Below are 57,671 nucleotides of genomic sequence, written 5' to 3'. Positions count from 1 at the left end.
CGACCACGAGATCCTGGCCCGTACGTCCGACGCCTACCGCCGCTTCCGCAACACCCTGCGCTTCCTGTTGTCCGTCCTCGATGAGGACTACGACCGCGAGCGCGACGGCGTGGCGTTCGACGACTTGTTGCCGCTCGACCGTCTCATGCTCGCCCGCTTGACGCAGGTGCAGGCCGAGGTGGACGATGCCTATTCCGTCTACGAGTTCTCCCGCGCCTACCGCGCGCTCTACGACTTCGTGGTGACCGAGCTCTCCAATGTCTACCTCGACGCGCTGAAGGACCGTCTGTACTGCGAGAAGCCGGATGCGCACGAGCGTCGCAGCGCCCAGACCGTCGTGGCAGAGCTGCTCTCGATGCTGCTGCGCGACCTGCAGCCGATGCTCGCCTACACAACGGACGAGGTCATGGCATTCGCCCCGGCGAGCCTGGTCGACGACCAGAAGTACGCGGCGCTGCTCGATTGGTACCAAGCCCCGATGAGCCTTGAGGCCGCCGAGAGCTTCCGCGGCGTCATGGATGCTGCGCTCGAGCTCCGCTCCGCGGTGAAGAAGGCGCTGGAGGAGTCCGAGTTCACCAAGAGCCAGGCCGCTCGCGTGGTCGCCACGGTGCCTGCCGAGATGTACGCGCAGCTCACCGGCGACAAGGCGGTGGACCTCGCCGAGTTCTACATCGTCTCCGAGGTGGAGCTTGCGGAGGGCGACGAGCTCTCCATGACGGTGGAGCCGGCGCACGGCGAGAAGTGCGAGCGCTGCTGGAACTACCGCACCGGAGTCATCGGCGGCCTCTGCCCGCGTTGCCGCGAGGCGCTCGGCCGCTAGAAAGGTGACAAAGCGGTCCGGTCGTTTTGCCATCGGACGGACCGCTTTGCGTGGTGACAAAGCGGCCCGACCGCTTCGTCACAGGGGATGCCGGCGGTGAAGACTTCCTGAAGATTTCTTTGCCGCCGGCATTTCCCGTTATACCTACCAGATTAGTAGTATATATCTCTCACGTAGGGAATCCCTGATCGCTGTCGGGGGATCACCGCGACGCCGCGCCTTTGCCGTGGCATCGGACATTTGAAGCTAGAAAGGGGTTTGCCATGGCCATCTACAACGAGCGCGGCTGTGTCTCGCGTCGCGCCTTCATCTCGGGTGCCCTCTCGGTGGGCGCCCTGTCCGCCCTCGCCCTCTCCGGGTGCGGTGGGAGCAAGCAGGTTGCCTCCGGCTCCGCGTCCGACGCGAACGCGAAGCTCGACTCCAAGCAGGAGCTCAACCTCGATTACACCGACCTGCAGACGCTCGACGTGAACGACATCCGCAACTCCAACGAGTTCCTCGTGCTCTCCCAGGTGCAGGAGGGGCTCTTCCGCACCTTCACCAAGGACGGCAAAGACGACGTGCAGAACGCCGGGTGCGAGAGCTACGACGTCTCGGACGACAAGCTCACCTACACCTTCCATCTGCGCAAGAACAGCTGGTCCGACGGCCAGCCGGTCGTGGCCCAGGACTACGTCGACTCGCTGCTGCGCCTCGTGAACCCCGACAACGGCTTCTCGTACTCCTACATGGCCGCCGACATCGTCGGCGCCCAGGACTACATGGACGGCAAGGGCTCGGCCGACGCCGTCGCCGTCAAGGCCGTGGATGACTACACGCTCGAGTACAAGATCGTCGCGCCCATCCCGTTCTTCACCGCGAAGCTCGCCAATGTGTGCTTCTTCCCGGTGCGCAAGGACCTCGTCGACAAGTACGGCAAGGACATGGCCAACGACTACACCAAGCAGGTGTACAACGGCCCGTTCGTGATCTCGGACCGCGTGCTCGACAACTCGCTCACCCTCAAGCCGAACGACAAGTACTGGGACGCCAAGAACGTCAAGCTCACCAAGGTGACCTACACGGTCGTCGCCGAGGAGGCCACGAAGTCGCAGCTTCTCTCCTCCAAGCAGCTCGACGCGGTGAAGGCGACCACTGAGTACACCACGAAGTGGCAGAAGGAGGCCGACGCGGGCAAGCTCGTGGGCGTGGAGCGTCCCGACGTGCTCGTCGACTACCTGTCCTTCAACATGCACACGGGTGGCCCCTCCGGTCTCATGAATAACGAGAAGGTGCGCCTGGCGCTCTCCCTCGCCATCGACCGCGACGACTTCAACAAGGCGATTTTCAGCGGCCTCTACAAGCCGGCGTACGGCCTCGTGCCCGACGGCATCAAGTCGGGCGACAAGGTCTTCCGCGACGTGACCGACGAGCCGCTCAAGGCCGTCGAGAAGAAGTACAAGGACAAGAAGGCCGTCGTCGCGCTCTTCAAGGAGGGCCTGAAGGAGGTCACGGGCTCCGATGACCCCAAGGCCGTGACCTTCACCATCCTCGGCCAGGTGACCAGCACCCAGGACAAGAACCGGCTCGAGTGGTTCCAACAGGAGTTCGAGAACGTCCTTGGTGTGAAGGTGAATATCAACTCGCAGTCCGAGAGCGCCTCATTCGTCTCCGAGCGCAACGCGAACAACTACGACTTCTACGTCATGGGCTGGATGGGCGACTTCTCCGACCCCGTCACCTTCATGGACTGCTGGTTCACCACCTCGGGTTACGCCAAGTTCATGGGCGGCTACTCCAACGCCGACTTCGACAAGGATTACGACTCGCTCCAGACCATGTCCGATGAGGATGAGCGCCTGCAGACCTATCAGCGCATGGAGAAGAACCTCGTCGCCGACCACGCCGGCATGGCGCCGCTCGTGTACGGTGTGAAGTACGTCTTCAACCAGACCTACGTGAAGGACCTGTCGCTGCCGCAGTTCGGCACCGACTTCGAGGTGAGCCGCACCTTCATCTCGGGCAAGTAGCACCGAGGAAAATCTGCGGTTTCGCACAGGCCCGGTCCTTCCGCCTGGGAGGGCCGGGCTCTGTACGACAATGGCAGGGTTCGCTGTTTTCGGCTCCCGCCCCGCGCGCGGGGCCGTGACGTGCCCATATCCTGCATTGTAGGGACGCATGCGGCCGGTTGCGCGCTGCCGCCGGCTGCCCGGAGAGGGGGATGTCTTGATCACATACGCCATCAAGCGCTTCATCATGATGCTCGCCACGCTGTTCGTGGTCGCGTCGATGACGTTCTTCCTGCTCGCCGCCGTGCCCGGCGACGCGCTCACCGAGCGCACGGCGCGCTTGCCCGAGGACGTCGCCGCGCGCATCTATGAGCGCTACGGCCTCGACAAGCCGGTCTTCGAGCGCTATCTCATCACCATGAACGGGATCCTGCACGGCGACTTCGGCGAGTCGATCGTCCATCAGGGGCAGACCATCCCCAAGGTCCTCGCTGAAAAGGGCCCGGTCTCGGCTCAGCTGGGGATCCAGCAGGTCATCGTCGGCGTGGGGGTGGGACTCATTCTGGGCGTGATCGCGCAGCTCAGACACGGCACCTGGATCGACTACCTCACCATCACGGTCTCGATCTTGCTGGTGAGCGTGCCGACCATGGTTTTCGCCCTGCTCATACAGCAAGTCTTCGCGGGCAACCTCGGGCTGTTCCCCGTCATCGGGTGGGACGCGGGCGACCTTTCGTACAGCGTGCTGCCCACGCTCGCGGGCTCGTTCGCCTACATCGCGAGCTACGCGCGCCTGGCCAAGGCGTCGCTGGCGGACGTGACCGGGCAGGACTACGTGCTCGCCGCCGAGGCGCGCGGGCTCTCGTCGCGCCAGGTGGTCGTGCGCCACATGCTGCGCAACGCCGCCATCCCGGTGGTCACGCAGCTGCCCATGACCGTCGCCATGTGCCTCACGGGGTCGTTCTTCATCGAGTCGATCTTCTCGATCCCCGGCGTGGGGCAGTACTACGTCCAGGCCGTGAGCGACCGCGACGTCACCATGGTCATGGGCTTCACGGTCATCATCGCGGCCCTCTACATCGTGACGATCTTCGTCACCGACATCCTGTACCACATCGTCGACCCGCGCATCCGGCTTGCCACCGGCAGCGCGTCGGAATAGGGGGGTGCGTGCCATGAGATCGTTTGGCAAGAAGGCCGCCGCCGCTGCGTCGCGCGCTGCGCAAGCCGTGGTCAACCCGACGCCCCAGGTCATCCCCGCTGAGATGTTCCGTGTGGTGGGCTTCGAGTCCGGGTCGTCCACCGAGGGGCTGCGCCCCGTCGTCTCGTACTGGAGCGACGCGTGGCGGCGCTTCCGGAAGAACCCCGTCGCCATGGCTTCCCTCGTCGTGCTCGGCTTCTTCGCCGTCATGGTCGTCATCGGCCCGAACATCCGCGGGCTCGACTACATGAGCAAGAACACCGCCTACATCAACGCCGAGCCCGACGCGCAGTTCTGGTTCGGCGCCGACGCGCTCGGCCGCGACCTGTTCAGCCGCATCTGGGTGGGAGCGCGCGTGTCGCTCATCGTCGCCATCGCCTGCTCGGCCATCCAGATGATCGTGGGGTCGCTGTACGGTGGAGTCATGGCGTACTTCGGCGGCGTTGTCGACGAGGTCATGATGCGCATCATCGAGGTCGTCAACTCCATCCCGGGCCTGCTCGTGATGCTGCTCGTGATGATGGTGCTCGGCAACTCCATGTGGGCGCTGCTCGTGGCCATGTGCATCACGAGCTGGGTCGGCACGGCGCGCGAGATGCGCGGCATCATTAAGCAGCTGCGCGAGACGGACTACGTGGCCGCGGCGCGCTGCCTGGGAATGCGGCCGCTCAAGATCATCGTCCGCCACCTCATCCCCAATACGCTCTCGATCCTGCTGCTCGACCTGTTCATGAGCATCCCGAGCTACATCTTCTCCGAGGCGTCGCTGTCCTTCTTGGGCCTCGGGCTCAAGACACCGGCGATCTCGCTCGGAACCCTCATTTCCGACGCGCAGGCGGTGATGGAGCTCTATCCCTTCGAGCTCTTCTACCCGTCGCTCGTCCTGTGCCTGATCGTGCTCGCCTTCAACCTGTTCGGCGACGGCCTGCGCGACGCGCTCGACCCGCGGATGAGGAGGTAGGGCATGGCAGATATCGCAAACGCGTCCGAGCGGGCGGCAGCGGGGCATCGGCAGCCGGCGGTCGACGCGACCCGGGCGTCCGCGCAGCAGCGTTGGGCGGCGGCCCCGGATCGGGCTTCCGCGCAGCCGCTCCTTGAGGTCGAGGACCTGCGCGTCGACTTTTCCACCTACGCCGGTGTGGTCCACGCCGTGCGCGGGGCGTCCTTCTCGCTCGCGGCCGGCGGGTCGCTCGCCATCGTGGGTGAGTCGGGCTGCGGCAAGTCCGTCACGGCCAAGGCCGTCATGGGTCTCGTGAAGGAGCCCGGCCAGATCGAGGCGGGGAGCCGCATCCTCTTCGACGGCGAGGACACTTCCGGCTTCGATGCCAAGCGTTGGCAGCGCTACCACGGCTCCGATGCCGCCATCGTGTTCCAGGAGGCGCTCTCCGCGCTCGACCCGACCATGCGCGTGGGCAAGCAGATCGCGGAGCCCATCTGGGTGCATGAGAAGGTCTCGAAGAAGGAGGCGCTCGCCCGCGCCATCGAGCTCCTGCGCGAGGTCGGGATTCCCGAGCCCGAGAAGCGCGCCCGCCAGTTCCCGCACGAGCTCTCGGGCGGCATGCGCCAGCGCGCGATGATCGCTTCGGCGATCGCGTGCGAGCCGCGGCTACTCGTATGCGACGAGCCGACCACGGCGCTCGATGTTTCGATCCAGGACCAGATTCTCGAGATGATCCGCCGCATCCGCGACGAGCGCGGCACCGCCGTCATCATGATCACGCACGACATGGGCGTCGTCGCCGACATCGCTCAGGACATCGCCGTGATGTACGCGGGGCTCGTGGTCGAGCGCGGGCGTACCGCCGACGTGTTCGAGCGGCCGCGCCATCCCTACACCGCGGCCCTGCTGGCCGCCATGCCCGAGATGGGCAGCGCGTCGGGCGGCCGGCTGCGCTCGATTCCCGGCGCGCCGCCCGACCTCATTAACCCGCCGAAGGGCTGCCCGTTCGCGGCGCGGTGCGCGCACGCGATGCCGGTGTGCGCGGCCTACCGCCCGGCGTGGACCGACTTCGGCGACGGGCACGAGGCGGCGTGCTGGCTGCACGACCCCCGCGCGCCCCAGGAGGCCGCGACCATACAGGAAGGCGAGGTGCATGGCGATGGCGACAACGCGTGAGGGAGCCGGGCCCGTGGGCGCGGAGCCGCTGCTCGTTGCGGAGGACATCCGCAAGCACTACGACGTCGGTGCCCACCAGGTGCTCAAGGCCGTCGACGGCGTGTCGTTCGAGATCTACCGTGGCGAGAGCGTGGGCCTGGCCGGCGAGTCGGGCTGCGGCAAGTCGACCTGCGCCCGCTGCGTCCTGGGGCTCACCCAGCTCACCGACGGCGTCGTGCGGTTCAAGGGGGAGGACATCGCGGGCTTGCGTGGCGCGGACCTCATGGCGTTTCGCAAGGATGCGCAGATGGTCTTCCAGGACCCGTACGCGAGCCTCGACCCACGCATGACGGTCGCCGACATCGTCGCCGAGGGCATCGACGTGCACGGGCTGGCGAAGGGCCGCGCCGAGCGCACGGAGCTCATCTACCGCTACCTGCGCATGGTGGGCCTCACCGAGGAGCAGGCAGGGCGCTTCCCCCACGAGTTCTCGGGCGGGCAGCGCCAGCGCGTGGGGATCGCGCGCGCCATGGCGGTCGACCCGAGCCTGCTGGTGCTCGACGAGCCCATCAGCGCGCTCGACGTCTCCATCCAGGCCCAGATCGTGAACCTGCTCGAGGACCTGCGCGACGAGCGCGAGCTCTCGATGCTGTTCATCTCTCACGACCTGTCGATGCTGCGCTATATCTCGGACCGCGTCATCGTCATGTACCTGGGCGTCGTCGTCGAGAGCGCCGCGACCGAGGAGCTCTACGAGCACGCGGCGCACCCCTACACCCAGGCGCTGCTCGCGAGCGTTCCCATCCCCGACCCGGCTGCCGAGCGCGCCCGCGTCGCGGGCGGGACCAAGCTCACGGGCGAGGTTGCGAGCCCCATCGACCTGCCGCGCGGATGCCGCTTCGCGGGTCGCTGCCCGCGCGCCACGGAGCGCTGCCGCACGGAGGAGCCCGCTCTGCGCGAAATCGCGCCCGGCCACCTTGCCGCCTGCCACCTCGTCTCCTAACATGTGCACCGGGGACGGGGGAGTCTGCACCTCGATGTGCGATGGAGACGGGGAAGTCTGCACCTCTGTGCCCGGCGTGCAGTGGGGATGGGGTCGATTGCACATCCCGCGCCCCTGTTCGATCGATTCGGAAGGATTTCGATGACCGAGACTCAGCGGCACGACGCGCGCCGCCCGCCGCTCGCATGGCGCCTTGCCTGCGCGAGCGGACTGGCGGCCGCGTTTTTCGTGCTCGACCGCATTACCAAGGCGATCGTCCGCGCGACCATCATGGTCGACGGACCCGTGCCGTTCATCCCCGGCGTGCTGCGGCTGCAGTTCGTCGCCAACACCGGGGCCGCGTTCTCGCTCGGCGAGGGGCATGGGCTCGTGTTCGTGGCCTTTGCGGTGCTCGTGGTAGCTGCTTCGATCGTGTATCTCTGGCGCGCCCCGTCGACGGCGAAGCTCGAGGTCGTGGGTCTCGGCATGGTCTGCGGCGGTGCGATCGGTAACGCGATCGACCGTCTTGCCTACGGGTTCGTGGTCGACTTCTTCGCAACGGAGTTCATCGACTTCCCGGTGTTCAACGTCGCCGATATCGGCATCACGGTCGGTGTCGTCCTCGCCTTTCTGGGGTATCTGTTCTTCTCTCCGGCGGCTCGTGAGGTAGACGCCACGGCGGAGCTGAACGCGCGCGATGACGTGCGGGCCGCCCGCAAAGCGCGGAAACGCGGGGAGCGCTCCCGTCGGTGGCGCGAGAAGAACGACCGGTAGGTTCGTTCGCACTTCAGAGGGGACGGCTGTTCTCCGAAGGGATGGGAGGCGCTGATGGCCGATTTGCACATACTCGTTGACGCCGCCGATGAGGGAACGCGGCTCGACGCGTTCCTCGGCACCCAGGCCTCGGCTCCCAGCCGTTCCGCCTGCGCGCACCTCATCGAGGCGGGGAACGTCGCCGTTAACGGCGAGACCTGCTTCTCGAAGAAGTACGCGGTCCGTGCGGGAGATCGCGTGGCGCTCGACCTGCCCGAGCAGGACGAAGCCGCGGGCGAGGTTATCCCCCAGGCGATACCCCTCGATATCCGCTATGAGGACGATTATCTGATCGTTCTCTCCAAGCAGCGCGGGCTCGTGTGCCATCCCGCCCACGGGCATGATTCGGGCACGCTCGCCAACGCGCTCGTCTATCACTGCGGCATCGAGCATCTGGGAACCGTGCAAGGGGAGGACCGTCCCGGGATCGTGCATCGCCTTGACCGCGACACCTCGGGTCTCATGCTCGCTGCCAAGGATGACGACACCCAGCGCGACCTACAGAACCTTATTCGCACACGCACCCTCGACCGTCGCTACATCGCGCTCGTGCACGGCGGTATCGCACTCGATGCGGGCACCATCACGACGGGCATCGCGCGGAGTACGCGGGACCGCCAGAAGATGGCGGTTTCCGACGATCCGTTCGCACGGCAGGCGATCACCACCTTCCGTGTGCTCGAGCGCTTCGCGCCGGCACGCGGCGACGAGGGCTACGCGCTCGTTGAATGCCATCTCTACACCGGGCGCACGCACCAGATCCGCGTGCACATGCGGCATATCGCGCACCCGCTCGTGGGGGACCCGCTGTACGGCCGCGGCAAGCCCGGCGACCGCGCTAATCTCGGGCTCGACCGCCAGTTCCTGCACTCCTGGCACGTGGCGTTCGACCACCCCGTGACGGGCGAGCACCTCGAGCTGGCCGACACGCTTCCCTGGGACCTCGCCGCGGCGCTCGAAGAGCTGGAAGACCGGTCCGAGAGGCTTACCCCTGCCGGTGAGGAGATCGTTCCGCAGCTGTTCTAGCGAGGCGTGCCGCGTATACCGCGCAACCGGACGACTGAAACCACTTTTGCGTCTTACTCGTTCGATTGTGCGGTGTTTCAGTCCGAGGGGCTTTCACAGCGGCTTCATCAGCATGCGCTACACTCTCCGCTTGTCTCATTCCTGCAACAGGGGAGAACCGATCCGTGGCACCCATCGAGATCTTCAACTTCGTCGTCGCCGTGCTCTTTGCGGTGTGCTTCTTCTACCAGTTCATCTTCTTTATCATTGGCTACGTGCGCAACGAGGTGAAGATCCCCAAGGCAAAGAAGCAGCACACGTACGCGTTCTTCATCGCGGCGCACAACGAGGAAGCCGTGATCGCCAACCTGGTGCAGTCCATCAAGGCACAGGACTATCCTTCCGAACTCATCGATATCTTCGTCGTCGCAGATGCCTGCACGGATGAGACGGCGGCGCGTGCCCGCGAGGCCGGAGCCATCGTCTATGAGCGCAACGACTTGGCGCGCAAGGGGAAGAGCTGGGTGATGGATTTCGGCTTCGACCGCATCCTCAACGAGTATCCGGGCAAACACGAGGCGTTCATCATCTTCGATGCCGACAACCTGCTGGCGCCTGATTACGTGACCATCATGAACGATGCCTTCGACCAGGGATATCTCGCGCTCACGAGCTATCGCAACTCCAAGAACTTCGGAAGCTCGTGGATTAGCGCTGCCTACTCCATCTGGTTTCTCCGCGAGGCCCGCTTCCTCAACAACGCGCGCATGCTCTGCGGCACCTCCTGCGCCGTCTCCGGTTCGGGCTACCTGGTCTCCTCCAAGATCGTGGAGGCCATGCACGGCTGGGACTTCCACACGCTCACCGAGGATATCCAGTTCTCGACCTTCTGCGCCGTCCATGGCATTCAGATCGGCTACGCGCCGGCTGAGTTCTTCGATGAGCAGCCACTGACCCTCTCCGCCTCCATCAAGCAACGCCGTCGCTGGGTCAAGGGTTTCTACCAGGTGTTCTTCACCTATGGCGGTCAGCTTGGCCAAGCCATCGCGAAGCGACGCTCCTTCGCGGCCTACGACCTGCTCATGGTCATCGCGCCCGCCACGCTGCTCACGCTCATCACGCTGCTCTCCAACGGGACGTTCCTGGTGGTCGGCGGCCTCTCCCACGGATTTCTCGCCACCGACGCCGAGATGCAGGCGTGCCTGCGGAGCATTCTCATCACGTTCGGCCTCATGTACGTCACGGGCTTCATGATGGCGTTGCTCACCACGGTGATCGAGCGCAAGCACATCCATTGCCGTCCGCGGTGGCGGGTGGTCACGAACCTCTTCACCTACCCGCTCTTCATGTTCACCTATATTCCGCTCACGGTGAGCGCGCTCTTCCTCAAGGTGGACTGGGTACCCACCCCGCACGACATCAGCGTGACGCTCGATCAGGTGATGGAGGGCGCGAAGTAGTCTTCGGTCCCCGCTTCGGGTTTCGGTACCGGGGTCCTAGACGTTCTGCGCGTTGCTCAGCAGGCTCTCGTCCACGGAGTCTCCCTGTTGGCCTTGCCAGCCGTTCTGGTCGTCGCCGGTCCCGTCATCCAGGTACCCGTAGCCCGGGTCGCTCGGGCCGGTTCCCATGTACCGAGCTGAATCGTACCGGTAGAGCCCGCTCGCCATGACCGAGTAGAACAGCATGATGGCGGCGAAGCAGAGTGCCACGATCACGCCGAGCACCGTTCCGGTGACGATGTAGGCGAAATTGGAAGCGGTGGTCTGACAGGTCGTCCCGGCACTTGCGCTCTGGACGTCGCTCGGTATGTTCTGAGGCATGGGCCCTCCCAAACGTGGTTGTTCCCGTGGCATTATAGGCCATGGACTGTGAAGGTTCGCGTGGTGCGGGGTATACAATGGCCGAGCATGGTTCACGCGCGGACAGGTTCCCGCGCCGATTGGGATTGCGAGGAGACCATGGATATGCCCGGTACCGCTCTGGATGCCCCGCGTGATGACGAGGCGGCGGAGCGCGCTCCTTTCGACGGGCTCGCCCTCGAGCGCGCGTACCTGCAACTCGCCCAGGAACGTGAAGGCGACCATGCCTCCCGTGCGGCGGCGCAGGCATACCTCGACGCCTCTCCCGCCAAGTACCACGGCGGCGAGACGGTCCCCTGGGGCTTCGTGCCCAAGCTCTTCAGCCGGCGCGATGCCGAGCGCCTGGCTCATATGGCTGAGACCATGGGCGCCATCATGGACAAGCTCACCCGTGCCTATCGGACGGACCCTGCGGTGCGCCGGGCCTTCGGCTTCTCGCCGCTCATCGAGCGCCTCTCGCTCGCGCCCGTTCCGTACCGAGCGCTCATCCCGATCGCCCGCGTGGACGTCTTTCTCGACGAGCGAACCGGTGCGTACAAGTTCTGCGAGCTGAATACCGATGGCTCCGCCGGCATGATGCTGACGACCGAGGTGGGCCGCGCGCTCCAGGGCACGGCGACCTATCGGGTCTTTGCCGAGTCGCACGCCCTTGCTGCTTACGACCTCTACGGACAGTGCGCCGACGCTGTCATCTCGTGCGCGCGCGAGGCCTTGGGAGATGACGTTCTTCGCGACGGCCTGCGCATCGCGGCGGTGGACTACGCCGAGAGCGTCTATCTGGCCGAGATCCAAGAGCTCGCGAACGCCTTCGAGGCTCGCGGTGCGCGCCTGCGTTTCACGGACGTCCGCGACCTCTCGTATCGGGACGGCGTGCTCTCGGATGCGCAGGGCCCGATTGACGCCGTGTTCCACCGCGTGGTGACGGGCGAGCTCGCGGACAAGCCGTGCCCGGGCGCCGATGCCCTCGCTGCCTGCGCCGAGGAGGGCCGCGTGCCCATCGTGGGCGCCTTCCGGACCTGGCCCGCCGCGACCAAGACCGCCTTCGCCGTCTTCCATAGCCCGCTTGCCGAGACGTTCCTCACACCGGAGGAGCTCGTCTTCGTGCGCGCCCATGTGCCCGAGACCGTGGTGCTGGATGAGAAGACCGACCTCTCGCGGTTCCGCAATCGCTCGCGCTGGATCGCCAAGCCGGCCGACGGCTACGCCGGCAAGGGCGTCGTCGCCGGTCTGGACGCGACCGATGATTCCTGGGCCGAGACGCTCGCCGAGCTCGCGGGCGTCCATGGCATCGTGCAGGAGTACGTGCCGCAGCCCTCCATGCCCTTCATGCCCGGCACCCCGAGCGTTGATTCGGAAGGCTCCGACGATACGCCCGCGTTCGAGGTGAACGCCATGATCGGCCTGTATCTCTTCAACGGGAGGTTCGGGGGCGTGTTCACGCGCGTTGGCACGTCGAACATCATCGACTACACCACGAGCCGCTACAACCTGGCGACGTTCGTCGTCGACTAGCGGGTCGTGTGGGGCGGCGCAGCTCGTCCGCCCCCAGCACGGGCGGCACTTCCAGCAGCTCAGCTCCTGCCTCGGTGAACAGCTCACGGTACCCCGGGTAAAGAAGAAACGCCCCCGGCTCCTCCTCCGAGCATTGGAGTTCGATCGCTACGAGCGGTTTCATAAGGATTCGCTTCCGCTTTCCACTGGGGTGCTACCATCACAAACCAGGACCAGTATGGCGACGGGGAGGTTCCCATGGACGATGCACCCGCGGGACATGCGAGCGGCGGGGACGGGGCTTTCGGCAGCAACCTGCTCGATGGTTCGCACGGTCTCAGCGCCCAGGTGCAGGGGAACTTGGTTCGCGTCTACCAGATGCTCGACGGTGTGGACAAGACCGATTCCGAGTTCGAGTGCACCGTTCGCGAGGATGTGATCGAGCATGACTTCTTCCAGCGCGGGGATATCGAGGCACTGAACGCGGCCGTCTGCGCGGCGGGCTCACGCTTTCCGGGGAGCACCCAGCTGCTCATCGCGTCCTTCGTGGTCTTCGAGTGGTACCACCGCTGCGATATCGACGTCCGGAAGCGCCTCGTGGCGTGGCAGCGCCTGCCCCGATTCGCTAGCGAATCGCGGCTGCCTGTCTTGGGCGCGGCCGAGAGGGGAGGAGGGTCTGCATGGATGCGCTTGTTTTCTTCATCGAAGCCATGCTCCGCGCGACCGCGGTCTTCGTGACTGCGGTCTTCCTGGGTGGCCCCGAATGGCCGTTCCTGGCACTTCTCGTCGTAGCCGCGGTGATCGATGTCCGGCAGCGGCGCCTGCCCAACCCGCTCGCCATCGCCCTGGTTCTCGTTGCGGCGCTCGTCGCCCTGCATCCCGCGCTCTTCCGCCTGCTCGATTGGTTCCATTGGGGACTGACCGCCCCCGACCCCCTCTGGGGCGATCTGGCTCGCAACCTCGTTGCCGCCGCTGCGGTAACCGCCCTGCTGGTGGCGGTCGAGCTCGTCTGGCGCCGGCTGCGCCGCGAGGCGGGCATCGGCATGGGGGATGCCAAGCTCCTCTTCGCCCTCGTGCTGGCCGATCCGGTGCGCGGGTTTGCCGCCTTTGCGGGCGGGCTCGTGCTCCTCGGTGTGGGGTGCCTGGTTTCGCACCGTCGCAACCTGCCGCTCATCCCCTTCGTGGTCCCTCTCTGGGCGGTCGGTCTCGCGTGGTGGCTGTACGCCTTCGCTTCACAGACCATGACCGGATAGCCGGGAGGCTGTGTCCTCGCAGCGTGCGAAGATGGCGGCAAGAAAGATCATATGAGAGGAACCCGCATGAACGAGAAGCTGAGAGCGCGCCTGAGCGACTTGCCCGATACCCTTTCCCCCGAGATCCTGGCCCGTATGGAGGCAGATCGTGCCGCGGGGTGGAGGAATCCGTTTCGCACCGATGACTCACAAGCGCTTCGGCGTGAGCCGCGCGAACAGGACGCCTCGAGCCTCTGGCGCCCCTCCTTCGTGCGCGACACCGAGAAGATCCTGCACCTGCCCGCGTACAACCGCTACAACGGCAAGACCCAGGTCTTCAGCTTCCGCAGCAACGACGACCTCTCGCGCCGCGGACTCCACGTGCAGCTCGTGGCTCGTATCGCACGCGATATCGGTTACGCGCTCGGTCTCAACGGCGACCTCATCGAGGCGATCGGACTCGGCCACGATCTGGGGCACACGCCTTTCGGGCACGCGGGCGAGCGCTGCTTGAACGATATCTTCCATGCCCGCACGGGCCGCTCCTTCTTCCACAACGTGCACTCGGTGCGGGTTATGGACACCCTCTATGGGCGAAACATCACCCTGCAGACGCTCGACGGAGCCCTCACGCATAACGGCGAGTACGAGCAGCGCGTCTTCCACCTCTCGGGACTGCGGGACTTCCCCGAGTTCGACCGTATCGTGGAGGATTGCTACGAGCAGGGCGACCTTGCGATCGGTCGGCTGCGACCCATGACGCTCGAGGGCTGCGTCGTCCGCATCTCCGACATCATCGCCTACGTGGGGCGCGATCGCCAAGACGCCATCGAAGCGGGACTCCTCACCGACGACGCCTTCGAGGACGGCCTTGGCGGGCGCTACAACTCCTGGATCCTCAGCCACGCTTCGGTCGATATCATCGAGCACAGCTACGGCAAGGACCATATCGAGATGAGCGAGGAGATGTTCGCCGAGATCCGCCGTGCCAAGGCTGAGAACTACGACAAGATCTACCGGGCGGGCGGGGTCGAGGGCGAGCACGCGGACGAGCTCAGGTACGCGTTCAACCTCATGTACGAGCATTTCCTGGGGGATCTGCGCGCCGGCGACGAGAACAGCTACATCTTCCGCCATCATATCCGCCGCATCGAGCGCCAGCTCGCCTACTACGACAAGATCTACGATTGGGAGGGGGATCTTGACCAGACGGTGGTCGATTACATCGCGAGCATGACGGACGGCTACTTCACCGAGCTTGCCACCACGCTCTTCCCGGAGCTCCACTTTCCGCGCCGAACCTATATCAACGAGCGGTAGCCGTTCCGTGAAGATACGAACACATGTGCTATAGTACGTGACATGGATACCTTGTTTTCGCAACAGAACCGCGAGCGTGAGCTCCGGAACGCGCCCCTTGCCGTGCGCATGCGCCCCACGACCCTCGACGAGTACGTGGGCCAGGATAAGGCCGTGGGGCCGGGGTCTTGGTTGCGCTCCGCGATCGAACACGACGTGCTCTCGAGCGTGATTCTCTACGGGCCGGCGGGTACGGGCAAGACCACGCTCGCGCATATCGTTGCCGAGCACACCCGGAGCGAGTTCGTCGAGGTCTCCGCCATCACCGGCACGGTGAAGGACCTGCGGCGCGAGATTGAGGAGGCGCGCCACCGCCTCATGCAGTTCGATCGCCGGACCATCCTCTTCGTGGACGAGATCCACCGGTTCTCGCGCTCGCAGCAGGATGCCCTGCTGCACGCCGTGGAGAACCGCACGGTGGTTCTCATCGGCGCCACCACCGAGAACCCGTACTTCGAGGTCAACTCCGCCCTGCTCTCCCGCAGCCGGGTGGTCGAGCTCGAGCATCTGGGCGACGATGACGTCCGCCGTCTGCTGCATCGCGCGCTCGAGGCTCCGCAGGGCCTTGCCGGCGCCTATTCGATGGACGAGGACACGATGTCCGCCGTGTGCTCTTTGGCGGCGGGAGATGCCCGCGCCGCGCTGACCACCCTCGAGCTCTCTAGTCAGATCGCGGTTTCACGCGAGGCGGGGGAGGACGGCCGGCGCGCTATCACCCTCGAGGACGTCCAGGTGGCAAACCCGCGTCGGGGGCTCACCTATGACAAGTCCGGGGATATGCACTACGACATCATCTCGGCGTTCATCAAGTCCATGCGCGGCAGCGATCCCGACGCCGCCGTCTACTGGCTCGCTCGCATGATCGACGCCGGCGAGGACCCCAAGTTCATCGCGCGGCGCATCATGATCCAGGCGAGCGAGGACGTGGGCAACGCTGATCCCCAGGCACTGCTCGTGGCCGAGGCGGCGTTCAAGTCCGCTGAGGTCATCGGCTATCCCGAGTGCCGCATCAACCTCGCTCAGGCGGCTATCTACGTGGCTCTCGCGCCTAAGAGCAACGCCGCCGAGTCCGCCATCGACGCCGCGCTCGCCGACGTGAGGATGAGCGGCGCCCGCGAGGTGCCCAACCATCTACGTGACCGGCACCGCCCCGGTAGCGACGCCTACGGCCCCTATCTGTATCCCCACGACTACCCGGAGGGCTGGGTGGAGCAACGCTACCTGCCCGAGGGCCTCGAGCGCGGGGCGTTCTACCACACCGCGGGGCGCGGCTGGGAGCAATGGCGCGTGGAGCAGAGCGAACGCGACCGTTCCGGCAACGCGCCCAAGGCGTCGTAGCATTCGCACTCGGGTATACTCCGCTCCCTAGAGACCGTGCCCTTGCAGCCACTCGAGCACGTCTTCGCACACCTGCTGTTTGCAGGGCTCGTTTAAGATCTCATGCCGATATCCCTGGTAGAGCTTGACCTCAACATCTTCCAGCCCCACGCGGAGGTATTGGCCCGCCGCGCGCTCAACCCCTCGGCCAAAGTCACCCACCGGGTCTTGGTCACCCGCGATGAAGAGCATCGGCAGCCCCTTGGGGATGCGCGCGGTGAGCTTGGCGCGTTGGGCATCACGCGCGAGCGAGGACAGCGTATGGTACGCACCCACCGTGAAGAGCTGTCCGCAGGCGGGGTCGGCAAGGTACTCATCCACCACGGCGCGGTCCGTCGAGATCCAATCCACCGGAGTCCGGGCGTCCGGAATGGCGCGCGAGAACCCGCCCGCCCCCATGCTGTCCACGAGCCCGCTTCGATGCCGCTCCCCGCGTACACGGGCGATGAGCGAGGTGAGTGCGATGCCCGCGCAGGTGAGTGCGACGGGCTGCTGGCCGGTGCCGCAGACCACCGCGGCGTTCACGCCGAACGCGTAGCGCGTAAGGTACACGCGCGTGACGAAGCTCCCCATGGAGTGACCGAAGATCACGTACGGCACGGCCGAGCCGCCGCCAACGCGCTCGAGTACCGCCGTCCTGAGCGCATGGACGTCCTCCACGAGCACATCCTCGCCTCCATGCAGAGGCATGTGCCCGAGCTCGTTCTCATCGCGAGCGCTCTTGCCATGGCCCACATGGTCGTTCGCGCAGACGGTGAACCCCGCTTTCACCAAGCGCTCGGCGAACTCCGCATAGCGCTCCACGTTCTCGGACATCCCGTGCACGATCTGGACCACGCCACGGTGCTGCTGCGTCGCGGTCTCGTCGGCTTCCCAGATAAGCGCTCGGATGGTCGAGTGCCCGTCACGGCTCGTATACATTATGGTCGTGGTGCGCATGTGTCCCCCAGCGGTCTGATCGTCTGCCTTGTTACTCGGTCATTCTGATGGTACCTGCAATGGGCGTCCTGGTGGCTGTGGTCTCCGGCGGACGGAAGGGGCCGCTGTTCGGCCAAGCCCGCCTTCGAGCGAACTGAGGAAACCCCGCACCGAAACCGCTGGTACGGGTAGCGGAAACGTTAACGAATCAAGATTCTTTGACATCTTCGTTCTACCCGTACCAGCGGTTTCGGCGCGGGGTTTTCCAGTTTCGCGAGAACCGGCTCGGCCGAACAGCGGCCCCTTCCGTCCGCCGGAGACCGCGCTCCTCACTGGAGAGCTTGCGATCACTCGCCCTTGAGCGCCGCCTCCACCGTCTCGCCCGCGTCGCCCGCGAGCGAGCGGCGCTTGGGGCTCACGATGCGCTGCGCGGGGTAGACGCCGCTGTGGCCGACTACGAGGTAGGCCACGAACGCGACGATGACGTAGTAGACTGCGGCGTCTCCTCCGAAGAGGTCGAGGCCCATGAGGATCGTCGTGATGGGGACGTTCAGGGCGGCGCCGAAGACGCCGATCATGCCGAGTGCCGCGAGGAAGCTCGGGTCCATCCCCGCGAGCTGGCCGAACCACCCGCCGAGCGCCGCGCCGATACCGAAGAGCGGGGTGACCTCGCCGCCCTGGAAGCCGGCGCCGAGCGTGAGGGCGGTGAGCACGAGCTTCAGGAGCGGGTCGGCGAGGGTCGTCTTGCCTTCGAACCCGGCGCCGACGAGCCATTCGGAGAGGCCGGCGTATTGCCAGGCGTTGAGGGCGGCGTATGCGCCGAGGACCACGAGCGCGCCCACGAGGGCGGCGACCAGGTAGTTGGTGATGCGCGTGGCGTAGATTCGCTTGACGGCGCGGATGGAGGCGGCGAACAAGCGCGCCGTGAGGCCAAATGCTACGGCGGCGGCTACGGTGAGCACGATGCTTGCCGGGGAGAGCGCGGGGACGGCGACGATCGCGTGTCCCCCGTGTTGAGTGCCGAGCGCCTGCGCCACGGCGTTGCCGGTGAACGAGGCGGCCAGGCAGTAGAGGGCGGAGCTGTAGTCGAGCTTGCCCACGTAGCACATCTCCATGCCGAAGAAGGCGCCGGCGAGCGGGGTGCCGAAGACGGCGCCGAAGGCGGAGCTGATGCCGCCGAGCATGAGGTCGTGGTGGTCGTGCCCGCCCAGGTGCGCGGCATGGCTCACGTTGCTCGCGATGGTGCCGCCCATCTGCACCGCCGCCCCCTCACGACCGGCGGAGCCGCCCGTCAGGTGGGTGGCGACGGAGCACAGGAACGTGAGGACGGCCATGCGGGCGTGGATGAGGCGCGGGGAGAGCGCGCTGTCGATGACGAGGTTGTTGCCCCGGCGCGATTGGAGGCCATAGTTCCGGTAGAGCCAGGCGGTGACGACGCCGACGGCGGGCAGCAGGATGAACACCAGGCGATGGCCCTCCCGGAAATCTGTGACCACGTCGAGCGAGAGGAGGAACGCCCAGGCGGCGATGCCCATGAGCACCGAAACGAGTTCGACGAGCAGGAGGAGCCGCGTGCTCTGTGCGAGGTTCCGCACGTCGCGCACGGTGTCGGTGGCAACCTGGCGTTCGCTCGTCTTGAGGTAAGACCGCGCCGCGGCCACCGCGTCGGGGATGATCGCTCGGTTCCGCCCGTTCTCTCGTGCAACAGCCATTCCGCTCCACCGTTCCCTTCGACCTGTGTCCGCGCGCCATTATACGCGGCGATTCGCTGCCGCAGAAAACCTCTGCCCGTTATGGCGTTGAGGTTTCGCGATAACGTTACGGAAGGTCGTGTATGAGACTATACTCACCCGAGCATAGTGTTTCGGAAAGGGAGGAAGCCCATGGCGGAGAACATGATTCTGGTCGAGGAGGCGCGCGACATCGTGCTCGATCATGTGGGGCAGATGCCGAGGGTTCGCGTTCCCGTCTGGAAGGCCGCCGGCCTGCCGCTCGCCGAGGACGTGGTAACCGATATCGACCTGTCTCCGTTCGCCAACAGCGCCATGGACGGATACGCCGTGGTGGCCGCGGATCTGACGGGTGCCTCAGAGGGCGCTCCCGTGGAGCTCGACGTGGTGGGCCATGAGGCCGCCGGCCACGTCTTCTCCGATAGGGTGGAGCCTGGCCATGCGGTGCGCATCATGACGGGCGCACCCGTTCCCGAGGGCGCCGACGCCGTGGTGAAGTACGAGGTCGTGCAGGTGCTCGAGGGGGATGGCAACGAGGGCTCTCGCATCAGGTTCTCCGCGCCCGCCAAGGTGGGCGAGAACATCCGCGTGGCGGGTCTCGAGGCCCACGCCGGCGAGGCCGTGCTCCGCGCCGGCGATGTGGTGACCCCTGCCGGCTGCGGGCTGCTCGCGTCTGCCGGTGCGTCCGAGGTCACCGTGCACGCGGCTCCGCGCGTCGGCATCATCGCGCTCGGCACCGAGCTCGTCTCGCCCGACCAGGTGCCCGCGCGCGGACAGATCCGCGACGCCAACTCCGCCGCGCTCATGGCCGCTACCGTGACGGCTGGAGCTGAACCGGAGTTCTTCGGTATCGCGCCAGATGACCCTGTAGCCATCGAGCAACTCGTGCTCAAAGCGGCTGAGACCTGCGACTTCGTCGTCACGAGCGGTGGTGCTTCCGCGGGCGACTACGATTACGTGACGGCCCTGGTGGAGCGCGAGGGCCAGGTGCTTTTCGACCACATTTCCATGAAACCCGGTAAGGCCATCACCTTCGGCCTGCTCGCGGGCAAGCCGTTCCTGGGGCTTTCCGGCAATCCGGCCGCTGCCGTGGTCGGCTTCGAGATGCTCGCGCGCCCCGCGATTCGCAAGATGCGCGGATTCAGCGCCTTCGACCGTCCCGTTCAGATGGCGCGCGTGGATCGCGAGATCAAGAAGCGTCAGGCGCGCCGGTTCTACAATCGTGCGCACGTCGAGCGCGATGCGGCGGGCGAGCTCGTCGTTACCGAGGCACCGAGCCAGAACTCCGCGCTCCTGGGCACGCTCCAGCGCGCCAACTGCCTGCTCAAGGTTGCTGACGGCTTCGAGGGAATTCCTGCCGGCGGCATGGCGGAGGTCGTGCGCATCGACATTCCCGAGGGCACCGTTCTATAGTGGTGCCGGTCAGGTCCCCGTTGTCAGACTCGTAGGAGGAGCATCTCATCATGAAGTTCGCGATTATCACGTGCAGCGACACGCGCAGTCTCGCCGAGGACGAGGCCGGCGCCGCACTCGAGGAACTCATCCGCGCCGCGGGCTGGGAGGTCGTCAGCCATGTGGTGGTGCCCGACGAGCGCCCCTTCATCGCCGGCTCCATCGTGAGGGCCGTGGACGATGAGGGCGTGGACGTGGTCATCACCTGCGGCGGCACCGGCCTCTCGCCGCGCGACGTGACGCCCGAGGCCACGCGCGACACCTGCGACCGCGACGTTCCCGGCATCGCCGAGGCGATCCGCGCGTACTCCATGGGCAAGACGCGCCGCGCCATGCTCAGCCGTGCCGTCAGCATGCAGCGCAGCCGCGCGCTCGTGGTCAACTTCCCCGGCTCCACCAAGGCGGCTCGCGAGAGCTGGGAGGCGGTGTCCGACCAGTTCGAGCATGCCAAGAAGATGGCTGCCGGCGGCGGGCACTGAGTGCACGAGAACGTTTCCCCTTCGGGTGAAATTGTTTCAACTCCATGTATCGCGCGGTTCCGCTGGGGCGGGCCGCGCGACTTTTCTATAGTGGAGATGGCAATCGGTTCAATCCGAGATGGTTGTGGCGCCCGCTTTGTGCGGGCGATTTTGTGCCCGCAGGGGTTCGCCCGGTGCGGATAGGAAAGGGGAGTAGAGCGTGGGCCTTTTTGGCAAGAAGGGTGATATGGGTTCTTCGGGTACCGCGAGCGGTTCTCGGCTGAGCGACGCGGAGATGCAGCGTGCCGGGCGCCATCTGGCAGAGGAGCTCGGCACCGGTGCCGAGGAGCGCTTCGGCGCCGGCATGAGCATCGATCAGGCGATCGCGCGCCTGGACGGCGCGCATCCGGACATCTTCAACCAGGGGATTATCTGGGACGCCGTCTCCTTCGGAGATGAGCGGGAGATGCACGCCCTCGCCGGCATGCTGCTCTCCCACGGCATCCGCTGCGTGGTCCACGACGGGAAGCTCGTCTTCCGCCACGCCGACGTGCGGCGGATCCTGGTGGAGCTCGGCTATATGAGCGCCGAGGACCTCGCCGCGCAGGCGGAGGCCGAGCAGGCGGCCGAAGCTGCAGCTCCTCGCACGTACGAGGGGACCGCGTCCGTCTCCGTGGAGACCGGACTCCTGGAGGAGGGCGCCGCACCGGCACCCGCCATGTCCGCCGCCCCCGCTGGGCGGGAGTGCTCCGAGTTTCGCCCGATCGCGCGCGCCCTGTCGGCCCGTGAGGAAGAGCGCGAGCGTGCCGAACTCGACGACGAATCCGCGGTCGAGCGTCTGCAGGCCCGCGCCGCCGCGAAGCCGGGGCACGCGCTCAGCGCGGAGGAGCGCGCCGAGCTCCTGGAGCACCTGGCGAGCATGGCCGACGAGCGGCGCGTGCCCACCCTCGCCTCTCCGCTGCGCGTGCCCGAAGCGTTCTCGCACCTCCTGGGCTTCGATGCCCCCGCCGCCCCGCGCAGCTTCGCCGCGCGCGCCTTCCGCATCAGCATGCAGCTGTTGCTCATCTACGCCGTGTGCCTGACGGGTGAGAAGATCGCGGCGCTCGTTCCCATCGGCATCCCGGGAAACATCGTCGCCATGGTGCTCCTGCTCGTGTTCCTGCTCTCGGGCGTCATCCGCATGGAGTCCATCAGCCTGGCCGCCGACTTCCTCCTCGACCACATGGCGGTCTTCTTCGTGCCGGCGGCCGTCTCCATCATGGGGAGCTTCGACCTCATCGCGCCCAACCTCGCCAAGCTCCTGGCGGTGTGCCTTATCACCACCGTCCTCGTCTTCTTCGTCACCTCGTTTACCGTGGCGACGGTCATGAACGTCATGGCGAAGCACGGTCACGGCATGCCCGTCTCGGCTTCGCCCACCGAATCGTCCTCGTCCCCCAAGGAGGCCTAGTGCCATGGAAGCCCTGCACGTCATCTTCGGCGTCGTCATCTCGATCGCGGCCTTCCAAGTGGCCGTCGCGCTCAACCGGCGCGTTCACTCACCGCTCTTGAATCCGTTGCTGGTCTCGGTGGCCTTCATCATCATCTTCCTCGTGGTCTTTCACATCCCGCTCGCCACCTATCAGGAGGGGGCCAAGGTCATCTCCAGCTTCCTGGGGCCGGCCACGGCGGTGCTCGCGTACTCCATCTTCCGTCAGATAACGGTGCTCAAGAAGCACTTCATCCCCATCCTCGCGGGATGCCTGGCCGGTTCGATCACCTCGATGGTCTCGGCTTGGGGGCTCTGCGAGATCATGGGCCTCTCTGATTCCATCGCCATTTCCACCGTGGCCAAGTCCGTGACCACGCCCATCGCCATCGGCATCACCAGCACGCTCGGTGGCGTCCAGTCCGTGACCGTGGCCGCGGTGATCGTTTCGGGCATCATGGGCTCCATGCTCGCGCCCACGCTGACCCGCCTTTTCCGGGTGAAGAGCCCCATCGCCGCGGGCGTGGCCATCGGTGCGAGCAGTCATGCGGTGGGCACGGTCCGCGCCGCGCAGATGGGAGAGCTCGAGGGCGCCATGAGCGGTCTGGCGATCTCGGTCTCCGGTCTGCTCACCCTCGTGCTGGCGCTCATGATCCATACCTTGGGGTAGGTCTTTCGGCTTTCAAATCGGCGCCACGTTTCTACGGCTCGGATCCCCTCTTCAAAAATATTCTCGGGAGAATATAATACTCACCGAAGAATAGGGGTGGGAAGGGCCGCCCCGTAAGCTCCAGGGAAGGAAGTCTTCATGAACGTAACGCGTCGTACCTTCATCGCCACCGCTGGCACCACCGCCGCCGTCGCGCTGGCCGGCTGCAGCAGCAACAACGCCGCCAAGGATGCCGGCTCCACGGCCAACAAGGGCTCCGCTGCCGGTTCTGCCGCCGCTTCCGGCGTGGAGCTCCAGATCTTTGCCGCCAACTCGCTTGAGAAGGCCCTGCCCGAGGTCCAGCAGCTCTACACCGACCAGACCGGTACCACCTTCGCCGACACCCAGTTCAAGGCTTCCGGCGACCTCGTTGAGCAGATGAAGGCCGGCGCCGCCGTCGACGCGCTCATCACCGCTTCCAAGGGCACCATGGACGACGCCGTGGACGCCTCGCTCGTGGACGAGTCCACCCGTACCGACATGTTCACGAACGACCTCGTGATCGTGAAGGCCGACGGTTCCGATGTCACCGTGACCGCCATCGGCGACGTTGCCACGATCGACGGCAAGATCGCCATCGGCGATGCCAAGACCGTGCCTGCCGGCAAGTACGCCAACCAGGCGCTTGCCTCCGTGGGGCTCTACACCGGCACCGAGGGCGACGACGGCGAGTACGCGCCCGAGATCGCCGACAAGGTCGCGCTCGCCGACAAGGTCGGTACTGCCGCCAAGTACGTCTCCACGGGCGACTGCGCCGCGGGCTTCGTGTACAGCTCCGACATCTTTCGCTACGACGGCATCGTCGAGGCGTTCGTCTGCCCCGAGGATTCCCACAAGCCCATCGTGTACCCGGGCGCCGTGGCAGCTTCGTCCCAGAACGCCGATGAGGCCGATAAGTTCCTCGACTTCTGCCTGACCAACAAGGATGCGCAGAAGATCTGGTCCAAGTACGGCTTCGAGCTCTCCGCGTAAGCGTTTCGCTCGATAGTAGACAGTAGAATTGAGGCGCGGGTGAGCCGGAAGCTGGCTTCCCGCGCCTTTTGCGTTATCTGGAAGCGAAGGGATTGTTACCCATGGGTGCCGTGTCATCTCGAACTCCCCGCGCGGGCGCGTTGCTCGCGTTCCTTGCCTGCGTCCTCGCGATCGCCGCAGCTTTGGTCCCGACGTCCGCCCTCGCGGCAACGGTGACGTTCGAGACCGCTGACGGCCGCCAGGCCAAAGAGGATTCCGCGCTCCTCGAGGGCGTGGATTTCGGTTTGAACGGTTTCGAGCGGAACGCGAAGGGCACCGCGCGCGCCATGAAGGGCCAACCCGACGGGTATCGCTTCCCGCTCCTGGAGGACTCCACGCTCGTGGTCGTCCGCACGCCGGAGAACGTGATCGTCTGGGTCGATGCGTCCGCCGCCGCGCGGGCGGGGTTCAAGCTGGACGACGCCTCGGCGCAGAGGAGCTTGAAGACCATGCTGCAGGGTCTGGACGAGACCCACTCCATGGGCGGTGCCCTGCTCTCTGATGTGGCGGACCCCTGGGTCTTCACCACGGATGAATCGGTGACCCAGGGGGACTACACGTATCGATTCCGCGTCCAGGGCGAGGACGGGGACTGGTACGCCACCGTGACCGCGAGCAATGCCGCGGCCGATCCCACGAGCCTCGACCTCGGCAACGGCGCGCTTTGGAGCGATGACGCCGCGCTGGTCTCGTTCGGCGAGGTCGCCACCACCGAGCCGCCGACCTTCACCGACCGCGCCCAGGCCTTCTTCGGCGGCATCGACTACCGTCCATTCTGGGTCTCGGTGAAGACGAGCGCCATCGCGCTGGCGTTCTCCTTCGTGCTCGGCCTCCTTGCTGCGTGGCGCTGCATGGGCACCTCTTCGCGGCTGAAGGGCCTGCTGGACTCCGTGTTCACCATCCCCATGGTGCTGCCTCCCACGGTCTGCGGCTTCCTGCTGCTGATGCTCTTCGGTCAGTCCACCAGTATCGGCCGCTGGCTCATCGCGCACGGTGTCAGCCTGGTGTTCACCTGGCCGGCCGCGATTATCTCGGCCGCCGTGGTGAGCTTCCCGCTCATGTACCGCACCGCGCTCGGCGCCTTCGAGGGCCTGGACCCGCAGATGCTCGACGCAGCGCGCACGCTCGGCTGGTCTGAGCTGCGCATCTTCCGCAAACTCATGCTGCCGCTCGGGTGGCCGTCCATCGCCGCGGGCACGGTGCTCGCCTTCGCGCGCGCCATGGGCGAGTTCGGCTGCACGCTCTTCTTCGCTGGCAACTACGCGGGCATCACGCAGACCATCCCCATCGCCATCTACTTCGAGTGGATGGGCGGCAATACCGCGGTGGCGCTCTTCTGGGTCGTCGTCGTGATCCTGTTCAGCTTCCTCGTGATCCTGTTCATCAACATCTACACCGCGCACTCCCAGAAGTACCGCCGGTGCGGCTTCACGCGCGCCGAGCGTCGGCAGATGGCCGCTGCCGGGGGTGCGGGCGTTGCCGCGGGTGTGTCCGACGGCCTGGATGTTTCGGGCAGCGACTCCTTGAGCATCGACCGCGAAGCGCTCCGTCAGCTGCTGGGCGGCTCCGATGTCTCGAACGGTTCCGATGCGAAAGGGGGCGAGTGAGCCATGTCGCTCAGCCTCGATATCAAGAAGCACTATCCCGGATTCACCCTCGATATCAAGCTCGAGGCCGGGGACGAGCGCGTGGCGCTGCTCGGTGCCTCGGGATGCGGCAAGAGCTGCACGCTTCGCTGCATCGCGGGCGTCGAGACGCCGGACGAGGGATGCATCGTCGTGGACGGGGTGACCTTCTTCGATTCAAAAGCCGGGGTGAACCTGACGCCCCAGCAGCGAAAGACCGCGCTTCTCTTCCAGAATTACCAGCTCTTTCCCAACATGAGCGTGGCCGATAACGTCTGCGCCGGCATGGACGTCGGGATCCCCGCGGTCCAGCGTGCCGAGCTCGCTCGTCGCTACCTCCAGATCTTCGGCATGGCCGATTACGCAGACCGCTACCCGGCCCGGTTGTCCGGTGGTCAGCAGCAGCGCGTGGCCCTCGCTCGCATGATCGCCGCGCGCCCGGCCATCTACATGTTCGATGAGCCCTTCTCCGCGCTTGATTCCTTCTTGAAGAACGCCCTCGAGCAGAACATGCTCGACCTCTTCTCGGTGGTGGGGCGCACCGTGCTTTACGTGAGTCACGACATCGACGAGGCCTGCCGGCTCTGCCAGCGCATCTGCGTCATGCACAACGGGCACGTCGAGGAGGTGGGCACGGTCGCCGACATGGTGGAGCGCCCGCGATCGCTTGCCGGGCTGCGGCTCACGGGGTGCAAGAACACCAGCCGCGCGCGGAAGGTGGGGGAGACCGAGGTCGAGGCGATCGACTGGGGCATGTCCTTCGACACGGGACGTCCCGTGCCCGATGACGTGCGCTACCTGGGCGTGCGCGCGAGCTATATGCATGTGGAGCGCCCGCGCCCCGACGGCGCCTCCGGGCGCAATGGCTTCAACCTCACCGTTGCCCGCACGAGCGATTCCCGATTCGAGCGCGTGATCCAGCTCGACCCGCCTCTGCCCGGTGTGACGAATCGCCTGACGTGGCGGTTGAGCAAAGTCGACACGGCGGAGGAGGACCTGCCGCGCGAGGGCGACGTGCTGCGCATGCATTTCGATGCCCGGAAGATCCTGCTCGTGACGCGATAGCCTCTCAAGCGGTCGGGAAACCTTGGGGTGGCGGCAGATGATGAATCAGACGTTGCCCCAGCGCCGATGCTCGCGTATAATACTCTGCGCATTTGGGACAACGGGACGTGGCGCAGTTTGGTAGCGCGCCTGCTTTGGGAGCAGGATGTCGCAGGTTCAAATCCTGTCGTCCCGACCATATTCGCGGGCGTAGTTCATCGGTAGAACCTCAGCCTTCCAAGCTGATGAGGCGGGTTCGACTCCCGTCGCCCGCTCCAGGAGATAGCGCAGGTCGAACGGTATGAAAGCGTTCGACCTGTTGTTCTTTTCAGAGCCTGCGCAACGTGTTCGTTACGATTCGGCAACATTCCCGCAACCTGGAAACGCATCCGTAACAAAACAAATCCATACTGCATGACGGTTCAGGAATATACCTGATGAGACGTTTTTATTTGGAGGCATCATGGGTTACACGCAAAGGGTGATCGACGAGCTCAAGGCTCGCTACGCCGACCAGCCTGAGTTCATTCAGGCCGCCGACGAGGTACTCACGAGCATCGCACCGGCCGTTGACGCCGATCCGGCGTACGAGGAGGCCAGCCTGCTCGAGCGCCTGGTCGAGCCGGAGCGCGTCATCATGTTCCGCGTCCCCTGGGTCGATGACGCCGGCAAGGTGCAGGTGAACCGCGGCTACCGCGTGGAGTTCAACTCCGCGCTCGGCCCCTACAAGGGCGGCCTGCGCTTCAACCCCACCGTCACCCTCGGCATGCTCAAGTTCCTCGGCTTCGAGCAGATCCTCAAGAACTCGCTGACCACGCTTCCCATGGGCGGCGGCAAGGGCGGTTCCGACTTCGACCCCAAGGGCAAGTCCAACCGCGAGATCATGGCCTTCTGCCAGTCCTTCATGACCGAGCTCTGCCGCCACATCGGCCCCAACACCGACGTTCCCGCCGGTGACCTGGGCGTGGGCGGCCGCGAGATCGGCTACCTCTTCGGCCAGTACAAGCGCATCCGCGACGAGTGGTCCGGCGTGCTCACCGGCAAGGGCCTTTCCTTCGGCGGCTCCCTCGCGCGCACCGAGGCCACCGGCTACGGCCTCGTGTACTACGTGGACGAGCTGCTCAAGAGCCAGGGCGACTCCTTCGAGGGCAAGACCGTCGTGGTCCACGGCTCCGGCAACGTCGCCATCTACGCCATCCAGAAGGTGGCCCAGCTGGGCGGCAAGACCATCGCAGCCTCCGACACCAAGGGCTGGGTCGAGGATCCCGAGGGCATCGACTACCAGGTGCTCGAGGACATCTACAACAAGAAGCGCTCCGGTCACGACCAGGGTGTGAGCCTCGCCCTCTACGTGGAGTCCCGCCCCAACGCCACCTGGCACGCCGAGGACGGCCGCGGCGTCTGGTCGCTGCCCTGCGACATCGCGCTGCCCTGCGCCCGCGAGAACACGCTGCTCCTCGAGGACGCCGAGAAGCTCGTCGCCAACGGCGTCAAGGCCGTGGGCGAGGGCGCCAACATGCCCACCACCACCGAGGCCACGAACTACTTCATCGAGCACGGCGTGGCCTTCTGCCCGGGTAAGGCCGCGAACGCCGGCGGCGTGCTCGTCTCCGGCCTGGAGATGAGCCAGAACGCCGAGCACCTGTCCTGGACCTTCGAGGAGGTCGACGGCAAGCTCGAGCAGCTCATGCGCGGCATCTACCACAACTGCGCCGACACCGCCAAGGAGTACGGCTTCGAGGGCAACCTCGTGGTCGGCGCGAACATCGCCGGCTTCCTCAAGGTGGCCGACGCCATGCTGGCCCAGGGCATCGTGTAGCTCACACGCTTTGCAGCATGCCCCTGCCGCCCGCGCGGCGGGGATTCGGGATGGGCGGCCCTCGGGTCGCCCTTCTTTTATTCACCTCTCATGGCCCGCGGGCGACTGGCGTCAACCGTTAAGAACAGGTAATCGGTAACCGGTGGTCATGTGTCGAACGTACCATCGGCCCTATACTTATCCGAATCGTTTTGGGAACGTTCACATCTTGTGTTGGACGAGTCATCGGACGGCTTCCCCGGTCCCCGCGCGTTCGTGGGGCCGGCGCGCGGCCACCCGGGAAAAGGGAGAAGGCATGAGCGAGAAATCGAGCAAGGGGCGCAAACCGGTTCGACCGGGGGCACCCGTCCCACCGGCGGGCACCGCAGCATCGCCCGCGGCCGACGACGAGAAGCCGGTCGAGGAGCAGGGGGCCGTCGCCTCGGATGACGCCGCCGGCGGTGGCGCGTCTGCGGAGACGGCCCCCGACTTCAACGATTACGGCGCCAAGCCCAAGAAGCGCCACCGCGTGCTCAAGGTCGCCGCGATCGTCCTCGTCGTCTGGCTCGCCTTCACGGGCGTCCGGCTCTTCATCGAGTTCGGGCCCTTCCACCAGCAGGCGGCGCAGCTCTCCATGGGCGACGCGTACTCCGACAACCTGAGCCCCGACAAGTACGACCTGCAGACGCCGCAGCGCGATCTCGAGCCCGACCACGAGTTCGACTTCGATCTGGACGACGGCGTGGACCTGGGCCTCGAGAACATCGGCGACGAGGCCACCGGCGACTACCAGATCGCGGACGCCACCGGCTCTGCGCGCGTCTTCGCCGATGGCGCCCTCACCGAGGAGATCCCCATCCAGGTCACGCAGGTGAACGACGACGGTAAGAACGAGCTTCAGGTGGAGCCGACGTTCGTCACGTGCCGCGACAAGTCCAAGGGCTACGACGACGTGGACGGCGACGACGTCTTCCACAAGGACACCCTCAAGGGCGCGTGGGGCCGCTGGTACGGCTTCGGGGGCTATTACCTGGTGCGCTACATCGGCTCGGACGGCAAGAAGCTCGAGAAGCCCCAGGTCACCTACTTCACCGTCAAGGACGACGTGAACGCGCCCGAGAACCAGCTCGCCGCCCCACAGAACCTGCAGTTCGCGGTCCAGGACGACGGCGGCCTCGGCATCTCCTGGGACAAGGTTGACGGCGCCAAGAAGTACAAGGTGTACATGAAGACGGTGGACCCCACGGTCTCCGATCCCTCCCAGGGCGTCGAGCTGTCGCTCCTCGCCACCACCACGGACACGAAGATCAACACGCTCGACTACGACCCCGAGTCCAAGAGCTCCCAGCAGCGCGCCGCCGACGACGCTGCCAAGTGGGGCGACGCGGGCGCCTCGAACTACCACCAGAACTACCAGTTCGACGACCTCGTGATCGGCGATGACGAGGACGCCGTCTACTACAACCGCGAAAAGGTCAAGCAGGGCGCACAGGGCCTCGAGGTGGTGTACGCCCCTACGAAGGACAAGGTCAAGGCCACGTCCATCACCGTCGTGGCCGTGGGTGACGGTTCCGATGACCAGCAGTCGCCCTTCCAGTTCAAGAGCATCAACAACCTGCTGAGCCAGATCCCCGTAAAGGACGCCATCAACGTGAACAGCGATTGGGCCCAGCAGGCTCCCGACTCCCGCGCCGATCCGAAGGCGTACCTCGCCCACCGGCTCATCACGTACGTGACCATGGCGGACGGAACCGCGGCTTCGATCGTGAACGACATCGACGTCTCCAAGATGACGAGCACGGACAGCAGCATGATCGAGGGCGCGGACGAGAGCGATCCCTCCACCTGGTCCAAGCGCTCCTACACGCGTCTCGAGATTCCCTACAAGGTTCGGAACACGCTCATCACCAGCACCTTCACGCTGGACGGCACGGACTGGCCGGGCGGCGCGGACGAGATCGAGAAGGCTGCCGACGAGCAGCTCACGGCCATGGCCAAGGCGAACCCCGCTGTCGGCTCGCCGCAGCGCGCGAACTTCGACAACGACGTGGACTGGGCGGCCATCCAGAAGTCGACCAAGGCCGTGTCTGAGCCGGCCGACGTTCCCTATCCCGTCTCCGGCAGCTCCGACTACGTGAAGTTCGTGGCGAGCAACATCATGGCCGGCAACATGTACCTGGACATCACCAAGTACGCCACCCAGGCGGGTGCGCCGGACATCACCGACGTGGTCGAGGAAGCCTGCGCCCAGAACCCGATGACGATGGTGTGGCCCGGCGGCATGAGCGTGAACGAGCGCACCGAGGGCGACAAGGTCACCGTGGCGCTCTACATTAACGGCCTGAACGCCGAGGGCGAGGACAACGACATCCCAGCGCTCAACAAGAAACGCGAGGAAACCTACAAGGTGATCAAGCAGATCGTGGCCGACGCCGTGCAGGACGGCATGTCCGACGCGGATAAGGTCAAGGCGCTCGACGCCGCCCTCTCGAACCGCCTGTTCTACGACTGGGACAGCTACTACCTGAACTCCGGCCAAGGGGATAAGGCCGACTTCGACTCGATGGACGTCTGGAAGCACCGCGGCTACGCCGCCTACGAGCTCCTCGACGACAACCGCGTGGTGTGCTCGGGTTACGCCGCGATCTTCAAGGCCTGCGCCGACGAGGCGGGGGTCAAGAGCCTCTACGTGACGGGTACCGTGCCGCCGCAGCCGGGCTCCAACAACAACGGCCACGCCTGGAACCTCGTGAACGTCGACGGCACCTGGAAGGTCGTGGACGTGACCTGGGACGACACGGACCAGGGCGACAACCAGTCCGACGGCCAGTACCTGATGCTCGACCAGAAGGACCCGAAGCTCGACGGCCGCGTGTACGATAAAGACGCGCTGCTGGATTCCGTGGTGGAGGACTACGTGGATCCGAGCCGCCTGGCCGCGTAGCGCGCCCCGGCCCGATCCCTGTCCGCCGCCGGAGCCGAGCGCTCGGGCATTCCCGGCGGGGCGTACCCGTGCTCCCGCGCCGCCGGCGCCAGGTGAGACCGATTCGCTTGGGCCCGGCGGCGCTTCGGCGCCCCGGGCCCATCATCTGGATAAGGTATGCACCCTTTTTCCTCCCCACCTGTTCTGCTACCATATGCAGGGCTGTGACCATGCTGCGGGCGTGGCGGAATTGGTAGACGCGCCAGATTTAGGTTCTGGTGGGATTCCCGTGAAGGTTCGAGTCCTTTCGCCCGCACCACTCACATCTTTCTGGATCTGTTGTCAACAGGGGTTATCGGCGCCCTAAAATCGCCGAGGGTATGAGGAGGAACTTTGAACATCTCTGCTTCTGACGTGAAGGATTCCAAGCTCACCGCCACGGTCACCATCCCGGCCGCGGACGTGGACGCCGCCATCAAGAAGGCCTACCGCGCTGCCGCCAAGCAGTACCGCTTCCCGGGCTTCCGCGCCGGCAAGGCCCCGCGTCAGGTCATCGACAGCATGCTGGGCACCGAGGCCGTGCTCGCTCAGGCCACCAACGACCTCATCGGTGCCAGCGAGCCCCAGATCCTCAACGAGCTCGACATCGTTCCCGTCAAGGACGGCAACTTCCAGGACATCGACATGGTCAAGGACCACGAGGACTACACCTTCGCCGTGGAGTACTCCCTGCGTCCCGCCCCCGAGCTCTCCAGCTATGAGCCCGTCGAGATCGAGATGCCGCCCGCGGAGGTCACCGAGGCCGAGATCGACGCCCAGGTTGACATGCTCATGAGCTACCACTCCACGTTCGAGGACGCCGACCGCGCCGTCGAGGACGGCGACTACGTCACCGCCGACATCAAGAACGTCAAGAACGCCGAGGCCATCTCCGGCGAGGGCCGCATGGTCGCCGTCGGCGCCGGCAACCTCCCCAAGGCTTTCGACGAAGCGCTTGTCGGCATGAAGACCGGCGAGACCAAGGAGGTCTCCTGGACCCCCGAGGTCGAGGGTGCCCCCGAGGCCGCCGTCGAGGTGACCGTCAAGAACGTCCGCGAGCGCAAGACTCCCGAGCTCACCGATGAGTTCGTGAAGGAGAACTTCGGCTTCGACGATATCGCCGCCATGCGCGACGCCGTGAAGCTCGAGCTTGAGGCTGACAAGACCTCCCAGCTGCCGCAGCTCAAGGAGAACCGCGCCGTCTCCAAGCTCGCCGAGCGCTTGCAGCTTGACGAGATGGACGCCGACTACGAGCAGTCCGTCTTCCAGGACCTCGGCCAGAACTTCCTGCAGAGCCTGTCCTCCCGCGGCATGACGCTCGACACCTGGCTCTCCGCCAACGGCCTCACCTCCGAGGCGTTCATCGCCGACCTGCACCGTCAGGCCAACGACGTCGCCCGTGAGTCCCTGGCCCTCGACGCGCTCGCCCGCGAGCTCAAGATCGAGGTCACCGACGAGGACATTGACGAGGAGTTCAAGCGCGCCGGCGTTGCCGACGTGGAGGCCAGCAAGAAGCAGTTCATCGCCGAGGGCCGTATGCCCGCCGTCCGCGATTCCATTCGTCGCAGCAAGGCCGTCGACCAGCTCGTGGCAGACGCCAAGGTGACCGAGGTCGACGAGTTTGCCAAGGCCGCCGAGGAGAAGGGCGCCGACGCCGAGTAGCTTCTCCCGCGTTTAGCCCTACCGCATACGGGGTACGTTGTCCGGGTAACCGGATCGTTTCGGACGGTGCCACGCGATTGCACTTTGCAGCGCGGCACCGTTCGTGTGTATCGATACGACTAGAGAGGACGCACATGATCCAGCGAATGAACGACGCGCTCGTGCCGTACGTCATCGAGCAGACGCCGCGCGGCGAGCGGAGCTACGACATCTACTCCCGCCTGCTGAACGACCGTATCGTGTTCCTGGGTGAGGAGATCAACTCCGTGACCGCTAACCTGGTTATCGCCCAGCTCCTGCACCTGGAGAGCCAGGATGCCGAGAAGGACATCTCGCTCTACATCAACTCCCCGGGCGGCGAGGTGTACTCCGGCCTGGCCATCCTGGACACCATGAACTACATCAAGCCCGCCGTTTCCACCATCTGCGTGGGCATGGCCGCTTCCATGGCCGCGGTGCTTCTGGCCTGCGGTGCCAAGGGCAAGCGCTTCTGCCTGCCCAACTCCATGGTGATGATTCATCAGCCGAGCGGCGGCGCCCGGGGCCAGCAGACCGAGATCGAGATCGCCGCGCGCGAGATCCGCGAGAACCGCACCCGCCTGAACCACATCCTCGCCGACGCCTCTGGCCAGAGCTTCGAGCAGGTTGAGCGCGACACCGAGCGTGATCACTACATGCGCGCCCAGGAGGCGCTCGAGTACGGTCTGGTCGACCGCATCGTCACCTCCCGCGTCACCTCCAAGAAAGACGGGGAGTAGCGCATGGCGGATTCCAAGACCACCGACCGCTCCGGCGGCGGGCGCGGGGCCGATTTCGCTTCCGGCAACGGTCCGATCCGCTGCTCGTTCTGCGGTAAGTCCCAAGACCAGGTGCGCAAGCTGGTGAAGGGGCCCAACAACACCTTCATCTGCGACGAGTGCGTGCAGGCTTGCAACGAGATTCTCGAGGAGTCGCTCGCCAAGGACTTCATGAGCCAGCACTACGGGTTCCCGCAGGAAGGGGATGCTCCCGGCAGCTTCGACGATTTCGTGCATCAGCTCATGGCGCAGGGCGGCGCGGGCGAGCAGCAGGCGGCGCCCGTGCCCGAGGAGGCCGAGGTCGAGCCCACGACCGCCGAGGTGGCGGCCAAGCTCATCAAGCGCGTGCCGACCCCGCACGAGATCTACGACGAGCTCTCCGCCTACGTGATGGGCCAGGAGGACGCTAAGCGCGCCATGTCCGTGGCCGTCTACAACCACTACCGCCGCGTGCTCGTGGGCGATACGGGTTCCGCTGCATCGCATGCGGATGCCCTGTCGCTCGGTACGCACGCGCACGGGGCCATTGCGCCCCTGGAGGACGTTGAGCTCGCCAAGAGCAACATCTTGCTCCTCGGCCCCACCGGTACCGGCAAGACGCTGCTCGCCCAGACGCTCGCGCGTATCCTCGAGGTGCCCTTCGCCATCGCCGACGCCACGGCGCTCACCGAGGCCGGGTACGTGGGCGAGGACGTCGAGAACATCCTCCGCAAGCTTATCGCCGCCGCCGACGGCGACGTGCAGCGCGCGCAGATCGGCATCGTCTACGTGGACGAGATCGACAAGATCGCCCGCAAGGCCGAGAACCTCTCCATCACCCGCGACGTCTCCGGTGAAGGCGTTCAGCAGGCCCTCCTTAAGATCCTCGAGGGAACCGTCGCGAGCGTGCCCCCCGAGGGCGGACGCAAGCACCCGCAGCAGGAACTCATCCAGATCGACACGACGAATATCCTGTTCATCTGCGGCGGCGCCTTCGTGGGCCTCGACCACATCATCGCCGACCGCGTGGGAAACAAGGGCGTGGGCTTCAACTCCGAGATCGCCGGCCCCACCTCCGCCGACGAGAACGAGCTGCTTCGTCAGGTGCTCCCGCAGGACCTGAATGCCTTCGGCATGATTCCCGAGTTCGTGGGCCGCACCCCGGTCATCACCCAGACCCGTGCGCTCGACGAGGACGACCTCGTGCGCATTCTCACCGAGCCGCGGAACGCCATCGTCAAGCAGTACCGCCGCATGTTCGCCATGGAGGGCGTGGAGCTGGAGTTCGATGACGCCGCGCTGCACGAGGTGGCCTCCAAGGCGCTCGAGCGCAAGACGGGCGCCCGCGGCCTGCGCTCCATCTGCGAGGAGCTGCTGCAGAAGACCATGTTCGACCTGCCCTCCGAGGAGGGCGTGGCCAAGGTGGTCGTGACCGCCGCCGCCGCGCGTGGCGAGGAGCAGCCGCGTCGCGTGCTCGCGGCTGTCTCGAGCGCCATCGCCGATCTCGATGAGCCCGAGTCCATGAGCGGCGACGCCGCGTAAGCGCGCCCGCTTCGGCAACGGAGATATGATTCTGGAAGAAGGGGTCCTGCGGGACTCCTTCCTCGTTTCTGTTCCCGTGAAGACAGGCGGTGGTGCCCCCGCCGTTCCCCGCCTGTGCTATCCTGCATATTTGTTTGAAATCGAGGGAAGGACGCGCGATCATGGCAGACATGCCCAAGACCTACGATCCGTCTGAGAACGAGCCTCAGATTCTGCAGAAGTGGCTCGATGGTGGCTATTACAAGCGCCGTCCCGGCGTGGGCGATTGCACCGTCACCATTCCGCCGCCGAACGTCACCGGCAAGCTCCACATGGGGCATGCCACCGACGATTCCATCCAAGATGCCATCATCCGCATGGCGCGCATGCGCGGCAAGTCCACGCGCTGGGTGCTCGGTACCGACCACGCCGGCATCGCCACCCAGACCAAGGTGGACAAGAAGCTCAAGAGCGAGGGCATCTCGCGTCTCCAGATCGGCCGCGAGAAGTTCATCGACGCCTGTTGGGACTGGACCCACGAGTACGGCGGCATCATCGTCGAGCAGATCAAACGCATGGGTTGCTCCGTGGACTTCGAGGGCGAGCGCTTCACCATGGACGCCGACTACGCCGAGGCCGTCCGCCGCGTCTTCTGCGACTGGTACCACGCGGGGCTCATCTACCGCGGCAAGCGCATCGTCAACTGGTGCCCGAGCTGCACCACGGCCATCTCCGACGATGAGGCCGAGTACCACAACGAGCACGGCCACCTCTGGCACCTACGCTACCCGCTGACCGAGCCGGTGAACGGCCAGGAGTACATCGTCGTCGCCACCACGCGCCCCGAGACCATGCTCGGCGATACCGGCGTGGCGGTTTCGCCCAAGGATCCCGAGAAGGCTCCCTTTGTCGGCAAGACCGTGATGCTGCCCATCGTGGACCGCGAGATTCCGATCTTCTCAGACTGGCACGTGAAGGCCGACTTCGGTTCCGGCTTCGTCAAGGTCACGCCCGCGCACGACCCCAACGACTACGCCATGGGCCAGGCGCACGACCTGCCGCAGATCAACATCTTCGACGAGCACGCCGTCGTGGTTCCCGGGTACGGCGAGTTCTCCGGCATGACCCGCGACGAGTGCCGCGAGGCCGTGGTGGCCTGGTTCGAGGAGCATGGCCTGCTCGATCACGTGGAGGAGCTCGACCACTCCGTCATGCACTGCTACCGCTGCGACTCCGCGCTCGAGCCCTGGCTCTCCGAGCAGTGGTTCGTGGCCGTTGACAAGCTGAAGGGGCCGGCGCTCAAGGCCGTGGAAGATGGTCGAATCACCTTCCATCCCGCTCGCTGGACGCAGACCTACACCACGTGGATGGAGAACCTGAAGGACTGGTGCATCAGCCGCCAGCTGTGGTGGGGCCATCGCATCCCCGTCTTCTACTGCGAGGACTGCGGTTGGGAAGACGCCTCCATGGAGGACGTGCACGAGTGCCCCAAGTGCCATGGTCATCACGTGCACCAGGACGAGAACGTGCTCGACACCTGGTTCTCGAGCCAGCTGTGGACCTTTGCCACGCAGGGCTGGCCGCAGCATCCCGAGCTGCTCGAGGGCCATCACCCCACCACCGCGCTCGTGACCGCGCGCGACATCATCGCGCTCTGGGTCGCACGCATGATCATGAGCTCGCTGTACTTCCTGGATGAGATCCCCTTCAAGGACGTGGTCATCTACCCGACGATCCTCGCCAAGGACGGCAGCCGCATGTCCAAGTCCAAGGGCAACGGCGTGGACCCGATGGACCTCATCCACATGTACGGCGCCGATGCCATGCGCTTCAACCTGCTCACGCTCTGCACCACGAACCAGGACGTGAAGTTCGACGCCAATATCGATAAGAAGACCAAGCAGCTCATCGACAGCCCGCGCACCGAGCAGGCGCGCTCCTTCGTGACCAAAATCTGGAATGCGAGCCGCTTCCTGCTCATGAACATGGAGGGCTACACGCCCGGCGAGCCCCATGCCGAAACCGCGGCCGATGCGTGGATGTTCTCGCGCCTGGCGAAGGCGGTTGAGAACGTGACGCGCGGTATCGAGGAGTACACCTTCGGCGATATGGCCCGCGGCGTGCAGACGTTCTTCTGGAACGAGGTCTGCGACTGGTACATCGAGGTCTCCAAGGTGCGCCTGAACAGCGAGGACGCCGCCGTGCGCCTGCAGGCCCAGCGCAACCTCATCTTCGTGCTGGATACCTCGCTGCGCCTCATGCACCCGCTCATGCCGTTTGTGACCGAGGCTATCTGGGACCAGATGCCCGCGAGCTGGCTCGATGTGGACGACGAGACGGGCGAGACCGAGCGTGCCGAGGCACTGATGATCGCCGCCTGGCCCGAGCCCGAGGCGTTCTCCCGTTTCATCGATGAGGAGGCCGAGCGCGCCTTCGAGCTGCTGCGCACCGTGGTCGGTGCTGCCCGCTCCACGCGCGCCCGTTACCGTCTGAGCCCCAAGGAGACCCTCGCGGTTACCGCCCGCATGTCCGCCGAGGACGCGGCGCGCTTCCAGACGCTCTCCGTGCTCGCGGCCGAGCTGGCGAACGTCGAGCTCGTCTACGGTGCCGACGTGGAGAAGCCCGCTGCGAGCGTCGCCGTGGTAGACGGCGGCGTCGAGGTCTGCATCGGGCTCGAGGGCCACGTTGACCTTGATGCCGAGAAGGCGCGTCTCGAGAAGGAGATCGTCAAGGCCGAGAAGGAGCTTGCCGGCGTGGAGAAAACGCTCGGCAACGCCGGCTTTGTGGCCAAGGCCGCTCCCGAGGTCGTGGCGAAGAAGCGCGAACGCGGATCGGAACTGGCTGAGCAGCTCAAGGTGCTCAAGGCCCAGCTGGCGGACTTCGCGTAGGCTCGCTCGCCCGGTACATGGATAGCGTGATGTCTAAGGAGGCGCTCCGCTCTTCGCTTCGGGTGCGGCGGAGCGCGCTTTCCAAGGAGGAGCGGGCGCGGGCCGACCTGCGTATCGCGGGCCGGTTGCTCGAGCTTCCGGAGGTCGTCCGCGCCGATTGCGTCTTCACGTACCTTTCATTCGGTTCCGAGGTGGATACCCGGTTCGTCATCACCCGGTGTTGGGAAATGGGGAAGCGGGTTTGCCTGCCGCGTTGCGCCGCAGGTTACACGCTGACCTGGCATGCCGTGGAGGATCTCGATCATCTGGTTCGGAGCCGCTTCGGCATGGAGGAGCCGGCAGCAGGGGCGCCGCAGGCGCAACCGGCCGGCTCTGTGTATTCGGTTGCCTTGGTTCCGGGGCTTGCCTTCGACCGCCGCGGATTCCGCCTGGGGTATGGCGGCGGGTACTACGACCGCTTCCTGCCCGCGTTTTCGGGTGTCAGCATCGGGTTGTGCCGGAGCGACCTGCTGAGCGATGAGCTCCCTTCGCTCAGTGAATATGATTACCCGGTTGATCTCGTTGTTACCGATAACGAGGCGATTCGCCCTGCCGCCCCGCTTGTTCGATAGCTTTTTTGGAGTGTATTCCATGTCCTACACCGTTCCCTTCGCCGTGCCCGAGCTTACCTACGATCAAGCGCTAGCCGCGGCGCACGATACCGGCAAGATCACGAGTGCGGCGGGTCCGCTGCTCGAGACCGTGGTGGAGATGCTGAACGAGCTCGAGCGTCCCGATGCCCGCTACGACTGCCTGCAGGTGGCCGGTACCAACGGCAAGAGCTCGACGACGCGCTTCACGGCGGCGATTCTTAACGCCGAGGGCAAGCGCACCGCGCTCTACACCTCGCCGGAGCTCGTGCGCATGGAGGAGCGCATGGAGATCGACGGCTCGGTCATCTCCGCTGCCCTCCTCGCCCATGGCGTCTCCGCAGCCCGCGAGGCCGGCCGTCGTGTGAACGTACGGCGAGCGGCAGCGGGGGAGGAGCGCTACGCCATCACCCCGTTCGACCTGCTCACCGTTGCGGCACTCGTCATCTTCGCCGAAGCTGAGGTGGACGTGGCCGTGCTCGAGGTGGGCATGGGCGGTCGCTGGGATGCCACAAGCGCCACCGATCCCGTGGCGGTGGCGATCACGGGCATCGGGCTCGACCATACCCGCATCCTCGGTGACACGCTCGCGGCCATCGCGGGGGAGAAAGCCGCCGTTATCAAGCCGGGGCGCGGCGTGGTGCTCGGCGAGGGCACGCATGAGTCGAGCGTGCAGGCCGTCATGGATGCCCGTTGCATCGAATGCGGCGTGCAGCCCGTCATCGTGCGGCACGAGACCACGCGGCTTCCGCGGCACCTGGGTGATATCGTCGAGTTTACCGTGCCCACGCTTCGTGCCGTATACGAGTGCCAGATGCGCAAGCCGAGCTACCAGCCGCAAAACGCTGCCTGCGCGATAACGCTCGCCGAGTCCTATCTCGACAGGGAACTCGATCACGGAATGCTGAACGCAGCGCTCATGGCTTGCCCGACCCCTGGTCGCTTCGATGTGCTCCGCTCCGGGCCCCTGCTCATGGTGGATGCCTGCCATAACCCCCAGAGCTGCGAGAACTTCGTTTCCGCGCTTGACGAGATCGATTCCGACGTGTCCGCGCGGCCGGCGCTCCTCATCGCCGCCTTGGCCGACAAAGATGTTCGCGGCATCGTGCGCGTGCTCCTCCCGGCGTTCCCCGCCATCGCCGTCACGCGCACGGCCTCCGATCGCGCGCTGTCGGTGGACGAGCTCGCTGCACTCGTTCGCGAGGAGCTTGCCCGCGAAGGACGTGAGGATGTTCCGGTTGTCGAGTTCCCCTCGGTAAATGCCGCCTTGTCCGCATACGCTTCTACTCCGCTTGTAGCTGCGGGAACCATCACACTCGCGGGCGAGGTCGCTCGGATCGTTCAGGGCTAAGCGAGCGGCTGTCGGCCAGCAGCCAGTCAACATCCGGCAAGTTGTGTAACTCTGAGGTTCAACTTGAAGTTGAGGTTCCAACCTTCTACCATAGATTGAAGGTCGTGTAAGTGACTTCTTGAAGGACCGGTATGAACTTCAAACGCATCTCTGGTCATCTGAACCCGGCGGGCCGGATCGCCTGCACCGCTGGACTTTCCCTCGCGCTCGTGCTTGGCTCTACGTTTGGCCCGCTGACGAGCGCCTACGCCATGTCTGCGGAAACCCAGAGTCAGCTTTCCCAGCTGACGTCCCAGGTTGATTCTGCCACCTCGACGTACACCGCCGCCAAGGCAAAGGCTGCGGAACTCGATGCGCAGGTTCAGGAACTTGCCGACGAGGTTCTCAGGATGGAGCAGGAGGAGCTGCCCGCCCAGCGTGAGCGCGCCAGCCAGGCGGTTTCCAACCTCTACAAGACGCAGCAGAATCCGGCCAATGTGATCGGGACCCTGCTCGGTGCCGAGTCGTTTGAGGACATCATCGACCTTGCCAAGTACCTGGGCGTTATCCAGGACAAGAACGTCTCGGCCCTGCAGGACCTGGAGAAACTCCACGACCAGCTGCAGGAGAAGATGAAACAGGCGAGTGAGGCGAAGGACCAGGCCGACGCGCAGGAGCAGGCTGCGGCCAATGCCCTTGCCCAAGCGCAGTCCGCCCAGCAAAAGATCCAAGAAAAGGCGAATGCTGAGGACGCCGCCGAGGCTGAGGCCGCGCGTGCGGCTGCCGAGGCCGCCGCGGCCAAGGTCCAGGCGGCGCAGCAGGCGTCTGGTTCCTCATCCGATAACACGGCGAGCGGTAACAGCGGCTCCACCAACTCGTCCACTTCCGCGTCAACGGGCTCCAGTTCGAGCACCGGCTCGTCCGCGGGTGGCAGCTCCTCGCAGCCCTCCACCAACACGGGTTCTAACTCGGGATCCTCCAATTCCGGCAGCAATTCCAATTCCTCGCAGTCCGGCGGTGCTTGGCTCTCCGGTGTGGCATCCTACTACGGCATCGGCGACGGGTTCATGGGCGGTACCACGGCGAGCGGTGCCAAGGTCACGGAGACCTCTATGGGTGTTGCCATGCTGAATGTGCCGCTGGGTACGTACGTTGAGATCAGCTATGGTGGCAAGTCGGTCATCGCCGTGGTGAACGACCGCGGTCCCTATGCGCATGGTCGCGTCATCGACATGCAGCCTGCCGTCGCGCGCGCCCTCGGGTTCGTATCCGTGGGCGTGGGAACCGTGAAGTATCGCTTCCTCTAGCTCGAGGTCCGTTTCTCAGCCACGTCCATGCTCGCGATAACGTCGACTCCCGTGTCGAGTACGTTCGAGATGAGTGCGTCTCCCATCGTGATGGGCGCGGAAGCCGTGATGTGCCGCAGGGTCTCCATTGCTTCCGCGTGAAGGCGAAGCGGAATCGGCTCCGTGGTTCTCACCGGTACGAGCAGCTCATCGCCGCCTCGTACGGGAAGCGTGGTCGTGAGTATGCGAACGGGGTCGGTTACCTCGCGTTCCGCAAAGTGCCTCCCGCGGGGACACCGGTTTCCCTGCACGTCTTCGACGGCGACGGCGCCAGTGCCCCTCCTGCTCACGGATACCGCAAGCTCGCATTCGCGTGGGCATGTCGTGCAGCTGAACTGCATCTCCTCAATCTGCTCCACTGCGCTCACGATTCCTCAACTTCGTCGATGCCTACGGTTAGCGTGGTACCCGCCTTCATGAGCATGGCGGGGGTGAGTGTGGCACCCTCCATGATGCTCGGCTTGTACGCCCGAGGTTTGCCCTCAAAGATGACGACGCCGCCCATTCGAACGCGAAGCACCGCATTCTCAACCGGTCGCTTCACGCGGAAGAATACTTTGACGCGTTCATCTCGGCAGGTGATGCGGTTTGGAACCACGTAACCGGCAAGTCCTTCTGGCTCGAGGACGATGTCGTCGACGGCGTCACGATCGCCTTCTTGTGCCGTCGTCTCTGTGCTCGGGTTGTCGATCGAATGGCTTTCACTCCTGGCCCAGTACGCCGCTTGGGTACCGGCCCGTTCGGCCTCGCTCTCAGCATTGTCGGCAAGGTCGTGCACGTGCAGCACGTTGCCGCAGCTGAAGATGCCGGGTACCGTCGTCATCAGATGTTGATCGACCTTGGCTCCGCGCGTTCGGGGATCCAGCTCAACGCCGGCCGCCGTCGAAAGCTCGTTCTCGGGCACCAAGCCCACCGAGAGGAGCAGGGTATCGCAGGAAATGCGTCGTTCGGTTCCGGGAATAGGTTGAAGATGCTCGTCCACGCGGGTGACCTCGACGGCTTCCAACCGCCGGGTTCCGATGATCTTCGTGACCGTGGTGGAGAGATGCAGGGGAATGCCGAAGTCATCGAGACAGTTGCGGATGTTTCGGTTGAGGCCGTTGGCGTAGGGCATGATCTCGTACACGCCTTCGACCTCCATGCCTTCAAGTCGGCAGCGCCGCGCCATGATGAGGCCGATGTCGCCGGATCCGAGGATGACGGCACGATGCCCGGGAAGCTGATTCTCCACGTTCAGGTACCGTTGGGCGAGCCCCGCGGTAAACACGCCTGCGGGCCTGCTTCCCGGAATCTTGATTTCCGAACGGGTGCGTTCGCGACATCCCATGGCGAGTACTACGGACTTGGTGCTCAGCGTGACGGCCCCGTGCTCGCTTATGAGCCTGACAAGGTGGGTCGGGCGCGGCTCGCCCTTTTCATGGCTGCTGTCATGCTGTTCAGTTGAAGATGCGCATGCTTCTCTATCGATTGAGGTCACCATCGATCCGCATAGGACAACGATATCGGTGACCTTCACGCGGTTGATGAGCCGTTGCGCGTACTCCGGTCCCGTAAGCTCCTCTTTGAAGAGCGCAAGGCCGAAGCCGGGATGGATGCACTGGCGGAGAATGCCGCCCAGGTGCGCGTCGCGCTCCACGATGGCGACGCGGCATCCGTGCGCGTGCGCCGTGAGCGCGGCGCCCATGCCCGCCGGCCCGCCGCCGATGACCACCACATCAAAGCGCGTATCGCTCCGCGGTTCACCCATGGAAATCAGCTCCCTGCTCGCGATGCGCGATGCTATCGCGCGCATCTCCTTTCACGGTGCCGTACAACAGGGGAGAGCCGACATCCTCGAGCGGCACTTCGGAAGGGTTGCAGCCGAGCTCACGCGCGAGCACTGCCACCACCCGGCTCTGGCAGAATCCGCCCTGGCACCTGCCCATGCCGGCACGGCAGCGACGCTTGACGCCCTCAACGGAGCGCGCGCCCGGCACGCGGCGTATAGCGGCTACCACCTCCGCTTCGGGAACCGTCTCGCACCGGCAGAAGATGCGTCCCCACGCAGGGTCGTCTGCGATGAGGCGATCCTGCTCTTCGGGTTCCGCCAGATCGAAATCAACGGGTGCTTTCCGAATGGGATTCCACGATGCTCGCTCACGAAGCTCGATCCCCGCCTCGCGCAGCAGCCGCTCCATCCGCTCGGCAACCGCAGGTGCGCTCGCCACGCCGGGCGATTGCATGCCCGCTGCCTGGAACAGCCTTGGCTGGAGGCGAGATCTGCAGATGAGGAAGTCGTTCATGCCCTTGATGACCGCCCGCCCACCGGCAAACGGCCGCACGACGCGTTTGGTGTCGAGGTCGGGGACGAGCCTTCGAGCACCCTCGAGCAGCTCCTCCACATCCTGGGCGTACGTGTCGTCATCTCCTGGTTCCCGCAGCCGGGCCGTGGCGGTGATGACGGTGTTCCCATGTACCGTGCCGGCCACGATCACGCCTTTGGAAACAGGGGTCGGTACCGGGTAGAGGGGAAGGAGCGGGCGCGGCTCCTTGTCCAGAATGACGATGTTGCCCTGTCGCCAGTCAAGTTCGAGCTCCTCGCCTCCCGCCATGCGGGAGATGTCCGCGCATCCGCTGCCGGCGGCGTTGATGAGGTAGCGTGCGCCTACGCTTCCGGTATCGGTTTCTATCTCAAAGCCCCGGTTCGCCTGGTGGATGCTCCGAACCCGTGTGCCCATCAGGAACCCCACGCCGTTCGCCGCCGCGTTCTCCGCGGCGGCGATGGCCACCTCAAAGGGGTCGACCACGCCCGTCGCCGCGCACCAGAGACCGCAGGTTGCCCGATCGCTTACGCGGGGCTCCAGCTCGTGTAGGTCCTCCGCATCATCGATGATGCGGAATCGCAGCTCCTCGGCATGCCCGGGCGCTGCGGGAAGCTTGTCCACGCCATTGGCGATGCCGTTTCGGTAGAGCGCCATTACCCGCTCGCGGTCATCGGACGTAAACCCAACGACAAGCGAGCCCGTACGATGAAACGTGAACCCGAGCTCGCGGGACCAGGTGCCGTACAACTCGCATCCACGGGCATTGACCGTTGCCTTGACCGTATGAGGGGCAGGATCGTAGCCAGCATGGACGAGTCCGCCGTTTGCCTTTGACGCTCCGAGAGCCACGTCGTTACCGGATTCCAGCACGCATAGCGAGATATCATAGCGGGAAAGCTGCCGGGCTATAGCACATCCGGTGATGCCGGCTCCCACGATGGCGATGTCGTAACGCTCCAAGAGGGCCTCCCGTCCCTAGAGGTCAACGCTGCCATGGTATCCGGGTGAAAGGGGTAAGGGGCCCTCGCATAGACAAGGTGTCAACAAGTGCCCGCGAACGGCCGGTCAGCCGTTCGCGTCGTCGTATCCGATTTGGCGGGGAGCGCTATGCGGCGATACCGTACTTTCCGTGCAGTTCCTCGCGTTTTGCGGGATCCTTCAGGACTTCGAGGATCTCCTGGGGGCCGAGACCGTCCCGTTCCATGGCGGCGATGAGCGAGGAGCCCCGATCCTGCTCATTCCCGGTCCCCTCGGCACAGCCCTCGGCCCGGCCCTCTTTCGCAGCGGCCGCCCGCGCATCGCGGATATCCCAGTCGAGCATGTTCATGTTGTTCACCCGCTCCTCGTCCTCGTGAGCATCTCGGACAGCTTGGCTCAATCGCGTCGTGAGCGAATCTGAGCCGTTCGCCTTGTCCGACTCCACGTATTGCAGCAGGCTCGCGATGCCGGTGTTCGTCATCGACGGGTCCCCCGCAGCGTTCCGCACGATGTCGATCGTCCCGTTCTCAAATGCCACCGAGGAATCTTCCTTGCATCGGCTCGTAAAGGTGTATATCGGAAGATCCTTGCAAAAAGGATCCTCCAGGCAGATGAAGATGATGTACACGGGCTTCAGGTCCGAGGTTATGTTAATCCACCGTCTGCATTTTGTCCGTATGCGCGCCTACCATCCCCTTGAGAACACTCGTCCCCGAGTCGGGGGGCGCGACATGATGAACGCGATAGGGCGCGACGCGACTACCTGATGCGGTTCAAGTGGCCGCACGAGGCCGCACACGTCGGGGACGGGACGTCGCTCATGCGCGGGCAGCTCGGGGAGGGGCGCAACAGGAAGACCTGGGAGAAGATGATGGGGCCGGCGCACGAGTTCCGTCCGGAGCCGGACGTGCAAACGGCGGGTTATTTTTTCATGCCGGTTCTCTCGGCGCTAGCTTTCTCCGGTAGCGCTCGCGACGATATAAAGAGAGGCATCGCGGGGTGTTTGGCATCTAGGTCGTCCCTGCGGTCGTATTTGGTTGCTAACATCGTGCTGACGTATGTAGCGGGCTTTCTCCTTGTGTTTGGGATGCTGCTGTTGCTGCAGCTGTTGGCGTTTGTCGCTTTTCCTGTTGATGGGGTGTATGGGGGGTATCTAGATACGCCCATCTATATCGAGGTAATTCCGGACGACGGTCTTATGTACGACCTTCGGATGGACAGCCCCTACTTATACAATGCGGTCTTCGCAATTTGGTCTGCGGGGCGGGCGGGAGCCTGCTCTTTGATTAGCTTCGGTCTGACGTTTATTGTCGGCAGGCATAAGGCCCTGCCCTTGGCTTTGCCGACGCTCGTGTCGCTTGCCCTGTTCCAGTTCGCTCCGATGGTCGTCGACTCCGCATCCGGTTACCTGCATTTCCCGTACTGTTACCCTGATATCGCGAGCCAGGCGGGGGACTCCGTATACTTTGCAGGTCTTTTGCTGATCATGACTGTTCTATCTCTGGCAGCCTCCTTCGCCCCCTTTGCGAAAGGGAAGGATGTGCTCCTATGAAAACCGTGCTATATGTCTTGTTCTATCGAAACCGTCCGGCTGTAATCGCCCTAGTCCTTTTGCTGGCAGTGCGGTTCGTTCAGGCTGCCGCCCTTGCTCGCGGCGCACTGGTGATCGGGGAAACGTTTGGCGACGCCTATGCGTTTTGCAGCGGGGCGAACATGGGGGCGTTTGTGTTCACGCCGCTGTTGGTTGTGGCGGTCATGCGCCCCGCCGCCATGATGACCGGGAGCCATTTTGCCGCATGGTCGGGGGATCGCAGGTGCGCATCGCTGCGGTGCCTTGGTGCGTCTCTCGTTTTCGGGCTCGTCGCGTCGGCCCTGCTGAATCATTCGGCTGGCGTCGCTATCGCGCTCGCCGTTTCGGTCCAGCCGGATGTTTTCACGCTGAGGTGCTCTTTTGCGCTTCAGGTGGCAGTGTGCTCAATTACCTTTATGGTCTACGTGAACCTGCTGTATGCGATCGGAAGTCCCGCCATTGCGTTCATGGGATGCGTTCTCTACGGACTATGGGATTTTATGGCCCAAAACGTCGTTGGGGGCGGGGTTCCTTCTGTCGGCTGGGGGCTTACGGTTGACTTTGGCGGCCCTGCATTTAAGGATGTCATTTTTCGGTTTTCACTATTCGGAATGGCTTTCGTGGTGCTGTTTCTGATTTCGTTCTTCTCTTTCCAACAATAGGATTACGTTGCCGAGCGGGATGACCGTTGAGTGGCTGGGAGGGAGTCTGGTGAGGTATGTGCGGGCATGCGACATCTGATGGCGTCCACACGGACAAGGGGATTGTCTTGCGCGGGGTGACAAAGCGCATACACGGGAAGACTGTACTCGATGGTGTCACCGTCGAGTTTCCCCGAGGTGAGATTTCGGGTGTGCGCGGGCACAACGGGTCCGGCAAGACGATGCTCTTGCGCGCCGTTGCGGGCCTCATCAGAATCGATGAGGGAGAGGTGCGCGTGCTCGGGAGGGATGTTGCTCGCGGGGACACATTCCCTGAAAGCATGGGCTTCCTCATCGAGCCTATGAAGTTATGGGACGACTTGACTGGCTTTCAGAACTTGAGAATGCTGGCCTCAATACGCGGAGCGGTGGGGCAGGATGAAATTGAAAACGCTCTGCGTCGCGTCGGGCTGGATCCCGAGGATAAAAGACGGGTGAAGAGCTATAGCTTGGGAATGCACCAGAGGCTCTGCATTGCCCAAGCGATCATGGAGCGCCCCGCGATCATTCTCCTCGACGAGCCAACCAACGCACTCGACGATGTCGGGAGGTGCTCGATGCGGGGGTTGCTGCTCGAGGAGAAGCGTCGCGGCGCGACGATCGTCATCGTATCGCATGATGCGGCGGAGCTCGATGCTGTGGCCGATTATCGTTTTGAGATGAGCGAGGGGGCGATTCGGAAGGAATGGTAGGGAGTATGGGTGGGAAGGAGAAGCGATTGATGTTGTGGCCGCTCGCATGGGCGGCCCTGTGCATCGTCGCTGTTTGCGTCGGCGTCGCAGCGAGAATGAGTTATTCGGATAGTAGCTCGGATGCCCGGTCGTTCACTAACCTTGCGTATGTGGTGGCTCCATATTCGATAGATGATCTTGAGAGGCTGGGAACGGGTCTGGATAGCCCTTCTATTGACGAATTGGGGCGAGAGGCAGATTTGGTTGTCCTTGGGTCGATCGGGGATACGCGGGAGTACGTTCACAAATCGCTTTTGACTGATTTCCATATCAAGCGGGTCATCAAGGGGAGCCCTTCAGAGGATGGATCCTCGATAAAGGTGTTTGAGCCGATTGGGATTTACAAAGGGCCGGATGGGAAGGTACTTGTTCCGGGCGATGCGTACATGTTCGGGGGGGTACCCATGCGCCCCGAAATCGAATACGTGTTGTTTCTTGAGCGCGTTGCGGATTCCGTTGGGATTGACGGCTACATCCTCTCGGGTTCCCCGTATTCCAAGGTACCTGTTTCAGATAACGTCGCGTACCGGGTAAACGAGCCCGGCGAATACGGCTTGCCGCTTGGGGAGTATGCGGATTGCGACATCGTGGTCGCGGATGAGAGGTCCTTGGAGAATTACGAGTGCGCCCAGCAGGCGATTCTGGACTTCGTGGGGGAGTAAGGGGATTTGCGCCCGTGGCCAGCGCCGGCGGCGGGCGATACGTTCGGCGATGGTCTTTGAACGTCGGCTAGCTTGTCTGAGAATCGCGAGCGGGAAGGCTGTACTCTTGGCTTATGAGACGTTGCGAGGGGTGGTTGCGATGTTCATGGCGGGTTTCAGGTCGATGGTTAGGATCTTGACCAGAAACGGACTGTTTCCCCTGTTTCTCGTCCTGCTTTCAGCATATTTCGCGCTGCCCTCGATCATCCCAGGGGAGACGGGTTCGTTCACATTCGAGGCGGAGAGCATCAAGGTAAACAGGCTCGATATTCTCGAGGCGGCGGTCTCCTCCGGGGCATACGATACCGCGCCGCAGAACATCAAAGATGCAAATGAGAGGCAGCTGGAGTTACTGAGGGTGACACAGGGCGATGATGTCGCCGCCTCCTTAAAGGCTCAGGCGGAGATAGCGCGGATCGATATGGGGCTCTACGAGGACGGGAACCTGAGCGCGGACCCGACGCTTCTCGAGGCGTCGTCCGCCCTGCTCGACGGCTTGGCGGGGCTGGACGACCCGGTTCTCTTCGATACGACGGTCCAAGAGCCGATGGTGTACCGACTTTCGGAGATCATCGGGACCATCCCGCCGCTGCTTCTTTTCGTGCCCCAGGTCGCGCTCGCGTTCGCAGCCTTTCGCGCGATCGAGAGCGACCGTTTCGGATTCCAGCTTCCCATGAGTGAGCGTGGGAAAATCGCTGTCGCCGCATGTGCCGCCACGGTCGTTTTTGTGGCGGGTTTCGTCTTGGCGCTGCTGCCCTCCGCGCTCCTGAGCGCGCTGAGGAACGGTGTCGGGGACCCGTCGTACCCGGTCGTGATGATACAAGGAGGATCGGTCCTTGAGCTCACGGTGCTCTCGGCGCTTCTCCGCTCGATCGCGATGCTTCTTGCGGTCACGGTGTTCGCATCTTCCGTCTCCGCCGCGCTGTTCGCCGTTTCGAGGACGGCGGTTCCCGGTTGCCTCATCCTCATCGCGCTCGGGTTCGTGCCGTCTATCCCGCAGTACTTCAACGAGACGTTCATCCTGCATGACGCCCTTCCCTTTCTCCCGACGACATACTTGTACGTCGCCCCCGTCGGCGGCTGGCCGACTTACCTGAATCTTACGGACGTCCTGCCGGTCCAGGGGGCCACGTGGGAGCTGGGGATGTGCGTCCTGCTCGGTGTTTCCGCAGCTTTGATTTTCATCACCGGCGTGATATGCGCGTTCGTTCGTCGAGGCTGGAATCGGATGAGGAGGGGTTCCCATGCTCGCGTTTAGCGATTTGACGGTGAGGGTCGGCACAAGGGAGCTCCTGTCCCGTGTGTCTGGCGAGGTCGTTCCGGGCAGGGTGCGCGCGCTCGTCGCACCGAACGGGAGCGGTAAGACGACGCTCATGCGGGCGCTCATCGCGGCTGATGACATCAGGCGCTCGGGGGAGATTGCAGCCGACGGCGTGCCGCTCGAGGATGCGGCGGCGTACCGGAAGCTCGTGTTCTACGTGCCGGGGGACGCCTCGATCCTCTACCCTCTTCTCACCGTCCGGGAGAACCTCGATATTGTCAAGCGGTGCTGGGGCTCCCCGGTCGATATCCTTCGGCTCGCGGAGCGCTGCAAGATCGACTCGTTCCTGGGCAAGCGGGTCCGGTTCCTGTCCCTGGGGATGAGGCAACAGGTGGCGCTCGCCGTCGGGTACCTGACCGGCGCGCGCTACCTGTTGCTCGACGAGCCCATGAACGCGCTCGACCCGACGAATCTTGAGGTGAACTCTGAGATTGTCCGCTCCCTGTGCGGCGACGGCGTGGGCGTGCTCATGTCCTCGCACATTTTGGGAAACGTCGACGACCTCGCTGACGACGTTCTGTTCATCAAGGGCGGCAAGCTGGTGAGCGACCCCGGTACCCGACGGGGGTCGGCTATCGTCTACAAGGAGCTGTTCGGATAGGGGGGTGCATTCGGGTGTGGGTTAACTTGAGTCCAAAGGAGGATAAGATGAAGAAGACGGGAAAGGGCCTTGCTCGGGTATTAACGATTGCGGCGTTGGGGTCTGCTCTGATCGTTCCAGCTTTGGTGCCTGCGGTCGCGGCGGCTGATGAAGGTTCTGGGATCGCGCCGCTCGCAATCATCGAGAGCGTTGTCGATACGTTCAAGACCGAGCAGTGCCTGACAACCAGTTCACATGATTGGGAGGGGTCTCGCACGTACCGAAACATCACTTTCCACACGAGCTTCGCTTTGGATCACCGCGACATCATTAGCCACGCCGTGAAATACCCATGTCACTATCAGACCAACCACAAGGCAACCAACACAACGTGGAAGAACGTGTATCGCACCTGGTAAGTTGGTTATGAGTTGAGAAGGGGCTGCCGATGCGGAAGAGGCTGGCGATCGTTGCAACTGCTGCGCTGGTTGTTGCTGTTGTCGCGATGGTGCTCGCGCCGTCAGCGAGCCCCTCTCGGCTCCTCGCCCCCGCTATTTTCATCTCCTATGATGCCGAGGGGAACGAGTCTCGAATAATCCTCTCGGTGGTGGAAGGCACAGGGGAGACATCAGTCGAGGTCTACGATGATGCCAACTGGGGGAGGCCGGGAGGCAGGTTCTTGGGAAGCTCTGAATACGAGTACGATCCGACGTCTGGCGAGGTCCGATTCGCCGGGCGCACATGGGTTCTCTCTGGAGACGTCGGGTCGCGGCGACTCGAGAACGTTGAGGCTGAAAATGGTCGTATTTGGGGAACTTATTTTGAGAGCGAGTCGGAGGCGCGGCGGGCTGAGCCGTTTCGACTTATGAGTGGGGGATGAAACGCGATTCTCCGTTTGCCCGTGATGCGCTTAGTGTCCCTGTGGCCCATGCGATATTGAGAGATTGCTTTTAGGGCGAGCTTCGGTAATGCCCCTTGTCATCATTTTCCAACGGAGATGCTTCCGTGATGTTCACTGCCTGGATGGGCGGCTGTTGTTTCCCAGGCGGGGTATGATGCTGACAGGTATCGAAAAGCGACCGCTCTCTACAGGTCTCACAGGGAAGGCGACTCATGTCATGCTGGCTTCGTGGATTCCACGGCGGTCTTTCTTGTGCCGTTTGCCGGAATGCCGATCGTGTTCGCATGCTTCTATCATGTTGGAATCGCCTTGCCTGCGGGTGGCCGACAAGGTTTATTACTCCTGCCCCACCGATTTGATTGAGCCGGCCGTCCTGCTGGTTGTTACGGCTTCTTGGGTGCTGCCGCGGCTGTCGTTCATCCGCTTTTGCCGATTCAAGAGTCCCTATCTTTGCCTGGATAGTTCAGGTTCCGTCGATTCTTCTTCATGAACTGCCCCATGCGGCCGTGACGTCAAAATTGACCCTCGTTCCCGAAGGCTATCGGTCTGTGTGCTCTATTACGTGAGCTTGGCCTTGTACGTAAGAATTCCGGGGATATACTTCCTGCCCTCGCGAAAACGGATTGCGGTGAGGTCTGCGGGTGTGGTGACAAACCTGTTTCTCGCTGCGGGATTTATGATCTTGAGCTCCTTCAGCTCCGGAGATTTGCGGTTATCTCTTTTCATTGGTGTGTTCGTCAACCTCATGATGGCGGTAAACAGCCTCATGCCATTTATGTGCCCAGACGGCTACTGTGTGCTGTCCACTGTTCTCAAGATGCCCAACCTTCGAAAAAGTCTCTGTTTAGCCTCAGGAGCCGGTAGTGTCGCGAATGGTGGTGTAGAGCTCGGTTCTCCGAGGGTAGCCGCAGGCCGCCCGAGAAACCGAGAGTCGCCTAGAATGCCGTCATTCTAGCCCATGTCACGCCGCCTTCCTGCCGGTAATCGGGTTGTCGGCCGCGACGAGCACGATGATTCTGGCCTCGTGCCCCGCGCCGGCGCCCTCGTAGGCGGGCGCGGACGCGTTCACCTTGGCACCCACGACGGCCCTGCCGATGGAGTCGTCGTCGAGCCGGCGGCGACGACCGCGCGGTCCGCGCGCGAGCAGCGCCCGATCGGGTCCTCGGGGAAGTGGCTCCCCGCGCGCGGCTCCGGGATCCTGAGGTTGATGGTGCCCACGCCGGTGGCGAGCCCGCGCTCGCGGTATCCGTTCCTCCGGTTGCCGGCCTCGCATGCCCCGTCGGCCCTGGCGCCCATGGCCTCGTCGACGGGCGACTCGGCCATCACCCTTATGAGCTTGGCCATGTTCACCATGCCGTCGCCGGATCTCGGCATCAGGGCGCCGTCGCCCGCGATCTCGTGTATCTTGTTCATATGCGGTTATTGCCCTTCCGCGAATCCTGACTTCAGCAATTAGAATTCTAGGCGATAGCCGCTTCCTGCTTTCTGCGGCAAGGGAAGCGGCCCCTTACACCAACATTCGGCACGCGATCTGAAGGGTAATGTCTGTCGATTAACTGTATCGTTGGCAATATGGTTGAAGCACACGCTTTGCCTCTTAATGACAACCGTGTGGTACAATATGGCCACATTGATTGGAGGCTGATATGGCTACGTGTGTTCCCGTGCGCGAGCTGAAAGATACCGCACACTTCTTGTCCATCGTTGAGGATTCTCGCGAACCCGTCACTGTTACTCGAAACGGTCGGGAGGCCATCATTGTCATGACGCCTGAGATGTATGACTCTCTGCGTTCTGAGCTCGCACACGAAAGGCTTATGCGTAAGCTTGACCGTGCAGAAACCGAGTTGTCTCGGGGCGAGGGCGTGGATGGCCCATCCTTCATGGCTGCTATGCGAGTGAAGTATGGCGAATAATAATGTGATTTCACCTTCTGCGACTCGAGAGATTGAGGGCATCCTTTTTTATCTGTCGGATGTTCTCATGTCTTCGGATGCTGCGCTCTCATTTCTCGATGAGCTCGATAGACAGCTGCAGATAACCTGCCAGTTTCCAGGGTCTCATCCAGTTTGCCCTCATCCTGATCTCGCAGAACGCGTCTATCGGTCTTTCCGGATTAAAAGATACGTTGCAATTTATACTTTCTCCAACGACACCGTTAACGTCCTCCACGTCTTCCATCAATCACAAGATTATGCGCGCGACGCTATTTCCTGGGGAGTACCAGCTTTTTCAAGCGTGAATTGATGCTCGCTTGGGGCGCGATGACCTTGTCGTCAAAGCGATAGGTGGATTTCTGAAAAATCCGTATTGAAATAAAGCTCATGCTCGATCATTTCCTCATGCCTCTGGCTAGCGGAAATCTGTTTTGCTTGTGCATACAGCGTCCGCCATATGCCAAGTGCCTCTTGGGTTTTACGGCACTTTCTTCAAACATCTGCCGCTCTTGGGACAATTGTCATTGAACAGTTTGAATTCCAATGAGCACGACAAGGAGGTTTGCATCGCGGGTTGTTATTTCGCATAGGAGGCGCTTTGGAGGGTTTCTTTTAGGGTAAACGGTACCTTCAAGAATCTATCGCAAATCTATAGCCGCACCCAGGTGAGCCTTCGGCGCAGCTGACCGCCTGTTGATGTTCACTAAGAAGTGGTCCGAATGGTCACCGCTTTTTGAGCACCGTGGTCATTAAGAATTGAGCAGAAAGAGCACGAGGGCCGCGCCCCCTGGGACCAGGGGCGCGGCCCTCGCCGTATCGTGTTCCCGGGCGGAGACTTTGCCGAGCCCGCCCGGGAAGGACGGAGGAGACGACCGTGCCCCTGGACATGATGAATGATATACGGTCGATGGACGCCGGAGGCGTGCCGCGGGCGGAGATCGCGAGGAGGCTCGGCGTGAGCCGCAACACAGTGGCGAAGTACGCCGACATGGAGGACATGTCGCCCGTCGCGCCGACCCCCGCGCCGAGGTCGAGGCCCGCACTCGCCGGGCACGAGGCGTGGGTCGAGTCCGCGCTCGAGTCGGACCTGGGGGCGCCGCGCAAGCAGCGCCACACCGCCAAGAGGGTCTACGACCGGCTCGTCGGCGGGCGCGGCTACGAGGGGCCCTACTCGACGGTGAGGCGCTTCGTCGCCGACCGGCGGCGCTCCCGCGCGTCGGGCGGCGGCGAGGGCTACCTCGAGCTCGAGCGGGCGCCGGGCTCCTGCCAGGTCGACTTCGGCAACTTCCGCGCCGTGGTCGCCGGCGAGGCCCTCGGCCTGAAGCTCCTCGTCCTCACGCTGCCGCACTCGAACGAGCGGCAGCGCGTCGCGCTGAGGTCGGAGACGTCGGAGTGCCTGTGCGCGGGGCTCGGGGAGGTCTTCGGCCGCTGGGGCCGCGCCCCGAGGGTGATGGTCCTCGACAACGCCACCGAGGCGGGCAGGCGCCCGCGCGGGACCGTGGTCGAGTCCAGGCTGTTCTCGCAGTTCAGGGGGCACTGCCGCTTCGAGGCGAGGTTCTGCAACCCGTACTCCGGAAACGAGAAGGGCTCGGTGGAGAACGCCGTGGGGTTCCTGCGGCGCAACCTGCTCGTGCCCGTCCCGTCGGTCGGGTCGATGGCCGAGCTGAACGCGATGCTCGCCGACGGGTGCGCCCGGCTGCGCGGGTCCTCGTCGTGCCGCGACGGCCGGCCCGCGGCGGAGGCGCTGCAGGAGGACCTCGCGGGGATGCTCGCCCTGCCCGGCGTCGCCTTCGACGCCGTGAGGTGGGTGCGCGCGAAGGCGGACGAGCGCGGCTACGTGAGGGTCGACGGGCGCGAGTACGTGGCGGGCCCCGCCTGGCACGGCAGGGAGCTGCTGGTGGGCGTGCGGCCCTCCACCGTCGAGGTCCTCGCCGACCGCGGCCGCAGGGTCGCGGTGCTGTCCCGCGCCTTCGGGGAGGGGCCGGCCGTGCGCAACCCCATGTCCCTGCCGCCGGCGCTCGTGGCCAGGCCGCGGGCCTTCGGCGAGTCGGCCATCAGGCGCGACATGCCCGGGGCGCTCGTCGCGGGCATCGACCGGATGGACGGCGCGGGCCGCAGGCAGACCCTCAGAGCGATCGGCAGGGCCGGCGCCGCCTGCGGGTTCGAGGCCGCCTGCCTCGCGGCGGAGCGCGTCGTCGAGGGCGGGCGCGTGCCCGACGACGCGACCGTCGACGTGCCGTCCAGGCGCATCGCCGCCGGCTCCGAGGAGCGCGGCGGCGCCGACCTGTCGGTCTACGACGGGTTCCTGAAGGGGGCGGTCTGCGATGGCAGCTGACGGGGGCCTCGCCCGCAGGGCGGTCGAGGCGGGCAGGGCGTGCTCGCTCACGACGGCGGTGCTGGAGGAGTGGTCGGAGCTCGGCACGCCGAGGCAGGTGGAGTACCTGGCCGGCTACCTCGAGGCGGAGCGGGCGAGCAGGGAGGCCTCCAAGCGCGCGACGCTCGTGCGTCGTTGCGCGCTGCCCGCGCCGAAGACCTTCGACGGGTACGACTGGACGGCGGTCTCGTGGCCCGAGGGGCTCGGGCGGGAGGACCTGACCTCGCTGGGGTTCCTCGAGCGCTGCGAGGACCTCGTGCTGATGGGGGACGTCGGCACCGGCAAGACGCACATGGCCTCGGCGCTGTGCATGCTGGCGTGCGAGCGGAGGATGGAGGCCCGCTTCTTCACCGCGTCATCACTCGTCATGCGGCTGCGGCGCGCCCGCGACGAGGAGCGCCTCGACCGCGAGGCCGCGCTCATCGGCCGCGCGAGGCTGCTCGTCATCGACGAGCTCGGCTTCCTGCCGCTGGATCCCGACGGCGCGCGCCTGCTCTTCCAGGTGTTCGCCGACGCCTGCGAGCGGCAGTCGGTGGCCATCACCGCGAACCTGGAGTTCAGTCGGTGGGGCGCGGTGTTCGGCGACGACCAGATGGCGGCGGCCGTGATCGATCGCATCGTCCGCCACGGGAGGCTCGTCCAGTTCAGGGGCGAGTCCCACCGCGTGCGCAACGCGCTCATGCAGGAGGGGTAGGTGCTCAAGAACGCCGCGCATTCCAGGTGCGCAAACTGCTCAAAAATAGATGACCATTCTGCCCAAAAGCTATTGACTAAACACACCGCCTCGCCGTCGCCGTCGCCGTCGACGCCGATGGTGACCATGGCGGACACGTTTTCGCGGGAGCCGCCCCGGCCGCGCTTGAGGCACACGCCATCGACGAAGACGTAGGGGTGCCCGCCCTCGAGCAGGCGGTTCCTCCACTCCTCGACCGGGGCGGAGGACTTGTCGTTGGGGTCGGAGACGGTGCCGGCGGACACGCCGGCGCCCTGCAGTATCCGGCTGACGCCCTCGATCCGCCCGGTGGAGGCGCCGGCGAGGTGCATCTCGATGACGGCCCCCCGTCGAGGGGCTGGTTGATCACGTCGCGCACGGTGTTTTGACGAGCTCTTTGATGTCGGGTCGCAGCGACTCCTCGTCTCCCGATACGATTGATTCGGACATGGCCCCAGGCTCTCTCGGCCTTCTTTTGCTTGGTCGCAAAGAATCGTACCGATTGCCGGTGACCATGTCCTTTCTCTTCCTGGACGTATTCAGCTGTCAATTTGCGAAAGAGATTTTACGTGACCGAAGGCTCGACCATTTAGACATATGGACTTTCCAGCATAATCAAGTCGATCCTCCGGGTAGGTGGAGTTCTCTTTCTGCTGACAGCAGTACGTTGTAAGTACGGCTCAAGATATCCAAACGCATGTTCGATTGATGGGGATTTACATGCAATAACTAGCACAGCGTTCGGTGGCGCCCTCCGAGTCCCGCAGGGAGAGGGGAAGGTCCCCATGATGAGGAACCTCACCGCTCTCATGCTTGCTGCGTCGGTCCTCGAACTGTCCGTGCTCGCATTGCTGCTTCTGCTGAAGTAGCCTTGGGTGAGGCCTGCCATACATGGGAACAGCCGCCCCTGCCAGGACGGCTGTTCCGCGTGAGTCTTTCCGCACAGGACTTGTCATTGGATTATCCGAGTTGTGAATAGGTTCTCGCTCGACTATCCCGTGTTGTGAACGCTGCGTTCAGTACTCGGAAAAACGCATGGACGCCGAGCAGGGGTTTCTTCGCGAGCGTTCGGCGAATGTCACGGCTGGCGTTCAGAACTCGGAGAAACCCACGGCGAACGCTGCACCTCACCGTACCCCGCGCACCCGTATCGCCCGCGAGCCGTCGAACGCCGTCCGACAACCCGGGTTGATTTCCGATCCCAACCGAACACATTGAGCTGACGGCACGCTCCCGCAGTTAACCGAACGCCCCCGAGGTCCTATCCGGGCCCCGGGGGCGGCATTTTCCCAGTTGAAGGAATGGTGGAGATG

Annotated in this window: 50 protein-coding genes, 3 tRNA genes and 1 pseudogene (1 of these 54 running past the window's edge); 45 read left to right on the top strand and 9 right to left on the bottom strand. The window is 64.5% G+C overall.

Annotation, left to right across the window (positions count from 1 at the left end; translation table 11 throughout):
- The 9 genes from ileS to GDJ97_RS00230 form a co-directional block, all read left to right on the top strand.
- Positions 1-820 carry the 3' portion of an isoleucine--tRNA ligase gene (ileS, locus tag GDJ97_RS00270; protein WP_152069240.1) on the top strand. Its footprint begins 1,964 nt before the window's first position, so the window shows 820 of its 2,784 coding nt (coding positions 1,965-2,784); its start codon lies beyond the left edge, outside the window; the stop codon is at positions 818-820.
- Positions 821-1,083: 263 nt separating this feature from the next.
- Positions 1,084-2,829, top strand: a complete 1,746-nt coding sequence (locus tag GDJ97_RS00265; RefSeq protein WP_152069239.1) for a peptide ABC transporter substrate-binding protein — start codon at positions 1,084-1,086, stop codon at positions 2,827-2,829.
- A 196-nt stretch (positions 2,830-3,025) separates the two neighbouring features.
- The gene (locus GDJ97_RS00260) at positions 3,026-3,970 is read left to right on the top strand and encodes an ABC transporter permease (protein WP_152069238.1); all 945 of its coding nucleotides are present in this window, start codon (positions 3,026-3,028) and stop codon (positions 3,968-3,970) included.
- 13 nt (positions 3,971-3,983) lie between these two features.
- The gene (locus GDJ97_RS00255) at positions 3,984-4,970 is read left to right on the top strand and encodes an ABC transporter permease (RefSeq protein WP_226808623.1); all 987 of its coding nucleotides are present in this window, start codon (positions 3,984-3,986) and stop codon (positions 4,968-4,970) included.
- A gap of 3 nt (positions 4,971-4,973) precedes the next feature.
- Entirely contained in the window at positions 4,974-6,125 is a 1,152-nt protein-coding gene (locus tag GDJ97_RS00250; protein WP_152069237.1) for an ABC transporter ATP-binding protein, read from the top strand.
- 13 nt (positions 6,126-6,138) lie between these two features.
- Complete coding sequence (locus tag GDJ97_RS00245) at positions 6,139-7,107, top strand: ABC transporter ATP-binding protein (RefSeq protein ID WP_373422650.1); 969 nt, start codon at positions 6,139-6,141, stop codon at positions 7,105-7,107.
- Between the two features lie 141 nt (positions 7,108-7,248).
- On the top strand, positions 7,249-7,860 hold the full coding sequence (gene lspA / locus GDJ97_RS00240) for a signal peptidase II (RefSeq protein WP_152069236.1): 612 nt from the start codon (positions 7,249-7,251) through the stop codon (positions 7,858-7,860).
- Positions 7,861-7,914: 54 nt separating this feature from the next.
- Positions 7,915-8,925, top strand: coding sequence for an RluA family pseudouridine synthase (locus tag GDJ97_RS00235; RefSeq protein ID WP_373422648.1), 1,011 nt, complete (start codon positions 7,915-7,917; stop codon positions 8,923-8,925).
- Positions 8,926-9,089: 164 nt separating this feature from the next.
- Entirely contained in the window at positions 9,090-10,364 is a 1,275-nt protein-coding gene (locus tag GDJ97_RS00230) for a glycosyltransferase family 2 protein (RefSeq protein WP_152069234.1), read from the top strand.
- Between the two features lie 36 nt (positions 10,365-10,400).
- Here GDJ97_RS00230 and GDJ97_RS00225 read toward each other — a convergent pair whose 3' ends face one another.
- Positions 10,401-10,724, bottom strand: a complete 324-nt coding sequence (locus GDJ97_RS00225; protein ID WP_152069233.1) for a hypothetical protein — start codon at positions 10,722-10,724, stop codon at positions 10,401-10,403.
- Positions 10,725-10,868: 144 nt separating this feature from the next.
- Between GDJ97_RS00225 and GDJ97_RS00220 the strand changes: the two genes are divergently transcribed.
- The 5 genes from GDJ97_RS00220 (at position 10,869) to GDJ97_RS00200 (ending at position 16,183) form a co-directional block, all read left to right on the top strand.
- Positions 10,869-12,275, top strand: coding sequence for a hypothetical protein (locus GDJ97_RS00220; RefSeq protein WP_152069232.1), 1,407 nt, complete (start codon positions 10,869-10,871; stop codon positions 12,273-12,275).
- A 237-nt stretch (positions 12,276-12,512) separates the two neighbouring features.
- Positions 12,513-12,992 carry a hypothetical protein gene (locus GDJ97_RS00215; protein WP_152069231.1) on the top strand — a complete coding sequence of 160 codons (480 nt, stop codon included), beginning with the start codon at positions 12,513-12,515 and terminating at the stop codon, positions 12,990-12,992.
- Positions 12,935-13,507 (top strand): prepilin peptidase, encoded by a 573-nt coding sequence (locus GDJ97_RS00210; RefSeq protein ID WP_226808619.1) that lies wholly within the window; start codon positions 12,935-12,937, stop codon positions 13,505-13,507. Before GDJ97_RS00215 ends, GDJ97_RS00210 begins: the two co-directional genes overlap by 58 nt.
- A 66-nt stretch (positions 13,508-13,573) precedes the next feature.
- Positions 13,574-14,806 (top strand): deoxyguanosinetriphosphate triphosphohydrolase family protein, encoded by a 1,233-nt coding sequence (locus GDJ97_RS00205; protein ID WP_226808617.1) that lies wholly within the window; start codon positions 13,574-13,576, stop codon positions 14,804-14,806.
- 42 nt (positions 14,807-14,848) lie between these two features.
- Positions 14,849-16,183, top strand: a complete 1,335-nt coding sequence (locus GDJ97_RS00200; RefSeq protein ID WP_152069229.1) for a replication-associated recombination protein A — start codon at positions 14,849-14,851, stop codon at positions 16,181-16,183.
- Between the two features lie 27 nt (positions 16,184-16,210).
- On the opposite strand, the gene GDJ97_RS00195 is transcribed toward GDJ97_RS00200, so the two are convergent.
- Both GDJ97_RS00195 and GDJ97_RS00190 read right to left on the bottom strand, forming a co-directional pair.
- Positions 16,211-17,161 carry an alpha/beta fold hydrolase gene (locus GDJ97_RS00195; protein WP_152069228.1) on the bottom strand — a complete coding sequence of 317 codons (951 nt, stop codon included), beginning with the start codon at positions 17,159-17,161 and terminating at the stop codon, positions 16,211-16,213.
- A 326-nt stretch (positions 17,162-17,487) separates the two neighbouring features.
- A complete protein-coding gene (locus tag GDJ97_RS00190) occupies positions 17,488-18,852 on the bottom strand; it encodes a chloride channel protein (protein ID WP_152069227.1) in 1,365 nt (454 codons plus the stop codon).
- Between the two features lie 171 nt (positions 18,853-19,023).
- Between GDJ97_RS00190 and glp the strand changes: the two genes are divergently transcribed.
- The 19 genes from glp to GDJ97_RS00095 all read left to right on the top strand — a co-directional run bounded on the left by glp (position 19,024) and on the right by GDJ97_RS00095 (position 41,510).
- The gene (gene glp / locus GDJ97_RS00185) at positions 19,024-20,283 is read left to right on the top strand and encodes a gephyrin-like molybdotransferase Glp (protein WP_152069226.1); all 1,260 of its coding nucleotides are present in this window, start codon (positions 19,024-19,026) and stop codon (positions 20,281-20,283) included.
- Between the two features lie 50 nt (positions 20,284-20,333).
- Positions 20,334-20,801 carry a molybdenum cofactor biosynthesis protein B gene (locus tag GDJ97_RS00180; protein ID WP_152069225.1) on the top strand — a complete coding sequence of 156 codons (468 nt, stop codon included), beginning with the start codon at positions 20,334-20,336 and terminating at the stop codon, positions 20,799-20,801.
- Positions 20,802-21,027: 226 nt separating this feature from the next.
- Entirely contained in the window at positions 21,028-22,230 is a 1,203-nt protein-coding gene (locus GDJ97_RS00175; protein ID WP_152069224.1) for a CidA/LrgA family protein, read from the top strand.
- 4 nt (positions 22,231-22,234) lie between these two features.
- Entirely contained in the window at positions 22,235-22,918 is a 684-nt protein-coding gene (locus GDJ97_RS00170; protein ID WP_152069223.1) for an LrgB family protein, read from the top strand.
- Between the two features lie 138 nt (positions 22,919-23,056).
- On the top strand, positions 23,057-23,929 hold the full coding sequence (gene modA, locus GDJ97_RS00165) for a molybdate ABC transporter substrate-binding protein (protein ID WP_152069222.1): 873 nt from the start codon (positions 23,057-23,059) through the stop codon (positions 23,927-23,929).
- A gap of 101 nt (positions 23,930-24,030) precedes the next feature.
- Positions 24,031-25,575: a molybdate ABC transporter permease subunit gene (modB, locus tag GDJ97_RS00160; RefSeq protein ID WP_152069221.1), complete on the top strand. Its 1,545-nt coding sequence runs from the start codon at positions 24,031-24,033 to the stop codon at positions 25,573-25,575.
- A gap of 3 nt (positions 25,576-25,578) precedes the next feature.
- On the top strand, positions 25,579-26,658 hold the full coding sequence (locus tag GDJ97_RS00155; RefSeq protein ID WP_152069220.1) for a sulfate/molybdate ABC transporter ATP-binding protein: 1,080 nt from the start codon (positions 25,579-25,581) through the stop codon (positions 26,656-26,658).
- A gap of 101 nt (positions 26,659-26,759) precedes the next feature.
- Positions 26,760-26,836: transfer RNA gene (locus GDJ97_RS00150), tRNA-Pro, on the top strand.
- Between the two features lie 5 nt (positions 26,837-26,841).
- Positions 26,842-26,915 (top strand) — tRNA-Gly (locus tag GDJ97_RS00145).
- 185 nt (positions 26,916-27,100) lie between these two features.
- On the top strand, positions 27,101-28,456 hold the full coding sequence (gdhA, locus tag GDJ97_RS00140; protein ID WP_152069219.1) for an NADP-specific glutamate dehydrogenase: 1,356 nt from the start codon (positions 27,101-27,103) through the stop codon (positions 28,454-28,456).
- Positions 28,457-28,751: 295 nt separating this feature from the next.
- A complete protein-coding gene (locus tag GDJ97_RS00135) occupies positions 28,752-31,379 on the top strand; it encodes a transglutaminase domain-containing protein (protein ID WP_152069218.1) in 2,628 nt (875 codons plus the stop codon).
- Between the two features lie 214 nt (positions 31,380-31,593).
- Positions 31,594-31,677: transfer RNA gene (locus GDJ97_RS00130), tRNA-Leu, on the top strand.
- Positions 31,678-31,751: 74 nt separating this feature from the next.
- A complete protein-coding gene (gene tig / locus GDJ97_RS00125; RefSeq protein ID WP_152069217.1) occupies positions 31,752-33,059 on the top strand; it encodes a trigger factor in 1,308 nt (435 codons plus the stop codon).
- Between the two features lie 134 nt (positions 33,060-33,193).
- On the top strand, positions 33,194-33,817 hold the full coding sequence (locus tag GDJ97_RS00120; protein ID WP_152069216.1) for an ATP-dependent Clp protease proteolytic subunit: 624 nt from the start codon (positions 33,194-33,196) through the stop codon (positions 33,815-33,817).
- A gap of 3 nt (positions 33,818-33,820) precedes the next feature.
- A complete protein-coding gene (gene clpX, locus GDJ97_RS00115; protein ID WP_152069215.1) occupies positions 33,821-35,377 on the top strand; it encodes an ATP-dependent Clp protease ATP-binding subunit ClpX in 1,557 nt (518 codons plus the stop codon).
- A 161-nt stretch (positions 35,378-35,538) separates the two neighbouring features.
- A complete protein-coding gene (locus tag GDJ97_RS00110) occupies positions 35,539-38,244 on the top strand; it encodes a valine--tRNA ligase (RefSeq protein WP_152069214.1) in 2,706 nt (901 codons plus the stop codon).
- 29 nt (positions 38,245-38,273) lie between these two features.
- Positions 38,274-38,855, top strand: a complete 582-nt coding sequence (locus GDJ97_RS00105) for a 5-formyltetrahydrofolate cyclo-ligase (protein WP_193221235.1) — start codon at positions 38,274-38,276, stop codon at positions 38,853-38,855.
- Between the two features lie 19 nt (positions 38,856-38,874).
- Positions 38,875-40,224 carry a folylpolyglutamate synthase/dihydrofolate synthase family protein gene (locus tag GDJ97_RS00100; protein WP_152069212.1) on the top strand — a complete coding sequence of 450 codons (1,350 nt, stop codon included), beginning with the start codon at positions 38,875-38,877 and terminating at the stop codon, positions 40,222-40,224.
- Between the two features lie 131 nt (positions 40,225-40,355).
- Positions 40,356-41,510 carry a septal ring lytic transglycosylase RlpA family protein gene (locus GDJ97_RS00095; protein ID WP_152069211.1) on the top strand — a complete coding sequence of 385 codons (1,155 nt, stop codon included), beginning with the start codon at positions 40,356-40,358 and terminating at the stop codon, positions 41,508-41,510.
- Here GDJ97_RS00095 and GDJ97_RS00090 read toward each other — a convergent pair.
- The 4 genes from GDJ97_RS00090 to GDJ97_RS00075 all read right to left on the bottom strand — a co-directional run bounded on the left by GDJ97_RS00090 (position 41,507) and on the right by GDJ97_RS00075 (position 45,368).
- Positions 41,507-41,917 carry a DUF1667 domain-containing protein gene (locus tag GDJ97_RS00090; protein ID WP_226808615.1) on the bottom strand — a complete coding sequence of 137 codons (411 nt, stop codon included), beginning with the start codon at positions 41,915-41,917 and terminating at the stop codon, positions 41,507-41,509. The genes GDJ97_RS00095 and GDJ97_RS00090 overlap by 4 nt on opposite strands.
- On the bottom strand, positions 41,914-43,296 hold the full coding sequence (locus GDJ97_RS00085) for an NAD(P)/FAD-dependent oxidoreductase (RefSeq protein WP_152069210.1): 1,383 nt from the start codon (positions 43,294-43,296) through the stop codon (positions 41,914-41,916). The genes GDJ97_RS00090 and GDJ97_RS00085 overlap by 4 nt, the downstream gene beginning before the upstream one ends.
- On the bottom strand, positions 43,289-44,812 hold the full coding sequence (locus GDJ97_RS00080) for an NAD(P)/FAD-dependent oxidoreductase (RefSeq protein WP_152069209.1): 1,524 nt from the start codon (positions 44,810-44,812) through the stop codon (positions 43,289-43,291). Before GDJ97_RS00080 ends, GDJ97_RS00085 begins: the two co-directional genes overlap by 8 nt.
- A gap of 145 nt (positions 44,813-44,957) precedes the next feature.
- Positions 44,958-45,368: a hypothetical protein gene (locus GDJ97_RS00075; RefSeq protein WP_152069208.1), complete on the bottom strand. Its 411-nt coding sequence runs from the start codon at positions 45,366-45,368 to the stop codon at positions 44,958-44,960.
- Between the two features lie 282 nt (positions 45,369-45,650).
- Between GDJ97_RS00075 and GDJ97_RS00070 the strand changes: the two genes are divergently transcribed.
- From GDJ97_RS00070 to GDJ97_RS00035, 8 genes are all read left to right on the top strand, one after another.
- A complete protein-coding gene (locus GDJ97_RS00070; protein ID WP_152069207.1) occupies positions 45,651-46,382 on the top strand; it encodes a hypothetical protein in 732 nt (243 codons plus the stop codon).
- The gene (locus GDJ97_RS00065; protein WP_152069206.1) at positions 46,379-47,062 is read left to right on the top strand and encodes a hypothetical protein; all 684 of its coding nucleotides are present in this window, start codon (positions 46,379-46,381) and stop codon (positions 47,060-47,062) included. Before GDJ97_RS00070 ends, GDJ97_RS00065 begins: the two co-directional genes overlap by 4 nt.
- A 116-nt stretch (positions 47,063-47,178) precedes the next feature.
- Positions 47,179-47,793, top strand: coding sequence for an ABC transporter ATP-binding protein (locus GDJ97_RS00060; protein ID WP_226808633.1), 615 nt, complete (start codon positions 47,179-47,181; stop codon positions 47,791-47,793).
- 5 nt (positions 47,794-47,798) lie between these two features.
- Complete coding sequence (locus tag GDJ97_RS00055) at positions 47,799-48,494, top strand: hypothetical protein (RefSeq protein ID WP_152069204.1); 696 nt, start codon at positions 47,799-47,801, stop codon at positions 48,492-48,494.
- A gap of 139 nt (positions 48,495-48,633) precedes the next feature.
- The gene (locus tag GDJ97_RS00050) at positions 48,634-49,791 is read left to right on the top strand and encodes a hypothetical protein (protein WP_152069203.1); all 1,158 of its coding nucleotides are present in this window, start codon (positions 48,634-48,636) and stop codon (positions 49,789-49,791) included.
- Positions 49,778-50,455, top strand: coding sequence for an ATP-binding cassette domain-containing protein (locus GDJ97_RS00045; RefSeq protein WP_152069202.1), 678 nt, complete (start codon positions 49,778-49,780; stop codon positions 50,453-50,455). The genes GDJ97_RS00050 and GDJ97_RS00045 overlap by 14 nt, the downstream gene beginning before the upstream one ends.
- Before the next feature lie 47 nt (positions 50,456-50,502).
- Positions 50,503-50,853: a hypothetical protein gene (locus GDJ97_RS00040; RefSeq protein ID WP_152069201.1), complete on the top strand. Its 351-nt coding sequence runs from the start codon at positions 50,503-50,505 to the stop codon at positions 50,851-50,853.
- A 29-nt stretch (positions 50,854-50,882) separates the two neighbouring features.
- Positions 50,883-51,314: a hypothetical protein gene (locus GDJ97_RS00035; protein ID WP_152069200.1), complete on the top strand. Its 432-nt coding sequence runs from the start codon at positions 50,883-50,885 to the stop codon at positions 51,312-51,314.
- A 1,086-nt stretch (positions 51,315-52,400) separates the two neighbouring features.
- Here GDJ97_RS00035 and GDJ97_RS00030 read toward each other — a convergent pair.
- The gene (locus GDJ97_RS00030; protein WP_152069199.1) at positions 52,401-52,748 is read right to left on the bottom strand and encodes a transposase; all 348 of its coding nucleotides are present in this window, start codon (positions 52,746-52,748) and stop codon (positions 52,401-52,403) included.
- Between the two features lie 233 nt (positions 52,749-52,981).
- Here GDJ97_RS00030 and GDJ97_RS00025 point away from each other — a divergent pair, with 233 nt between their 5' ends.
- The 4 genes from GDJ97_RS00025 (at position 52,982) to istB (ending at position 56,340) form a co-directional block, all read left to right on the top strand.
- Complete coding sequence (locus GDJ97_RS00025) at positions 52,982-53,251, top strand: type II toxin-antitoxin system Phd/YefM family antitoxin (protein WP_152069198.1); 270 nt, start codon at positions 52,982-52,984, stop codon at positions 53,249-53,251.
- Entirely contained in the window at positions 53,241-53,582 is a 342-nt protein-coding gene (locus GDJ97_RS09720; RefSeq protein WP_152069197.1) for a type II toxin-antitoxin system RelE/ParE family toxin, read from the top strand. Before GDJ97_RS00025 ends, GDJ97_RS09720 begins: the two co-directional genes overlap by 11 nt.
- 564 nt (positions 53,583-54,146) lie before the next feature.
- Positions 54,147-55,607 (top strand): IS21 family transposase, encoded by a 1,461-nt coding sequence (istA, locus tag GDJ97_RS00015; protein WP_152069196.1) that lies wholly within the window; start codon positions 54,147-54,149, stop codon positions 55,605-55,607.
- Complete coding sequence (gene istB / locus GDJ97_RS00010) at positions 55,597-56,340, top strand: IS21-like element helper ATPase IstB (RefSeq protein WP_152069195.1); 744 nt, start codon at positions 55,597-55,599, stop codon at positions 56,338-56,340. Before istA ends, istB begins: the two co-directional genes overlap by 11 nt.
- A gap of 95 nt (positions 56,341-56,435) precedes the next feature.
- On the opposite strand, the pseudogene GDJ97_RS09715 reads toward istB, so the two are convergent.
- Positions 56,436-56,696, bottom strand: a pseudogene (locus GDJ97_RS09715) (transposase); the annotation flags it as partial.
- Positions 56,697-57,671: the final 975 nt, after the last annotated feature.

It is taken from the genome of Collinsella sp. AK_207A, assembly GCF_902501965.1.
GTDB lineage: Bacteria > Actinomycetota > Coriobacteriia > Coriobacteriales > Coriobacteriaceae > Collinsella.
This window is presented reverse-complemented; position numbering and strand designations above follow the sequence as displayed.

Excerpts from the sequence above, each read along its gene's own strand:
- glp (WP_152069226.1), top strand. The coding sequence starts at position 19,024 with ATGGCGGAGAACATGATTCTGGTCGAGGAGGCGCGCGACATCGTGCTC.
- GDJ97_RS00215 (WP_152069231.1), top strand. The coding sequence starts at position 12,513 with ATGGACGATGCACCCGCGGGACATGCGAGCGGCGGGGACGGGGCTTTC.
- GDJ97_RS00180 (WP_152069225.1), top strand. The coding sequence starts at position 20,334 with ATGAAGTTCGCGATTATCACGTGCAGCGACACGCGCAGTCTCGCCGAG.
- lspA (WP_152069236.1), top strand. The coding sequence starts at position 7,249 with ATGACCGAGACTCAGCGGCACGACGCGCGCCGCCCGCCGCTCGCATGG.
- GDJ97_RS00265 (WP_152069239.1), top strand. The coding sequence starts at position 1,084 with ATGGCCATCTACAACGAGCGCGGCTGTGTCTCGCGTCGCGCCTTCATC.
- GDJ97_RS00040 (WP_152069201.1), top strand. The coding sequence starts at position 50,503 with ATGAAGAAGACGGGAAAGGGCCTTGCTCGGGTATTAACGATTGCGGCG.
- GDJ97_RS00170 (WP_152069223.1), top strand. The coding sequence starts at position 22,235 with ATGGAAGCCCTGCACGTCATCTTCGGCGTCGTCATCTCGATCGCGGCC.
- GDJ97_RS00225 (WP_152069233.1), bottom strand. The coding sequence starts at position 10,724 with ATGCCTCAGAACATACCGAGCGACGTCCAGAGCGCAAGTGCCGGGACG.
- GDJ97_RS00045 (WP_152069202.1), top strand. The coding sequence starts at position 49,778 with ATGCTCGCGTTTAGCGATTTGACGGTGAGGGTCGGCACAAGGGAGCTC.
- GDJ97_RS00135 (WP_152069218.1), top strand. The coding sequence starts at position 28,752 with ATGAGCGAGAAATCGAGCAAGGGGCGCAAACCGGTTCGACCGGGGGCA.
- GDJ97_RS00070 (WP_152069207.1), top strand. The coding sequence starts at position 45,651 with ATGCGCGGGCAGCTCGGGGAGGGGCGCAACAGGAAGACCTGGGAGAAG.
- GDJ97_RS00205 (WP_226808617.1), top strand. The coding sequence starts at position 13,574 with ATGAACGAGAAGCTGAGAGCGCGCCTGAGCGACTTGCCCGATACCCTT.
- GDJ97_RS00050 (WP_152069203.1), top strand. The coding sequence starts at position 48,634 with ATGTTCATGGCGGGTTTCAGGTCGATGGTTAGGATCTTGACCAGAAAC.
- GDJ97_RS09720 (WP_152069197.1), top strand. The coding sequence starts at position 53,241 with ATGGCGAATAATAATGTGATTTCACCTTCTGCGACTCGAGAGATTGAG.
- modB (WP_152069221.1), top strand. The coding sequence starts at position 24,031 with ATGGGTGCCGTGTCATCTCGAACTCCCCGCGCGGGCGCGTTGCTCGCG.
- GDJ97_RS00085 (WP_152069210.1), bottom strand. The coding sequence starts at position 43,296 with ATGGGTGAACCGCGGAGCGATACGCGCTTTGATGTGGTGGTCATCGGC.
- GDJ97_RS00175 (WP_152069224.1), top strand. The coding sequence starts at position 21,028 with ATGGGTTCTTCGGGTACCGCGAGCGGTTCTCGGCTGAGCGACGCGGAG.
- GDJ97_RS00065 (WP_152069206.1), top strand. The coding sequence starts at position 46,379 with ATGAAAACCGTGCTATATGTCTTGTTCTATCGAAACCGTCCGGCTGTA.
- istB (WP_152069195.1), top strand. The coding sequence starts at position 55,597 with ATGGCAGCTGACGGGGGCCTCGCCCGCAGGGCGGTCGAGGCGGGCAGG.
- GDJ97_RS00200 (WP_152069229.1), top strand. The coding sequence starts at position 14,849 with ATGGATACCTTGTTTTCGCAACAGAACCGCGAGCGTGAGCTCCGGAAC.
- GDJ97_RS00100 (WP_152069212.1), top strand. The coding sequence starts at position 38,875 with ATGTCCTACACCGTTCCCTTCGCCGTGCCCGAGCTTACCTACGATCAA.
- GDJ97_RS00155 (WP_152069220.1), top strand. The coding sequence starts at position 25,579 with ATGTCGCTCAGCCTCGATATCAAGAAGCACTATCCCGGATTCACCCTC.
- GDJ97_RS00025 (WP_152069198.1), top strand. The coding sequence starts at position 52,982 with ATGGCTACGTGTGTTCCCGTGCGCGAGCTGAAAGATACCGCACACTTC.
- GDJ97_RS00210 (WP_226808619.1), top strand. The coding sequence starts at position 12,935 with ATGGATGCGCTTGTTTTCTTCATCGAAGCCATGCTCCGCGCGACCGCG.
- GDJ97_RS00120 (WP_152069216.1), top strand. The coding sequence starts at position 33,194 with ATGATCCAGCGAATGAACGACGCGCTCGTGCCGTACGTCATCGAGCAG.
- GDJ97_RS00055 (WP_152069204.1), top strand. The coding sequence starts at position 47,799 with ATGGGTGGGAAGGAGAAGCGATTGATGTTGTGGCCGCTCGCATGGGCG.
- GDJ97_RS00255 (WP_226808623.1), top strand. The coding sequence starts at position 3,984 with ATGAGATCGTTTGGCAAGAAGGCCGCCGCCGCTGCGTCGCGCGCTGCG.
- GDJ97_RS00030 (WP_152069199.1), bottom strand. The coding sequence starts at position 52,748 with ATGAACAAGATACACGAGATCGCGGGCGACGGCGCCCTGATGCCGAGA.
- gdhA (WP_152069219.1), top strand. The coding sequence starts at position 27,101 with ATGGGTTACACGCAAAGGGTGATCGACGAGCTCAAGGCTCGCTACGCC.
- clpX (WP_152069215.1), top strand. The coding sequence starts at position 33,821 with ATGGCGGATTCCAAGACCACCGACCGCTCCGGCGGCGGGCGCGGGGCC.
- GDJ97_RS00105 (WP_193221235.1), top strand. The coding sequence starts at position 38,274 with ATGTCTAAGGAGGCGCTCCGCTCTTCGCTTCGGGTGCGGCGGAGCGCG.
- GDJ97_RS00110 (WP_152069214.1), top strand. The coding sequence starts at position 35,539 with ATGGCAGACATGCCCAAGACCTACGATCCGTCTGAGAACGAGCCTCAG.
- GDJ97_RS00220 (WP_152069232.1), top strand. The coding sequence starts at position 10,869 with ATGCCCGGTACCGCTCTGGATGCCCCGCGTGATGACGAGGCGGCGGAG.
- GDJ97_RS00035 (WP_152069200.1), top strand. The coding sequence starts at position 50,883 with ATGCGGAAGAGGCTGGCGATCGTTGCAACTGCTGCGCTGGTTGTTGCT.
- GDJ97_RS00095 (WP_152069211.1), top strand. The coding sequence starts at position 40,356 with ATGAACTTCAAACGCATCTCTGGTCATCTGAACCCGGCGGGCCGGATC.
- GDJ97_RS00190 (WP_152069227.1), bottom strand. The coding sequence starts at position 18,852 with ATGGCTGTTGCACGAGAGAACGGGCGGAACCGAGCGATCATCCCCGAC.
- GDJ97_RS00235 (WP_373422648.1), top strand. The coding sequence starts at position 7,915 with ATGGCCGATTTGCACATACTCGTTGACGCCGCCGATGAGGGAACGCGG.
- GDJ97_RS00250 (WP_152069237.1), top strand. The coding sequence starts at position 4,974 with ATGGCAGATATCGCAAACGCGTCCGAGCGGGCGGCAGCGGGGCATCGG.
- modA (WP_152069222.1), top strand. The coding sequence starts at position 23,057 with ATGAACGTAACGCGTCGTACCTTCATCGCCACCGCTGGCACCACCGCC.
- GDJ97_RS00195 (WP_152069228.1), bottom strand. The coding sequence starts at position 17,161 with ATGCGCACCACGACCATAATGTATACGAGCCGTGACGGGCACTCGACC.